At 41.7% G+C, this 57,671-nt stretch carries 53 protein-coding genes (1 of these 53 cut by a window edge); 21 read left to right on the top strand and 32 right to left on the bottom strand.

The genetic code is table 11. The features are described from left to right. Positions 1 to 611: the final stretch of a two-component sensor histidine kinase BarA gene (gene barA / locus C2M30_RS04345; protein ID WP_105170791.1), read on the top strand. Its footprint begins 2,161 nt before the window's first position; 611 of the gene's 2,772 nt are visible here — the last part of the coding sequence; its start codon lies off the left edge, out of view; its stop codon occupies positions 609 to 611. A gap of 117 nt (positions 612 to 728) precedes the next feature. Here barA and pdxJ read toward each other — a convergent pair whose 3' ends face one another. The 10 genes from pdxJ to rpoE all read right to left on the bottom strand — a co-directional run bounded on the left by pdxJ (position 729) and on the right by rpoE (position 9,163). Next, positions 729 to 1,460, bottom strand: a complete 732-nt coding sequence (gene pdxJ, locus C2M30_RS04350; RefSeq protein WP_105170792.1) for a pyridoxine 5'-phosphate synthase — start codon at positions 1,458 to 1,460, stop codon at positions 729 to 731. A 3-nt stretch (positions 1,461 to 1,463) separates the two neighbouring features. Beyond that, complete coding sequence (gene recO, locus C2M30_RS04355) at positions 1,464 to 2,144, bottom strand: DNA repair protein RecO (protein ID WP_100912888.1); 681 nt, start codon at positions 2,142 to 2,144, stop codon at positions 1,464 to 1,466. A 10-nt stretch (positions 2,145 to 2,154) separates the two neighbouring features. Continuing rightward, positions 2,155 to 3,081 carry a GTPase Era gene (era, locus tag C2M30_RS04360; protein ID WP_010560766.1) on the bottom strand — a complete coding sequence of 309 codons (927 nt, stop codon included), beginning with the start codon at positions 3,079 to 3,081 and terminating at the stop codon, positions 2,155 to 2,157. Continuing rightward, a complete protein-coding gene (gene rnc, locus C2M30_RS04365) occupies positions 3,071 to 3,748 on the bottom strand; it encodes a ribonuclease III (RefSeq protein WP_010560767.1) in 678 nt (225 codons plus the stop codon). Before rnc ends, era begins: the two co-directional genes overlap by 11 nt. An 18-nt stretch (positions 3,749 to 3,766) precedes the next feature. Continuing rightward, positions 3,767 to 4,702, bottom strand: coding sequence for a signal peptidase I (gene lepB / locus C2M30_RS04370; RefSeq protein WP_105170793.1), 936 nt, complete (start codon positions 4,700 to 4,702; stop codon positions 3,767 to 3,769). Between the two features lie 12 nt (positions 4,703 to 4,714). Next, a complete protein-coding gene (gene lepA / locus C2M30_RS04375; RefSeq protein WP_010560769.1) occupies positions 4,715 to 6,505 on the bottom strand; it encodes a translation elongation factor 4 in 1,791 nt (596 codons plus the stop codon). Positions 6,506 to 6,690: 185 nt separating this feature from the next. Beyond that, entirely contained in the window at positions 6,691 to 7,023 is a 333-nt protein-coding gene (locus tag C2M30_RS04380; protein WP_234004680.1) for a SoxR reducing system RseC family protein, read from the bottom strand. After that, positions 7,023 to 7,967, bottom strand: coding sequence for a MucB/RseB C-terminal domain-containing protein (locus C2M30_RS04385; protein WP_105170794.1), 945 nt, complete (start codon positions 7,965 to 7,967; stop codon positions 7,023 to 7,025). The genes C2M30_RS04380 and C2M30_RS04385 overlap by 1 nt, the downstream gene beginning before the upstream one ends. Continuing rightward, positions 7,968 to 8,573: a sigma-E factor negative regulatory protein gene (locus tag C2M30_RS04390; protein ID WP_105170795.1), complete on the bottom strand. Its 606-nt coding sequence runs from the start codon at positions 8,571 to 8,573 to the stop codon at positions 7,968 to 7,970. It lies immediately after the preceding gene. A gap of 8 nt (positions 8,574 to 8,581) precedes the next feature. Beyond that, complete coding sequence (gene rpoE / locus C2M30_RS04395) at positions 8,582 to 9,163, bottom strand: RNA polymerase sigma factor RpoE (RefSeq protein ID WP_010560773.1); 582 nt, start codon at positions 9,161 to 9,163, stop codon at positions 8,582 to 8,584. A 347-nt stretch (positions 9,164 to 9,510) separates the two neighbouring features. Between rpoE and nadB the strand changes: the two genes are divergently transcribed. Then, the gene (nadB, locus tag C2M30_RS04400; protein WP_105170796.1) at positions 9,511 to 11,121 is read left to right on the top strand and encodes an L-aspartate oxidase; all 1,611 of its coding nucleotides are present in this window, start codon (positions 9,511 to 9,513) and stop codon (positions 11,119 to 11,121) included. Here nadB and C2M30_RS21475 read toward each other — a convergent pair. Both C2M30_RS21475 and C2M30_RS04410 read right to left on the bottom strand, forming a co-directional pair. Continuing rightward, positions 11,118 to 11,321, bottom strand: a complete 204-nt coding sequence (locus tag C2M30_RS21475; RefSeq protein ID WP_158683317.1) for a hypothetical protein — start codon at positions 11,319 to 11,321, stop codon at positions 11,118 to 11,120. The two genes, nadB and C2M30_RS21475, sit on opposite strands and share 4 nt — an antisense overlap. A gap of 184 nt (positions 11,322 to 11,505) precedes the next feature. Continuing rightward, positions 11,506 to 11,757 carry an FAD assembly factor SdhE gene (locus tag C2M30_RS04410; protein ID WP_010560776.1) on the bottom strand — a complete coding sequence of 84 codons (252 nt, stop codon included), beginning with the start codon at positions 11,755 to 11,757 and terminating at the stop codon, positions 11,506 to 11,508. A 106-nt stretch (positions 11,758 to 11,863) separates the two neighbouring features. Here C2M30_RS04410 and ygfZ point away from each other — a divergent pair, with 106 nt between their 5' ends. Together ygfZ and C2M30_RS04420 are read left to right on the top strand one after the other, a co-directional pair. Next, positions 11,864 to 12,766, top strand: coding sequence for a tRNA-modifying protein YgfZ (gene ygfZ / locus C2M30_RS04415; RefSeq protein WP_105170798.1), 903 nt, complete (start codon positions 11,864 to 11,866; stop codon positions 12,764 to 12,766). 7 nt (positions 12,767 to 12,773) lie between these two features. Further along, positions 12,774 to 13,292 (top strand): FKBP-type peptidyl-prolyl cis-trans isomerase, encoded by a 519-nt coding sequence (locus C2M30_RS04420; RefSeq protein ID WP_054978579.1) that lies wholly within the window; start codon positions 12,774 to 12,776, stop codon positions 13,290 to 13,292. Positions 13,293 to 13,330: 38 nt separating this feature from the next. On the opposite strand, the gene C2M30_RS04425 is transcribed toward C2M30_RS04420, so the two are convergent. The 5 genes from C2M30_RS04425 to C2M30_RS04445 all read right to left on the bottom strand — a co-directional run bounded on the left by C2M30_RS04425 (position 13,331) and on the right by C2M30_RS04445 (position 19,398). Beyond that, on the bottom strand, positions 13,331 to 13,759 hold the full coding sequence (locus C2M30_RS04425; protein WP_105170799.1) for a hypothetical protein: 429 nt from the start codon (positions 13,757 to 13,759) through the stop codon (positions 13,331 to 13,333). 12 nt (positions 13,760 to 13,771) lie between these two features. After that, complete coding sequence (locus C2M30_RS04430) at positions 13,772 to 14,569, bottom strand: DUF481 domain-containing protein (RefSeq protein WP_234004681.1); 798 nt, start codon at positions 14,567 to 14,569, stop codon at positions 13,772 to 13,774. Between the two features lie 58 nt (positions 14,570 to 14,627). After that, entirely contained in the window at positions 14,628 to 14,942 is a 315-nt protein-coding gene (locus C2M30_RS04435) for an HI1450 family dsDNA-mimic protein (RefSeq protein ID WP_010560781.1), read from the bottom strand. 145 nt (positions 14,943 to 15,087) lie between these two features. Next, positions 15,088 to 18,201 carry an efflux RND transporter permease subunit gene (locus tag C2M30_RS04440; RefSeq protein WP_105170800.1) on the bottom strand — a complete coding sequence of 1,038 codons (3,114 nt, stop codon included), beginning with the start codon at positions 18,199 to 18,201 and terminating at the stop codon, positions 15,088 to 15,090. A 9-nt stretch (positions 18,202 to 18,210) separates the two neighbouring features. Further along, positions 18,211 to 19,398 (bottom strand): efflux RND transporter periplasmic adaptor subunit, encoded by a 1,188-nt coding sequence (locus C2M30_RS04445; RefSeq protein WP_010560783.1) that lies wholly within the window; start codon positions 19,396 to 19,398, stop codon positions 18,211 to 18,213. Between the two features lie 280 nt (positions 19,399 to 19,678). On the opposite strand from C2M30_RS04445, the gene C2M30_RS04450 reads away from it, so the two are divergent. The 8 genes from C2M30_RS04450 to C2M30_RS04485 all read left to right on the top strand — a co-directional run bounded on the left by C2M30_RS04450 (position 19,679) and on the right by C2M30_RS04485 (position 29,427). Next, on the top strand, positions 19,679 to 20,479 hold the full coding sequence (locus C2M30_RS04450) for a crotonase/enoyl-CoA hydratase family protein (protein WP_105170801.1): 801 nt from the start codon (positions 19,679 to 19,681) through the stop codon (positions 20,477 to 20,479). A gap of 48 nt (positions 20,480 to 20,527) precedes the next feature. Next, entirely contained in the window at positions 20,528 to 20,887 is a 360-nt protein-coding gene (locus C2M30_RS04455) for a CidA/LrgA family protein (protein ID WP_105170802.1), read from the top strand. Beyond that, positions 20,884 to 21,576, top strand: a complete 693-nt coding sequence (locus tag C2M30_RS04460; RefSeq protein WP_105170803.1) for an LrgB family protein — start codon at positions 20,884 to 20,886, stop codon at positions 21,574 to 21,576. Before C2M30_RS04455 ends, C2M30_RS04460 begins: the two co-directional genes overlap by 4 nt. A gap of 57 nt (positions 21,577 to 21,633) precedes the next feature. Further along, positions 21,634 to 23,112 (top strand): phospholipase D family protein, encoded by a 1,479-nt coding sequence (locus C2M30_RS04465; protein ID WP_158683318.1) that lies wholly within the window; start codon positions 21,634 to 21,636, stop codon positions 23,110 to 23,112. 78 nt (positions 23,113 to 23,190) lie between these two features. Then, positions 23,191 to 23,775, top strand: a complete 585-nt coding sequence (locus C2M30_RS04470) for a TetR/AcrR family transcriptional regulator (RefSeq protein ID WP_054978589.1) — start codon at positions 23,191 to 23,193, stop codon at positions 23,773 to 23,775. A 200-nt stretch (positions 23,776 to 23,975) separates the two neighbouring features. Then, entirely contained in the window at positions 23,976 to 25,100 is a 1,125-nt protein-coding gene (locus tag C2M30_RS04475; RefSeq protein ID WP_105170805.1) for an efflux RND transporter periplasmic adaptor subunit, read from the top strand. A gap of 7 nt (positions 25,101 to 25,107) precedes the next feature. After that, the gene (locus C2M30_RS04480) at positions 25,108 to 28,437 is read left to right on the top strand and encodes an efflux RND transporter permease subunit (protein ID WP_105170806.1); all 3,330 of its coding nucleotides are present in this window, start codon (positions 25,108 to 25,110) and stop codon (positions 28,435 to 28,437) included. A 141-nt stretch (positions 28,438 to 28,578) separates the two neighbouring features. Then, positions 28,579 to 29,427 carry an HDOD domain-containing protein gene (locus C2M30_RS04485; RefSeq protein ID WP_100912870.1) on the top strand — a complete coding sequence of 283 codons (849 nt, stop codon included), beginning with the start codon at positions 28,579 to 28,581 and terminating at the stop codon, positions 29,425 to 29,427. Positions 29,428 to 29,512: 85 nt separating this feature from the next. Here C2M30_RS04485 and lysS read toward each other — a convergent pair whose 3' ends face one another. The 5 genes from lysS to xerD form a co-directional block, all read right to left on the bottom strand. Continuing rightward, entirely contained in the window at positions 29,513 to 31,054 is a 1,542-nt protein-coding gene (lysS, locus tag C2M30_RS04490) for a lysine--tRNA ligase (protein WP_105170807.1), read from the bottom strand. Positions 31,055 to 31,082: 28 nt separating this feature from the next. Then, positions 31,083 to 32,181 (bottom strand): peptide chain release factor 2 gene (prfB, locus tag C2M30_RS04495; RefSeq protein WP_096035283.1). Its coding sequence is split into 2 segments (ribosomal slippage): positions 31,083 to 32,105 and positions 32,107 to 32,181, totalling 1,098 coding nucleotides; the frame shifts between segments, so codons are not numbered across the junction. A gap of 120 nt (positions 32,182 to 32,301) precedes the next feature. Beyond that, positions 32,302 to 34,026 carry a single-stranded-DNA-specific exonuclease RecJ gene (recJ, locus tag C2M30_RS04500; RefSeq protein ID WP_105170808.1) on the bottom strand — a complete coding sequence of 575 codons (1,725 nt, stop codon included), beginning with the start codon at positions 34,024 to 34,026 and terminating at the stop codon, positions 32,302 to 32,304. Positions 34,027 to 34,093: 67 nt separating this feature from the next. Next, positions 34,094 to 34,825 carry a bifunctional protein-disulfide isomerase/oxidoreductase DsbC gene (dsbC, locus tag C2M30_RS04505; protein WP_054978596.1) on the bottom strand — a complete coding sequence of 244 codons (732 nt, stop codon included), beginning with the start codon at positions 34,823 to 34,825 and terminating at the stop codon, positions 34,094 to 34,096. Positions 34,826 to 34,903: 78 nt separating this feature from the next. Beyond that, positions 34,904 to 35,809 carry a site-specific tyrosine recombinase XerD gene (gene xerD / locus C2M30_RS04510; RefSeq protein ID WP_105170809.1) on the bottom strand — a complete coding sequence of 302 codons (906 nt, stop codon included), beginning with the start codon at positions 35,807 to 35,809 and terminating at the stop codon, positions 34,904 to 34,906. A gap of 73 nt (positions 35,810 to 35,882) precedes the next feature. On the opposite strand from xerD, the gene fldB reads away from it, so the two are divergent. Continuing rightward, the gene (gene fldB / locus C2M30_RS04515) at positions 35,883 to 36,404 is read left to right on the top strand and encodes a flavodoxin FldB (RefSeq protein ID WP_105170810.1); all 522 of its coding nucleotides are present in this window, start codon (positions 35,883 to 35,885) and stop codon (positions 36,402 to 36,404) included. Positions 36,405 to 36,413: 9 nt separating this feature from the next. Here the strand turns inward: fldB and C2M30_RS04520 are convergent, their stop codons facing one another. Continuing rightward, complete coding sequence (locus tag C2M30_RS04520) at positions 36,414 to 37,118, bottom strand: tRNA1(Val) (adenine(37)-N6)-methyltransferase (protein ID WP_105170811.1); 705 nt, start codon at positions 37,116 to 37,118, stop codon at positions 36,414 to 36,416. A 322-nt stretch (positions 37,119 to 37,440) separates the two neighbouring features. On the opposite strand from C2M30_RS04520, the gene srmB reads away from it, so the two are divergent. Then, complete coding sequence (srmB, locus tag C2M30_RS04525; RefSeq protein WP_105170812.1) at positions 37,441 to 38,670, top strand: ATP-dependent RNA helicase SrmB; 1,230 nt, start codon at positions 37,441 to 37,443, stop codon at positions 38,668 to 38,670. Between the two features lie 30 nt (positions 38,671 to 38,700). Here srmB and C2M30_RS22030 read toward each other — a convergent pair whose 3' ends face one another. The 3 genes from C2M30_RS22030 to ygjK form a co-directional block, all read right to left on the bottom strand. Beyond that, positions 38,701 to 39,489: a methylated-DNA--[protein]-cysteine S-methyltransferase gene (locus C2M30_RS22030; RefSeq protein ID WP_199775871.1), complete on the bottom strand. Its 789-nt coding sequence runs from the start codon at positions 39,487 to 39,489 to the stop codon at positions 38,701 to 38,703. 2 nt (positions 39,490 to 39,491) lie between these two features. Continuing rightward, positions 39,492 to 39,758: an Ada metal-binding domain-containing protein gene (locus tag C2M30_RS21595; RefSeq protein ID WP_199775872.1), complete on the bottom strand. Its 267-nt coding sequence runs from the start codon at positions 39,756 to 39,758 to the stop codon at positions 39,492 to 39,494. 80 nt (positions 39,759 to 39,838) lie between these two features. Further along, the gene (ygjK, locus tag C2M30_RS04535; protein WP_158683319.1) at positions 39,839 to 42,232 is read right to left on the bottom strand and encodes an alpha-glucosidase; all 2,394 of its coding nucleotides are present in this window, start codon (positions 42,230 to 42,232) and stop codon (positions 39,839 to 39,841) included. A 175-nt stretch (positions 42,233 to 42,407) separates the two neighbouring features. Between ygjK and C2M30_RS04540 the strand changes: the two genes are divergently transcribed. Both C2M30_RS04540 and C2M30_RS04545 read left to right on the top strand, forming a co-directional pair. Then, positions 42,408 to 43,337: a tetratricopeptide repeat protein gene (locus tag C2M30_RS04540; protein WP_105170814.1), complete on the top strand. Its 930-nt coding sequence runs from the start codon at positions 42,408 to 42,410 to the stop codon at positions 43,335 to 43,337. Between the two features lie 68 nt (positions 43,338 to 43,405). Further along, on the top strand, positions 43,406 to 44,263 hold the full coding sequence (locus C2M30_RS04545) for a GGDEF domain-containing protein (RefSeq protein WP_105170815.1): 858 nt from the start codon (positions 43,406 to 43,408) through the stop codon (positions 44,261 to 44,263). Here the strand turns inward: C2M30_RS04545 and yaaA are convergent. Beyond that, positions 44,260 to 45,039: a peroxide stress protein YaaA gene (yaaA, locus tag C2M30_RS04550; protein WP_105170816.1), complete on the bottom strand. Its 780-nt coding sequence runs from the start codon at positions 45,037 to 45,039 to the stop codon at positions 44,260 to 44,262. The genes C2M30_RS04545 and yaaA overlap by 4 nt on opposite strands. Positions 45,040 to 45,271: 232 nt before the next feature. On the opposite strand from yaaA, the gene tal reads away from it, so the two are divergent. The 3 genes from tal to C2M30_RS04565 all read left to right on the top strand — a co-directional run bounded on the left by tal (position 45,272) and on the right by C2M30_RS04565 (position 48,194). Beyond that, complete coding sequence (tal, locus tag C2M30_RS04555; protein WP_105170817.1) at positions 45,272 to 46,222, top strand: transaldolase; 951 nt, start codon at positions 45,272 to 45,274, stop codon at positions 46,220 to 46,222. A gap of 14 nt (positions 46,223 to 46,236) precedes the next feature. Next, positions 46,237 to 47,850, top strand: a complete 1,614-nt coding sequence (gene pgi / locus C2M30_RS04560; protein WP_105170818.1) for a glucose-6-phosphate isomerase — start codon at positions 46,237 to 46,239, stop codon at positions 47,848 to 47,850. A gap of 158 nt (positions 47,851 to 48,008) precedes the next feature. After that, positions 48,009 to 48,194, top strand: a complete 186-nt coding sequence (locus C2M30_RS04565) for a DUF3545 family protein (protein ID WP_105170819.1) — start codon at positions 48,009 to 48,011, stop codon at positions 48,192 to 48,194. 53 nt (positions 48,195 to 48,247) lie between these two features. On the opposite strand, the gene ung is transcribed toward C2M30_RS04565, so the two are convergent. The 5 genes from ung to C2M30_RS04590 all read right to left on the bottom strand — a co-directional run bounded on the left by ung (position 48,248) and on the right by C2M30_RS04590 (position 54,261). Then, the gene (gene ung / locus C2M30_RS04570; protein ID WP_105170820.1) at positions 48,248 to 48,919 is read right to left on the bottom strand and encodes a uracil-DNA glycosylase; all 672 of its coding nucleotides are present in this window, start codon (positions 48,917 to 48,919) and stop codon (positions 48,248 to 48,250) included. Positions 48,920 to 49,014: 95 nt separating this feature from the next. Continuing rightward, entirely contained in the window at positions 49,015 to 50,298 is a 1,284-nt protein-coding gene (gene thrC / locus C2M30_RS04575) for a threonine synthase (RefSeq protein ID WP_105170821.1), read from the bottom strand. Continuing rightward, positions 50,285 to 51,244, bottom strand: a complete 960-nt coding sequence (gene thrB / locus C2M30_RS04580; protein WP_105170822.1) for a homoserine kinase — start codon at positions 51,242 to 51,244, stop codon at positions 50,285 to 50,287. The genes thrC and thrB overlap by 14 nt, the downstream gene beginning before the upstream one ends. 9 nt (positions 51,245 to 51,253) lie before the next feature. Next, positions 51,254 to 53,668 carry a bifunctional aspartate kinase/homoserine dehydrogenase I gene (gene thrA, locus C2M30_RS04585; RefSeq protein ID WP_105170823.1) on the bottom strand — a complete coding sequence of 805 codons (2,415 nt, stop codon included), beginning with the start codon at positions 53,666 to 53,668 and terminating at the stop codon, positions 51,254 to 51,256. Positions 53,669 to 53,889: 221 nt separating this feature from the next. After that, positions 53,890 to 54,261, bottom strand: a complete 372-nt coding sequence (locus C2M30_RS04590) for a response regulator (RefSeq protein WP_234004682.1) — start codon at positions 54,259 to 54,261, stop codon at positions 53,890 to 53,892. 259 nt (positions 54,262 to 54,520) lie between these two features. Between C2M30_RS04590 and C2M30_RS04595 the strand changes: the two genes are divergently transcribed. After that, positions 54,521 to 56,287 carry an ATP-binding protein gene (locus tag C2M30_RS04595; protein WP_054978612.1) on the top strand — a complete coding sequence of 589 codons (1,767 nt, stop codon included), beginning with the start codon at positions 54,521 to 54,523 and terminating at the stop codon, positions 56,285 to 56,287. Between the two features lie 116 nt (positions 56,288 to 56,403). Beyond that, positions 56,404 to 57,315 (top strand): recombination-associated protein RdgC, encoded by a 912-nt coding sequence (rdgC, locus tag C2M30_RS04600; RefSeq protein ID WP_105170825.1) that lies wholly within the window; start codon positions 56,404 to 56,406, stop codon positions 57,313 to 57,315. The last annotated feature ends 356 nt before the right edge of the window (positions 57,316 to 57,671 follow it).

Consider the following 57,671-nt stretch of genomic DNA (forward strand, 5'->3'; position numbering starts at 1 on the left):
ATATTCAAATGCCGATTATGGATGGCGTAACCGCATGCAAACTCATTTTAGAATCGTCTCTTAATGAGCAAACACCGATTATTGCCGTGACTGCGCATGCACTTGCTAGTGAAAAAGAGTCGCTGTTAAGCAATGGCTTTACCAGTTACCTAACCAAACCAATCGATGAAGAAATTTTAATGAAAACCATCGCAGAGTTTGGTTCAAAAGATTATCAACCGAAAGTACAACCCGCCAAATTAATTAGCAGTGAACCACCGTTTTCGAGCAATATGATTGATTGGCAGTTAGCATTACAGCGCGCTGGCGGAAAAGAAGATCTCGCGAACGAAATGCTAAGCATGTTATTGCTTAGTATTCCCGAAACACAAAAGTTAATTAGCGAAGCCTTTGGCGATAGTGACAGCAAAGAGCTATTAAGTATTATCCATAAATTTCATGGCGCCTGTTGTTACACTGGCGTGCCCAAAATCAAAAACCTAGCTGAAACTATCGAAACTGCGTTAAAACAAGCACAAGCGCTTAAAGACATCGAACCAGAAATATTTGAACTGCAAGATTGTTTATCGAGTTTAATGCAAGATGCTGGGGCAATTCAGAGTGTAGAGTAAAAGTTTACCGTTAAAGTAGACTTAAGATTTTGACGGGGACTTGTGAGTTTAATCTCTTCTAAATAATGGAATAAGTGCTGGAATGTCGCTGCTGCTAAAAGCAGCGACAAACACAATTTACATTCTTGCTTCTAGCATTAAGCGTTTCATATCTGAAACGGCTTTTGCTAAGCCATCAATCGCTGCACGCGCAATAATTGCATGGCCAATATTAAGCTCGTAAATTTCTGGAATGGCGGCGATTGGTTTTACATTATGATAATGCAAACCGTGACCTGCGTTTACGGTTAAACCTAAATCTGCTGCGTATTTACAACCAGCGGCGATACGCGAGAGTTCTTCATCACGGTCTTTATCGTTTTCAGCGTCTGCATACGCGCCGGTATGAATTTCAACAAATGGCGCTTTTACTCGAGCACAGACATCAAGTTGCGATTCAATTGCATCAACAAACAGCGATACTTTAATACCGGCTGCACTGAGTTTTGCTACTGCATCGGCAATTTTTGCTTCGTTGCCAATCACATCTAGGCCGCCTTCGGTGGTAAGCTCTTCACGTTTTTCTGGCACTAAACATACGTATTCTGGATTTACCTCAAGCGCTATACCTATCATTTCATCGGTAACGGCCATTTCTAAATTCATACGTGTTTGAATGGTTTTTGCCATTACATATACATCACGGTCTTGAATATGACGGCGGTCTTCACGTAAGTGAATAGTAATACCATCTGCACCAGCGTGCTCTGCAACGGTTGCTGCATGTGCTGGGTCTGGAAATTGCGTGCCACGGGCTTGTCTTAACGTTGCGATATGGTCAACATTGACCCCTAATAAAATATCTTTCATAAATTAAGATCCAAATAATTCTCGGCTTTTCAGTTTTTTATACCCTAAAAGCGGATTAAGTAAATAGCGTGCCAGTTGTTTTGCTAATGTACGCGTTAGCTTATCAGAAAAGTCTAAGCATGCAATTTGTTGTATTTGCTTTCCACTTAAACCTCGGCGACTACCTTTTAACGACAACCAACCCAGTTCATTTTGATACTGGTAGTACGTATCATCTTTCAATTCAGAGCCGTGAGCGTCAAAAGAAAAATCTAACCCTACACCTAGCGCTTCTAATAATTGAAATTCAAACGAACGTAAAATGGGTTCGTAGTCTTCATCATTCGCTAACTGTGTTAGATGCTGATGATACAGCTCATATATTTCATCAAGTGGTTCATTGATAGGTGTTAAGCGAGCGGTCAATTCGTTGAGATAAAAACCACAGTACAAGGCTTTATTTTTGAGTGCGACAAGGCTCTCTAGTTCGTATTGGTTTAAGTATTTGATATCGCCTTTGCCAACATATTGTACGCTAAGGCGACTAAATGGTTGTAGATTGGCTTTTTGTTTGATGCTATTGCGGCCCTTCACACGAGCCAACAAGCGGATATGACCAACACCTTGTACCAACAAGTCCAACATTAACTGCGAGTCGCTAAATGGACGTGAATGCAGTAAATAAGCTGGCACAAAGTGTTGCATTGATTAGGCCTTAGTCTTCACCATAGCCTAAGCTGCGAAGTGCGCGTTCATCATCAGCCCAACCTGATTTCACTTTTACCCAAAGTTCTAAGAACACTTTATTATCAAGCATATCTTCAAGATCTTTACGTGCTTCGCGGCCGATTACTTTAAGCTTTTCGCCTTTATTACCAATCACCATGCGTTTTTGTGTTTGGCGCTCAACCAAAATTAAGCCATTAATTTGCCAAACGCCGTTATCCATCCATTTAAACTGTTCAATTTCAACAGTCACGGAATACGGTAGCTCGTCACCCATAAAGCGCATTAATTTTTCGCGGATCACTTCTGCCGCTAAAAAGCGCATTGAGCGATCGGTTACGTAATCTTCTGGGAAGTAAAATTCACATTGAGGCAAAGTGTTATGAACGTGCTGTTTGATTTGCTCAACGCGTTTGCCATGCTTTGCTGAAATTGGGATCATATCAAGGAAATTACCTTTCGTTGCTAACCACTGCAAATGTGGTAGTAACTCTTCTTTTTCCTTAACGTTATCTTCTTTGTTAATAGCAAGAATGACAGGCACGCCACTGCCCATTACCTTAGTAAGTACCATCTCATCGTCGTCTGTCCAACGGGTACCTTCAACCACAAAGATAATCAGTTCCACGTCACCAATTGAACTTGATGCAGCGCGGTTCATTAAACGGTTAATTGCGCGTTTTTCTTCGCTGTGAAGACCTGGAGTATCAACATACACGGCTTGGTATTTGCCTTCAGTATGAATACCCATAATGCGGTGACGCGTAGTTTGCGGCTTACGTGAAGTAATACTCACTTTTTGCTCAACCAAACGGTTTAACAGCGTTGATTTACCCACATTTGGGCGGCCCACAATGGCAATCATGCCACAGTGAGTATCAATTGGCGCATCTAACAGGTCTTTATCAAGCGTCATCTTTAATCATCTTCAATGCAAGCTCAGCTGCTTTTTGTTCTGCTTTACGACGCGAACTTCCTTTAGCTACTACTTGAGGTTTATTCTCAATTAAGCACTCAACCGTAAATACTTGGTTGTGCGCTTGGCCTTTCGTATCAATTACATTATAGCTAGGCAGAGGGATCTTGCGGGCTTGCAGATACTCTTGTAGCAAGGTTTTTGGGTCTTTTTGATTATGCCCTGGGGTAATTGCTTGTAAACGCGTTTGATACCAGTTAAGTACTAATTCACGACATGTTTCAATGTCTGAATCTAAAAATACAGCACCTATAATTGCTTCAACGGCATCAGCAAGCGTTGATTCACGGCGATAACCACCGCTTTTCAGCTCACCCGGACCAAGGCGAAGAAAATCGCCAAGTTCAAATTCCACACCAAATTCCGCCAATGTTTGACCGCGTACTAGCGTTGAGCGCATACGGCTTAAATCGCCTTCACGGGCTTTTGGAAATTGATGATACAAAGCATCAGCTATAACGAAGCTCAAAATCGAGTCACCTAAAAACTCAAGGCGCTCATTGTGAGCACCTCGGTAACTTCTATGGGTCATTGCTTGCTCTAGCAAGCGAACGTCGTTAAAGCTGTAACCTATCTTCTTAAATAATAAGTTTACGTCTTTAGTCATTATTAACTTGTTAAAAGATTATTGAATTTTGCCAAGGCGTTCAAAGCGCACACCAGTTGGCACCCAAGACGGTAATAAACTGTCTTCGTCTTCTGAAAAAGTAAAGCTCATCCAAATAAATACTGCTTTACCTACTAAATTTTCTTTTGGTACAAAACCCCAAACACGGCTATCTTGGCTGTTATCGCGGTTATCACCCATTGCAAAATAATGGCCTTCTGGTACACGCCACTCGTCTTGTGCCGTACCCGCTTGCTGATAATAGCGACCTGATAGTTCAGGCATTGCTGGGTTAATTAAAATATCGTGTGTTAAACCTGAAAGCTGTTCTGTCGCGCGAATTTGTGGCACACCAGCGAGCATAAACTCACCTTGATTTACCAGTTCACGTTCCATTTTATTAAACTGACCACAAGTTAAGCCTTGGCTATCACTTTGCTCTGCATCACATTTAGGTTTAATGTAAATTTCTTTATTGCGATAAATAATGGTATCGCCCGGTAAACCCACTACACGTTTAATAAAATCAATTTTATCGTCTTCTGGGTATTTAAATACAAACGGGTCACCACGCTCTGGCGTGCCAACATCCATCAGTTGCGAGCGCCAAACTGGGTCTTTTACACCATAAGAGTATTTTTCCACCAGAATGAAATCACCTTTTAACAAGGTTGGCATCATTGAGCCCGATGGAATTTGAAACGGTTCATACAAAAACGAGCGGAAAATAGTAATGGCGGCAACCATAGGAAAAATCGACTGCGCTGTTTCAGCAATTGAATGCTGCGGTGCAATCTGCTCGATCACTTCTTCGGTTAACGGCACACCACTTGCGCCTTGCGCCACGGCAATACGCTCTTTACGCTTAGGCGCGTAAACTAAGTGATCGATTAACCAAATTAGGCCCGAACCTAAGGTCAACAATACTAAAAATATTGAAAAATAACCCGCCATGTCATTAACTCCTTACTTGCCCACTTTCAAAATGGCTAGGAAGGCGTCTTGAGGTACTTCAACATTACCGAGTTGTTTCATACGCTTTTTACCTTCTTTTTGTTTTTGTAATAGCTTTTTCTTACGTGATACGTCACCACCGTAACACTTCGCGATTACGTTTTTACGAAGTTGTTTTACAGTAGTACGTGCAATTACGTGCCCGCCAATGGTTGCTTGAATCGCAATATCGAACATCTGACGCGGAATAAGCTCTTTTAATGCTTCCGCTAATTGACGACCACGTGATTGAGATGCATCACGGTGACAAATAATTGCCAGTGCATCAACACGGTCACCATTGATAAGAATATCAACGCGAACCATATCGGCTGGTTGGAAATGCTTAAAGTTATAATCAAGAGACGCAAAACCACGACTGGTTGACTTCAATTTATCAAAGAAATCCATTACTACTTCACCCATTGGCATTTCGTAAGTAATCGCTACTTGGTTGCCGTGATAAGCCATTTTTGTTTGCATACCGCGTTTTTCAACGCACAGGGTAATTACGTTACCAAGGTACTCTTGTGGCACAAGAATATTTGCTTCAACGATTGGCTCACGAATTTCTTCAATATTACCAACTGGCGGTAAATCAGATGGGTTGTCGATGTGAATAACGTTGCCGCCCTTTTCAACAATCTCATACACTACCGTTGGTGCAGTAGTAATAAGGTCCATGTCGTATTCGCGCTCTAAACGCTCTTGGATAATTTCCATGTGTAGCATACCCAAGAAGCCACAACGGAAACCAAAACCTAGCGCAGTTGAGTTTTCTGGCTCATAGAATAACGACGCATCGTTTAAGCTTAGTTTTGATAACGCATCACGGAAGCTTTCGTATTCGTCTGATGAAATTGGGTACATACCCGCATACACTTGCGGTTTTACCTTTTGGAAACCCGGTAATGGAGCATCAGCTGGCTGACGTTGCAAGGTGATGGTATCACCTACTGGTGCACCGTGAATATCTTTAATACCCGCGATAACAAAACCTACTTCACCCGTTCTTAACGTGCCCGTTTCAGTTTGTTTTGGCGTGAAGATACCTACTTTGTCGGCAATGTGAACTTGACCATTTGACATGATCTGGATTTTATCGCCTTTTTTCAGCTCGCCGTGTTTAATACGCACAAGTGATACAACGCCCTGGTATGGGTCAAACCATGAATCGATAATCAGCGCTTGTAATGGCTTTTCTGGATCACCTTCTGGTGGTGGAATATTTTTAACAATGTCTTCAAGTACCGCGTCGATACCTAGACCTGTTTTTGCACTACACTGAGTTGCACCCGTTGCATCAATACCTACGATATCTTCAATTTCTTCTGACACGCGATCAGGATCAGCTTGCGGTAGGTCGATTTTATTTAGAATTGCGAGTACTTCTAAATCCATTTCAATCGCGGTGTAACAGTTAGCAACTGTTTGTGCTTCTACACCTTGACCAGCATCAACTACTAATAATGCACCTTCACACGCTGCTAATGAACGCGAAACTTCATAGGTAAAGTCAACGTGTCCAGGTGTGTCGATAAAGTTTAGTTGGTATGTTTCGCCATCGTTAGCAGTGTAGTTTAGCGTAACACTTTGCGCTTTAATGGTAATACCACGCTCACGCTCAAGGTCCATTGAATCCAGTACCTGCTGTTGCATTTCGCGATCAGATAAACCACCACAGACTTGGATTAAACGATCCGATAAAGTCGATTTACCGTGATCAATGTGGGCAATAATAGAAAAGTTACGAATGTGCTTCATATGTTGGATTCAATACTTCTAAATAAATAGGGTTCAAAATCAAAACGCCGATTTTACCCTTAATTTGGGCTAATCACCATTAATTTGCGTGATTGGTAAGCTGATTGGGTGAATTTTTTTTATTTTAATGCGATTTTTAAGTCCCGTTTGCTTCGCTTTTGCTAGCAAAAACCCCGTATAACCACCTAGCAATGCAGATAAAATTTGCCACCCTTCACTAACAACAAAGACAGTGCCGCAACTATGGTAAACACTAAAGCAAGCAGCAAAGGCACCATGTACGTCCACAACGACATTTTAATGACATGAGAATCATCTAAGGTTAAATCGACTTTTTGCCCGACTTCAAGGGCAGCATCACTTACAATCGTAAGTTCTGAACGTTTATTAGCAAATAGTTTAGCAAAGGTAAGCGAGCCGCATTTACCATCACAACCACTGCATGCTTGGGGTTTAGGTAATGCAAAAGTGACCAAAGTATTATCTACTTTGGCCACCGTAAACGTTTTTTCAATCATTAGTTAGCGCGTTGAACTGATTCTGCTACTAGTTTAGCAGTCATTGGCGGCAATTGACCAATCACAGAGACTTCATAGCCTGGTGCTTGATGAATAAATACCGTTGTAGCACCTGCCGAAAGCGCTTTGCTACGACTATTACTAGCAAGCGGTCTTTGAATAAAGACCGACACTTCAATTAACCCGTCACTGTAAAGATAATAATCGGCAAGCTCACCGTTTAAGTTTAACGTTTGACGCTCTGATTTTACCAGTGCGAAACCCGTTGGCATAGCATCAACTTGCCATGTTTCAATACTTTGCTCTTCTTTTACAGCGGTTACTGGCGCAGGCAGGTTTTGCTGACTCATTTCGATAAGTTCAACACTCGGTTGTTCACTAAAACTAACGTTAGTCATTTGCAGCTGCTCAACAATTTCGCCAGCGGCCGACACATAGGCTGTTTTAAGTGGCAGCTTTGAATGCTCATCAAGCCACAACCAGTAGTTGAATTTTGCTTGGTCTTTTGACTCGATACGTACTAACTGCGCTACACGACCTGATATCCGTGACTTGCCACCAATTGCAAAGTGATAATTCGGTTCCAGCTCACTGATATCGTTAAAAATAATACTTGGGATCGGGCCAGCTAAAGACGAGCTGTTTAAAGAATAAGGTGGGTTTTGTGGCTCAAAGTAGGTAACTACATTGCCAACACGCAACATTTCAACACCCGCACCGTCGAGCAGACTTAAGTGCTCGAGTTCAGTGCCTTTGTAATTTGCATGTCGCCACGCGTAAGGTTCTATATTATTTCGCCCTTTTACAACTACAAACGAGGCGGTAAAGTTACTGTTTTTGACCGTATTGGCCATTTCTAATAAAAGCTGTTTCGCTTCATTAGGTTCAGAAGCAAAGCTTGGCAACGCAACTACAAGCCAAGCTAAGACAACGAATATTCGCATCTACTGATTGTTCTCCAACTCGTCTTCTTTCGCTTTTTCAGCTTGAGCAATACGCGATTGTCTTTGATGCTCTAATAACAGCGCACCTAGACGTTTTTCTTCAAGCTCGCGCAGTCCTTTTTGAGCGGTTTCAAGCGCAGGTTCAGTTGAATAACTTACTGGCGTTGCAGTACCACCAAAAGGCATGGTTTCTAAATTTTGCAGTTGTGGCTCAGGGCTAATGATATCTGCATCCTGGGGAACAGATTGCACGCCAATTACCGCAACAGCAGCAACACTTGCTGCAATTGCCATTTGGGCAAACGGTTTTTTCCAATTTGAGATTGCGACTGTGCTTTGTTGATTTACCGCAGCAACTTGCTCAGTAACGCTTGGCGCTTCTGGCACTTGGCTGTAGGTTTCTTCTTGTTCTAATGCCAGTGCAACTTGATCTGCGATATCGATTTGGATAAGTTCTTTGCCTTCGCCACGCATTACATCACCAATCAGTGAATAACGCGATGCAGCGTGCTCTAACTCATCCCCCAAATGTCGGCTTTCGAGGCTGTGTTCGTCATCAAACAATGCCGATATTTGTTCTTTTCGTTTCTCATTCAAATTAGTCATAAAGTGACCTATGCATTATTTAAAATTGGATTAAGTCGATTATCGATTGCCTCGCGAGCACGGAATATCCGCGATCTCACTGTCCCGACAGGACAGTCCATTATCATGGCAATGTCTTCGTAACTTAACCCCTCTAATTCGCGTAATGTAATTGCCGTTTTAAGATCATCCGGTAAGCCGTCAATGGTCCTAAAAATTACCTGCTTTATTTCATCGCTTAGCAACAAGTTTTCTGGTGTTGAATTACTTCTCAGTGCATCAGCGCCATCATAAAATTCTGCATCATCCGCATCAACATCGTTGGCTGGCGGACGGCGCCCTTGTGAAACTAAATGATTCTTAGCACAGTTAACAGCTATACGATAAAGCCAAGTGTAAAAAGCACTGTCACCGCGAAAACCCGGTAACGCTCTATATGCTTTAATAAACGCTTCTTGTGCAATATCAGCAACATCTCCATGGTTAGAGACGTAACGTCCAATTAAGTTCGCAACTTTATTCTGATATTTTTTAACTAGCACATTGAATGCGTTTTTATCACCCTGCTGAACTTTTCTTACTAGCGCTAAATCCAAATCCTGCTCGCTCATTCGAGCCGGTACTCCTCTTAATTTATAATCTTTCTCTAGTTCCCAAGAGTAATGTCACAATATAGGACTCAAGGAGTTTGAAAAAGTTCGAAACATTTTATAAAAACTTTAAATCAATTTATCTTTGTTAATCTTAAACATAGATAAATAGACTGTCACAGGGTCACTTTAACACTTTTCCTTAAGCAAAATTAGCATAAAATCACGTTATCGCTATTTCTTCGCTGTTTTTCACCTGCTTATACTGCCTGGTAAAAATGGCTGTGCGACTTTTGTCTTTTTATCATTGTCATAATTGGTGTTATTATATGCCAAATAAATTACCTGCATTGTAAAGTGATACCTGTATGACAAATACACCACAGTTAACAACCGATGTTGTCATCGTAGGAAGTGGTGCTGCTGGACTAACCTTAGCGCTTACCTTAGCAAATCACTGTCACGTCACCGTATTAAGTAAAGGGCCATTAACTGAAGGCTCAACCATGTATGCCCAAGGTGGCATCGCCGCAGTATTTGATAAAGAAGACAGTGTTGAATCGCACGTTGAAGACACCCTAGCAGCGGGCGGTGGACTCTGTGATCGCGACGCCGTTCATTACACTGCAAGCAACGCAAAAACCTGTATGAAGTGGCTAATAGAACAAGGCGTACCATTTGATATGGATAAAAACGCCCTTGGCAAAGAACGTTACCATTTAACCCGCGAAGGCGGTCATAGCCACCGTCGTATTCTGCATGCAGCTGATGCAACCGGTAAAGCTGTACAAACCACGCTTATCGACCGCGTAAAAGAGCATGAAAACATTTTATTGCTTGAACGCTATAATGCAATTGACCTAATCACCGATGAAAAACTGAATAACACCGGCAAACGCTGCCACGGTTTATATGTTTGGAATCGCATTACCGAACAAGTTGAAATTATTAGTGCTCGTTTTGTCGCACTTGCCACAGGCGGCGCAAGTAAAGTCTATCTATATACATCAAACCCTGATGTTTCTAGCGGTGACGGCATTGCAATGGCGTGGCGTGCAGGCTGCCGTGTCGCCAATATGGAATTTAACCAATTTCACCCAACCAGTTTGTATCACCCTGAATTACAAAACTTTTTAATTACTGAAGCTATGCGTGGCGAAGGGGCGTACTTAAAACGCCCTGATGGTTCACGCTTTATGCCTGATTTTGATGAGCGCGCCGAACTTGCGCCTCGCGATGTAGTTGCGCGCGCCATCGATTATGAAATGAAACGCCTTGGCGCTAACTGCGTTTATCTCGATATCAGCCATAAAGATAAAAACTTTATTATCGACCACTTCCCCACTATTTACGCAAAATGCTTAAGTGTTGGCCTCGATATTACCAAAGAAGCAATTCCTGTGGTTCCAGCGGCTCATTATACCTGTGGCGGCGTAATGACAGATTTTAATGGCAAAACCGATTTAGATAATCTTTATGCCATTGGCGAAGTCGCGTATACCGGCCTGCACGGCGCTAACCGCATGGCGAGTAATTCACTGCTTGAGTGCATCGTATTTGCGCAAGCTGCCGCCAAAGATATTATGGCAAAGCTTAATTCAGAACATAGTGCACCAAGCATTCCAAACTGGGATGAAAGTCGTGTGACAAATTCTGATGAAGAAATTGTGATTACTCACAACTGGCACGAACTGCGTTTATTTATGTGGGATTACGTTGGTATTGTTCGCACCACCAAGCGCCTAGAACGAGCGCTTCGTCGCATAGAGTTACTGCAACAAGAAATTGATGAGTACTACACTAATTTTAGAGTGAGTAATAATTTATTGGAGCTGCGTAACCTAGTTCAAGTGTCTGAGCTCATTATTCGCAGTGCGCTTGAACGAAAAGAAAGCCGCGGTCTGCACTACACCCTTGATTACCCAAATCAAACGGAAAACCCAACGCCTACCGTGCTACACAAAAACGCATCAGCTTAAACATCTCGATAAACGGCTCTCAGTAGCCGTTTTTTATCTTTTGTAGATAACTTATTTAGCAAAATCAGTTTATTAAACTTACTTTTTTGCCGTTTAAAGCGAATTAATACAAACCATGCAGTTACGATACTAAACGGACTTATTTCACCGATTTTATTGCCATCGTGCTGACACAATACACGCTCATCTTCGAGCAGCAAATAACAGTCACTTACTAGCGCTCTTTTTAGCTTAAAGAAACAGATAGTACTAACCAGTACGAGAAACACTAAAACAAGTAGAACAGAGAGAATATTTTCAGCGGGGAGTAAAGCAAAGAAAAATATAGGCAGGTTAATGCCGAGATAAACACTCGGCACAATGCTAGATTTTGCGACGTACAACCTATACGCGGACACGATTTAAAATCGTTTTAACCATGTAATCTAGCTCAGCGTCCTCACATTTTTCATGCCCCATAAACCAAGCAAATAAATCAGGATCATCGGCCGCAAGTAAGCGTTGAAAAATTGCTTTGTCATTATCTGTTAATGCGTCGTAAGCTTCATCAACAAATGGTCTTAGCAACACATCAAGTTCCAACATACCGCGTCGACACGCCCAACGTAATTTAGCCTTGCTATCTAAATTGCTCATTTTATACCTCGTTAATTCACGCGTCTTAATAGTAGCAAAAGCTAAGCATGCAATCATCAGGAATCTAAGTTAAAATCAAGGCATTAATTTTCAGTGGTAGGGTATTATGATAGTCGCTTCTCGCATTTCAGAAAAAATCATTCAAATTAGCGGACAAGACCGCAAGTCTTACCTGCACGGACAAGTTACACAAGATCTTAATTTATTAAACGACACGACCTTTTTATGGTCAGGGCATTGCAATGCAAAAGGTAAACTTTGGTCAGTACATAAGCTAATTGCGGCAAACGACGCTTACTTGATGTTAGCAAGTGACATTGAAGCCGAGCAAAGCTTTAGTGAACTTAAAAAATACGGTGTTTTTTCAAAAGTAGAATTTGCCCTAAGCGAGCAACTTATTAGCCTTGGTGTAACAGCGCAAACCACCAGTGAAATTGAGTCTGCATTGGCGATTTCATTTACCAGCCACAATTTAGTGCAATTTGAATTAGGTTATGCGCTAAAGCTAGCCGAAGGCTTAGTGCAGCTTGTTATTGAAACAGAAAAACTGGCTGAACTTGAAGGCAAAATTACACTTACAAATAATGAAAATGCATGGCTTGCAGCTAATATTAAAGCCGGATTGCCGCGCCTAAATGCTGAAACACTCGATGAGTTTGTTCCGCAGATGGTTAATCTACAAGCGATTGGTGGAATTAGTTTCAATAAAGGCTGCTATACAGGCCAAGAAACGGTCGCGCGCATGAAATACCTAGGCAAAAACAAGCGTGCAATGTACAGCTTATTTGCCGCCGAACAACACATTGAAACAGCAAGCGACGTTGAAGTTCAGCTTGGTGAAAACTGGCGTAGAGCCGGTAAAGTAATTAACACTGCGGTTACCGATGAAGGCACATATATTCAAGCGGTACTGCCAAACGACACATCTGAGCAAGCTCAGTTACGCGTTAAAGATCTTGAAGAGTCACGCCTTAGCGTGAGTGCTCTTCCTTACACACTTGAAGATTAGGTTTAATATGAAAATTGCACAGCAAAAAGTAGTAAAGCTTCATTACTCAGTAATGGACAAAGACAACAATGCCATCGACAGCTCATTTGATAACGAGCCGCTAGAGTTCATCATTGGTTCGGGTTTTTTAATTCCAGGTCTTGAAAATGCGCTTATTGATAAACAAGCTGGCGATACCTTTACTGTAGAAGTTGAAGCAAAAGATGGCTATGGCGAGCGTCACGACGGTTTGATGCAAGCAGTACCTAAGTCAATGTTTGACGGTATGGATATTGAAGTAGGCATGCAATTTCGCGCAACGACCGATGACGGTGAGCAAACTGTTGTAATTATCGATATTCAAGAAGACGATGTGATTGTTGATGGCAACCACCCGCTTTCTGGTATTGATTTAACATTTGATGTTGAAGTACTTGAAGTACGTGACGCGACAGAAGAAGAATTGGCACATGGCCATGTTCATGGTGAAGGTGGCTGTGGTTCACACCACGATCACAAACATGATGAAAATGGCGGCTGTTGTTAATTTACAGCACTGACAATAAAAAATAGCGCTTTAGGGCGCTATTTTTTTTGCTTATCTAATGCGGCGATTAAGCCAGCTTGATCATTTGTACCAAGCCTAATTTTTGTTTCATCCTGCAGCACTAATTCAACCGCCTTAAAACCGTGGGCTGAATACACAAACCCATCATGGCTAATGCGTAAACCAATGCCATGTCGCCATGAATTCTCCACAGCCTGATACGAAACAACCTCTGACAAAGGTAAAGTTTGACCAAACCAGCCAAAAGCAAAACCCCATTTTATTGTGTTATCTTTTACGGAGACTGTCATGCCATGAAATAAAAATGCCACCAGTACCACAAAACCTGAAAAAATCAGCAGACCTGTAATCGGGCCGATTAAGTAAACCGCCAATAAGGTAAATGAAAAAATCCACGAAAGCAGCAGTAAAATAGCCCAGGCGATTTGTTTATGAGAATAGGTCATTAATTTTCCAAGTTAGTTGAAGCTAAAAACAAAGGTAGCACTAGTTTCAGCGTCATAATTGCGTTTGCCTTCTTCAGGCATGGTGTTGTAACGATATAAATATGAAAACTTAAGACTAAGTGCCCCACTAATTTGGCTCACCAATGACGTCTCAGATTTGATGCGGGAGTTTAACCCACTTAACGAATGCTCCGCACTGATATCCTGATTAAAGCGCGTGCGTTTACTTACGATTCGCTCCCACTGCAAAGCTAATCGCAGCAAGTAACCTAAATCCGATTCATCGGTTTCACTGACCTGATAATTAACCCCAGGACCAACATCTAAATCAATGCTGTCTTTACGATTTTCTAAAAAGCGCCAACCGTAACCAGCAACAAAGCTCGCCTGCTTTTCGATACCACTAAATCTATCAAATTCATAATCACCGTATAAAAACAGTGAGTTATTTTTGTCTTCAAGTAAGTAGTTACTTTGCAATGAAGTGAAATAACGCGTGGCAGACAGCTCATCGCCTTCGTCATTATCGTTATCTTTTTTTACCAAGGAATCAAACTTCAATTGGTTGCGCCAATTATTGAGATCTTGCATGATGTTAGTTTTGAGTTTTGCACTAGCAGTATTAGTGTTACCAGTCGTTACAATAAAGCCCAGTTCTAAATCACCAAACAACAGTCGCCCTTTATTTTGCTCATATCTTTCGTCACTTGGGGTTTCGCCATAAACGGCAAAGTCTTCAAACGGATCCGGATCCGCAGCGAGTAATTTAGAACAAAAAAGAACACAATAAAAAAACACAATCCAACGCATTTAATACTACTCTAACTCTCAATCCACCTAAGCTAAAAAACCAGTTTTATAAAAAGAACTACTTCCACAATACGTGAACAAAGGGCGCTGCTTTATCACGGCTAATTAAAATGCGCGCAAATAACACATCTTGGTTTTCAAACTCTAATCCCACCAGCACTTGAATATACAGCTCTGGTTCAATTTCAAATTCGGTAAATTCTTGCCAAGACTCATCCGGCTCGCTTTCTTCAATAAAGCCTAAATCTTCACGATATTGATTAAACTCAACAATATCTTGTTCAGACAAATTGTCTGGCGCCAATTCAAGAAACACTTCATACGCGTGATTGGTCGCTTCTTCAATTGTCCACAGGTGTTCTTGGTTGCTCATAACTCGACTCTTCGCAATTTTTGATAATTATATCAAAACAAAAAAGGCAAAGAAGTGCTTCTTTGCCTTATATTTTGTGATTTTAACGCATGCTACCGACTGTTAGCCTAAAATTCAGCTAATAACAGGTCGTCCTGTGCAACTGTTACTCATGTGCTAGCTTTGCTTTCACCTTTTCACGCATACTTTGAATCAACGCATAGAATATTGGAATCAACAAAGTACCAAAAATAGTCGCAGCCAACATACCAGCCAGTACGGTTAAACCTAAACTAACACGGCTACCCGCACCTGCACCGGTTGCAAATACTAATGGTAAAACCCCAAGTACAAACGACAGTGCCGTCATCAATACTGCTCTAAAACGTAACCTTGCAGCATTCAGTGCCGATTCAAAAATACTGTGGCCCGCTGCGCGTTGTTCCATCGCAAATTCGACAATTAGAATGGCGGTTTTAGTGGATAAACCAATCAAGAGTATTAAGCCCACCTGCGCATAAATATTGTTTGCCATTCCAACCGTATAAAGCGCACTCATCGCACCAAATATCGCTAACGGTACGGCCGCAATTACCGCAAACGGAATCGTCCAGCTTTCGTACTGTGCAACCAAGAATAAGTAAACAAAGATAATCGCTAAACCAAATAGCAATGGCGCTAAGTTACCAGCTTGAATTTCTTGCTTCGTTTGCCCTGCCCAATCATAAATGTAGCCTGTTGGTAATTGTGCAGATAACTCTTGCATCACCTTAATTGCTTCACCACTTGAGTAACCTGGCGCAGGTTGACCTGTGATGCTTGCACTGCGATATAGGTTAAAGTGATTTACGCTAGTCGGGCCCAAAATTGGTTCAAGACTCGCAAGTGTCGTTAGCGGCACCATTTCACCACTGCTCGCACGTACATAGTAGTTATTTAAGTCAGACGGATCTTTACGGAACTCAGTTTCGGCTTGAATAACAACCTGATAAGTACGGCCAAATTGGTTAAAGTCATTAATGTACAACGAACCAAGTTGCGCTTGTAAGGTCACAAACACATCGCTTAACGCCACACCTTGCGCTTTGGCTTTATCTCGGTCAATTTCTAAGAAATACTGCGGCACATTAGCGCGGAAAGTACTAAATACGCTAGCTAATTCAGGGCGCTGATTAGCCTCATAAATTAAGCCGTTCATCACCTGCGCTAAATCAGCAGGCGCTCGCCCTTCGCTGTCTAGCAATCTAAATTCAAAACCTGAACTCGTACCTAAACCTGGAATTGGCGGTGGATTAAAGACAAAAATTTGCGCATCTGGCATTGCAAACATCTGTCCCATTAAACGTGGGATCACTTGCTGTAAGCCAAGTTCTGGCGCAGTTCGGTCTTCCCAGTCTTTCAGCACAATTACGCCAAGACCATTATTTGAACCAGGACCACCAAGCAGTGAAATACCCGATACGGTAATAATATCGGTTACCGCAGGATCAGCTAAGATGGTTTCACTTACTTTCGCCATTACCTCAGCAGTACGGCCGCTGGCTGCTGCATCTGGTAATTGCACATCTACAAACAAAAAGCCTTGATCTTCCGCTGGTACAAACGCGGTAGGAACCGCTTTGGTTAACCAACCTGTTGCAGCGAATAGCAACACTGTTACTAAACCTACACGCGCTGAGCGTTTTAACAACCAACCAACTGTCGATGAATATTTAGAAGTAGAAGAAATGATGCCTTTTTCTACGGGTGCTAGCCATTTAATTGGCTTCATTGCTTTTTCACTTAGTAACAAAGTACATAGTGCTGGGCTTAACGTTAATGCGTTAATCGATGAAATAAGTACAGCAAATGAAATAGTTACTGAAAACTGCTTATAAAGCTCACCGGTGATACCTGGCATAAATCCAACCGGTACAAACACCGCAAGCAATACTAGAGTTGTCGCGATAATTGGCCCTGAAACCTGCTCCATCGCTTTGCTTACCGCTTCTTTAATTGGCAGCTTTTCTTCTTTTAAAATTCGTTCAACGTTTTCAATAACAACAATGGCGTCATCTACCACGATACCGATAGCCAGTACCAAACCAAACAAGGTAATCGTGTTAATTGAATAACCCATCAACATCATAAAGGCGAACGTACCAACCAACGACACTGGAATTGCCACTGACGGAATTAGCGTTGCGCGCCAATTTTGAAGGAATAAAAATACCACTAGAATTACCAGCGCAACTGCTTGATAAAGCGTTACCACTACTTCTTCTATCGAACGGTTAATAAATTCAGTTGTATCGTAAGGCATGCTGTAGTGAAGGCCATCAGGAAAACGCTCAGAGAGAATTTCCATTTGCTTTTTCACATTCGCAGCCACTTCAGTCGCGTTAGCATCTGGCAGCTGATAAATAACTAAAAACGCAGTATCTTCACCATTTAATTTGGCAGTAAACGCGTAATCTTTAGAACCCAATTCAATACGACCAATATCCGACAAGCGAATAAAATCACCATCGTTTGTAGCTCTAATAATGGTATCGCCAAATTCATCTGGGGTTTTTAGGCGACCGCGTGCCTGAATGGAATATTCAAACTGCTGATTTTTCGGAGCAGGACTGGCGCCTAGCTTACCCGCAGCAACGATTAAGTTTTGCTCTCGCAGTGCATTTTGCACATCCGCCACAGTGACACCAAGCGACGACATTTTGTTTGGATTTAACCAAATACGCATTGAATAGGTTTTTTCACCCATTACTTCAGCGTTTGCAACACCCGGAATACGCCCTAGAGGCTCTGTTAAATAGTTTGTGGCGTAGTTACTCAGGAAGATTTCATCAAGATTTTCTTGTGTACTGTAAAGCGTCACCCCCAACAACATATTACTGGATTGTTTACGCACAACAACGCCTTGACGTTTTACTTCTTCAGGTAAGCCAGCTTCTGCAAGTGCGACGCGGTTTTGCACATTCACTTGCGCCATATCATCGTCAGTACCAACTTTAAAGTACACGGTAATGCTAGCAGTACCGTTATTAGCGGCCGTGGATTCGATATACAGCATATCTTCCACCCCATTGATTTGCTCTTCAATGGGCCGGATCACCGACTCCTCAACAACCTGAGCGCTCGCCCCTGGGTATACAGCAGTCACCTGAATTTGTGGTGGCGTAATTTGAGGGTACATATTCACTGGCAACAAATACAACGAAATTAAGCCAGCTAAGGTAATTACAATTGAAATAACCAGCGCAAATTTGGGCCGATTAATAAACGTTTTACTAATCATTTACGCCCCCTATTCTGCGCTGTTTGTGATAACACCGGTTACCGTATCAACATTCTTTTCAACTGGGTTTACTTCAACACCTGGGCGCACTTTTTGTAGCCCTTCAATAATAATGCGCTCACCCGCTTCAATGCCCGAGTTAACGACCCACATAGCATTAATGCGGCGACCTAAATCTACATGTCGTGTGCTCACTTTGTTGTTGTCATCAACCACCAATAAGAACTTACCTTGCTGATTTTCCTGTACCGCAGCTTGTGGCACTAACGCCATAGACGATTTATTTTTGCTCTCAGCAATCAGCTTTACAAATAACCCAGGTAACACAATACCATCTGGATTTGGGAAAGAGGCTCTTAGCTCAACCGTGCCGGTGTTGCGGTCTATTTTTGTATCGGCAAAATCTAGCACACCAGCCTCGGCATATTCGCTGTTATTCGGTAAACGAATTTTTAAATCGAGAGGTACTTGATCAGGACTTTCGATATTTCGGTGTTCTTGTAAGTAGGTAGTATAAAGTGCCTCTTCAACCGAAAAATTAACATAGATAGGGTCCGTTGAGGTGATGTTTGCTAGCACGCCACTTTGCGGGCTTACAATATTACCTACATCAATATTTACGCGACCGATTTTCCCATCAAACGGCGCTACTATTTCAGTGTAACTTAAATCCAATTTAGCTTTTTTAAGTGCCGCTTCGCCCGCTTTTACCGCTGCTTGCGTCTGCGCAGCATTGGTAATTAGCTTGTCTAAATCAGATTGTGAAATAAAACCTTTATCAGCGACTTCCCTACCACGTTTTAAATCGCGGGCAGCACCTGCTGCACCAGCTATTTTTGATTTTAGGTCCGCATCAGATTGCGCTAAAAACGCCTCGTATTCGCTAGGGTCAATTTTTAGCAGTAAATCGCCTTTTTTAACTTCAGAGCCTTCAACAAATTTTCGCTCTATTAATTCACCTTGCACACGGGTTGTAATATCCGCTTCTTTCGACGCTTCGGTGCGCGCAGTAAACTCACGATAAGTGCCAACTTGGTCATTATTAACGGTATAAACCGAGACTGCTGGTGCTGGCGCTTGTTGCACAACTTCTTCCTTTCCACAACCCGTCAGGGCCATCGGCCCTAACAACACACAGCTGACAAAAAACGCAGCTTTGGTTGGGGAACTAATATTTTTATACTTGGACGTAAACATGCAACTCTCCCTTATCACAAATAGAGCAAATTTTTATTCTCGATGAAAAATCCGAAATTTCTAATAATATCTTCTGGTTATCAATCATAATACGACTGCACATTAATTGTAATTTAATATTTAACAAAATCTAATCAAATCAGTAAGTGGTGTTTTTTAGCCATTTGTCAGAGCGGCTATTTTGCTGGAAAAATATGAACCTAGGGTGAAGTTACGCGCTTTACAGACATAGTAAGACACGTTAATCTCGAACAACCCAACAGGTCGGATGAGAATAATAATGAGCCACCTTGTCACCTTAAATATTGAAGCTGGCGTTGCCACCGTCACATTTAATCGCCCCGATAAACTCAACGCACTGAGCTATGAAAGTTTTGTACAGCTAGCACACATTATTAAACAATTGAAAAAAGAAAAATCTCTGAGATTAGTGATTATTGATGCCAACGGCAGTGATTTCTGTACCGGCCTTGATGTAAAAAACATCAGCCGCTCTCCTACTAAAATGTTAAAACTGCTATTCAAATGGCTTCCCGGTAATGCAAATCTAGCGCAGCGAGTCACCATAGGGTGGCAAGAAATTAAAGCGCCGGTGATTTGTAAAATTCATGGCCGCTGTTTTGGTGGCGGTATGCAAATCGCGCTTGGCGCAGACTTTCGTTTAGCGAGCCGCGATGCCCAATTCGCCATTATGGAATCTCGTTGGGGATTAACACCAGATATGGCAGGCAGTGTCATGTTGCAAGGCCTAATGCCTTACGACCAAGCCTTAAAGCTCACTCATATAGCCGAGCCAATTAGCGCTGAAATTGCCCAAGAAATCAATTTAATTACACAAGTATGCGACGATTTAGATCACGAATGCGAGCAATTAAAGGCGGCATTATTAGCACAATCGCCCGATGCGTTGGCTGCAAACAAACGCACTTATCAAAAGCGTATGCTCGCAAATCGCCGCCAATTGTTAGCAGCTGAAACATTTAATCAAATACGCATTCTACGCGGCAAAAATGTAAAACGTGCCATTAGCAACCGCTTAAAAGGAGAAACTAAGCCTTTCGACAATTCGGCTAATTGGTAGCGACTAAAGAACAGTATACCGACCTGCAAGCTGTGATAGGCTATTGCTATGAAATACATTGTTAGTTTAACAATTCTAGTAACAGCATTAGCCCTTGGTCATGGCCTGCTGTATATACTGAATTTTAGTTTTCCCCCAGCAGTGCTCGGTATGGGCATATTATTGCTTGTGCTCAAATTAAATATTGTGTCGCTAAAGCAATGTGAGGCGGTTGGTGCATTACTGCTGAAATACTTCCCACTTTTTTTCATTCCCGCTGGTGTTGGCATCATTCAGCATTTAGACCTTATTAAAGACAACCTGCTTTTAATTGTGGTTTCAATACTTACCGCCACGGTAGGCACCCTATTTATCGTAGGAAAAGTCGCAAGTCTGCTTTTTGCATCTAGCGATAAGGAACAGTCATGAGCCTGCTTTTGATTGTTTTGTCTCCGCTTTGTTTTTTTACCTTTAAATGGTTGCAGACCCATTACTTAAAACACAGCCTTTGTAACCCTATTTTATTAAGCATTGCGTTTATTAGCGTGATTTTAGTGTGGAGTGAAATTCCCTACACGGAGTTTGCTACAATTAACACAGCGTATTTTTGGTTACTTGATTTAGCAATTGTTGCGCTAGCGATCCCACTGTACAAAGAATCGCGCACCATAAAACAACATACCTGGCGCTACATTTTATGCAGCGCCACCGGCGTTTTGGTTTCATCGATCATTGCCATGCTTGTCGCCTATTTGCTTGGCGCTAATGAACAACTTATCGCAAGCCTTGCACCCAACGCAGTGACAACACCCATTGCCATTGAAGTTAGCAACCAACTTAACGGCATAAGTGCTCTTTCGGCTGTTATTGTTATTTGTGTCGGTATTTTTGGCGCTGTTTTTGGCTTACCGCTCCTCAAACTATTTGGCGTAACACATATACCCAGTCAAGGCTTAGCACTTGGAGCAGCTTGTCACGCAGTGGGCACTGCACGCGCCATTGAGGTTGATGAACGTATGGGCGCATTTGCATCCGTTAGTTTAGTATTAAGCGCCATATTGACCCCACTTATTATCCCTGTAATCTATACCTTAATAGAACTGATACTATTAAACTAACTAGTCGGTAATCACATGTTACTAATACGCTTTTTTATTATAGGAGTTGTACTTGCCATGGCTGGATGCGCAACAAAAATAACGCCAAATACAAGTACACCTAGCTATGCTAAAGAGCCAGCGAAAACAGGTAGATTAGCTGAATTTATTAGCGACTTAACACATGATAAGCAAGGACAAACCGGCGTTTATACGCTTGGGCAAGGAGTCGATGCCTTTGTATCACGCGTGAGTTTAATCAATGCGGCAACCAGCAGCATTGACCTACAGTATTACATCTACAATAACGACATTACCGGCAACCAAATCAACTATTCGCTATACAATGCCGCGGAGCGTGGTGTGCGAGTAAGACTATTACTTGATGACTTAAAAGCCTCAGATCATAATCCTCAGCTACATATTTTAAACCAACATAAGAATGTTGAAATTCGCCTGTTTAACCCCTCGCCGAATCGTCGCAATAAAGCGCTTGGCATTCTGACCGATTTTGCAAGGCTCAATAGTCGCATGCACAATAAATCGCTCACGGTAGATAGCTTGGCGTCGGTGATCGGCGGACGAAATATTGGTGACGAATATTTTAGTGCCAGTCATGAAGTAGAATTTGGCGACTTTGATCTATTGCTCATTGGAGAAGCTACACACGATGTAAATACGCAATTTGACGCTTACTGGAACAGTGAATACAGTTACCCATTGTCTGTGTTTCATCCTAGGCGTTATTCTGATGAAGAAACGATTGCGATTTTATCTGAATGGGAAGAACAAATAACCGATACGGAACAATCGCAAATCGAGTATATTCAGGCGTTAACTCAATCACAATTTTTAGAGTACTTATCTGAAGGAGCCTTGCCATGGTCATGGGGTAAAGCCGATGTACTTTACGACCCGCCAAGCAAAATCAACGAAAGAGGCCTAACAAGTCCACTCCTTGACGAACTAGAAAGCGCCTTTGCCAATACCCAAAAAGACCTATTTATTATCTCGCCCTATTTTGTACCTGGCGATGGTGGCACAAAATACTTAATCGATATGGTTGAGCGTGGCGTAAATGTAACGATTCTTACGAATTCATTAGCCGCCACCGACGTTGTTGCAGTGCATTCAGGTTACGCCCCTTATCGCAAAGCGCTGTTAAAAGCGGGCGTTACGCTTTATGAAACAAAAGTAAAACCGAATTTTAAACCGTCAGCATGGCGCGGCTCTACTCAGGCGAGTTTACACGCTAAATCAATTATCTTTGATAAACAGCAAACCTTTGTTGGATCATTAAACCTCGACCCTCGCTCAATGTTTATCAACACTGAAATTGGCGTGCTGTTTGAAAATGAGGCACTTAGCAGCAAAATTGTTAGCGCATTAAATGATGCTGTGGCAAATTCAGCTTACCGTGTACAGCTCGCTGACGACAAGCTAATTTGGCTTGATATGGATACGCAAAAAACCTTTAAAAGTGAACCAGATGCCAGCATTTGGCGTAAAATAGGCGCATGTTTTTTCCGCTTATTGCCTATTGAAGATCAACTCTAACCGTCGACTAAAGTTGACTTTAGAGACGACTGGTCTAATAATACCCACAAAGTGTGTACGTAAATATTAACCCGAATTATGAATAAGCCCGATACCAAAGAAGCGATATTAGCGGCAGGTCATGCGCTGATCATCGAAAAAAGTTACAACGGATGTGGCTTAAAAGAAATCCTTGATAAAGCCGGAGTGCCAAAAGGTTCGTTTTATCATTATTTTAAGTCAAAAGAAGATTTTGGCCTTGCCCTCATTGAGCGTGCCCAAGACCAAAGCCATGACTTTATGCGTGAATACCTGCGTGATCGAAAATTCTCGCCACTGCAGCGCATTCATAACTGGTTTAAACGCATTCAGCAATTTCATGAAGAAGATGGTATTGACTGTGAATGTTTAGTGCCCAAGTTGATTTTGGAGCAATCTCAGCTCAGTGAAAATATGCGCGGCGGCATAAAATGCGCGCAAGACTTAGTGCACAGCATGATGGCGCAAACCATTCGCGAAGCGCAACAAGAAGGCGAAGTAAACAAAAACCTCGACCCGCATAAAATCGCCGCATTTCTGTTTAATGCCAGCCATGGCGCAGCAATACAAATGCAAGTAGAGCGCTCAACCGAGCCATACGACAACTTTGTTGAAATTATTTTCGAATCGATTTTAGTGCCTTAATTGGCACTTTTTGTTTACCTACCAAAACCTCCTCTAGACCACTTGGTCTAAAAAATAATTTTAAAATATAAATAGTAATTTCATTAACTTATATTAAAAACTCAGTTTTAAATCGCTATTCAGCCCAAATTCATCTTGCAACACCTGCCAAATTGGATAACAATTCACTAGACGACTGGTCTACTCAATTGGAAATTACAATGACATCTCCACTTTCTTTTAAATATATCGCAGCAACATTGAGCTTATTGTTGCTGGTTTTCAACGCAAATGCGCAAGTCGTTCGCTTTAGTGAAGCAAGCGAAGCACAATTGCAACCACGTAAACGTGTTGTCGGCACGTTAAAAGCATTCAATCAAGCTAATGTCGCTTCAGTAGAATCAGGTAAAGTAGTTAAAGTACTGGTTAATGAAGGTGATGTTGTTGTAGAAGGTGATGTGCTGGCAATACTCGACACACGCCGATTAGACGCTGAAAAGCAGCGTTTACAAGCAGAGAAAATGCTAGCAGATGCTAACCTTGCATTAGCAAAAGCAGAATTTACGCAAGCAGAAGAAGACTACCTTGCTTATAAGCAATCAGCGCAAAAAAGCGCCGTATCAAAGCAGCGTTTAAATCAAAGTAAAACCCTCACTATTGCGAACCAAGCACGAGTTATCGCTGCAACACAAGCGATAAAGGCACTGTCAGCACAATTAAACGCATTGCAGGTGCGTATTGATGATATGTCAATTCGCGCACCATTTGATGGCCAAGTAACTAATCGTCTAGCTGAACTAGGTCAATGGTTAGGCAGTGGCGATCATGCATTTACTTTAACCTCTCTCAATAAATTAGAAGCCTGGTTAGATGTGCCAGAACGTTTTGCCTTTTTAGCAAGTCAAGCACCAAGCGAAATTGCCTTGCAGATTGGCGATGAGCTAGTTCAAGCGGGCAATATTAAAGTACTTAATAGTGTTGATGAACGCGCCCGTACTTTCCGCGTGATTGGTCAAGTAAATGGCAACGGTTTAATGCCAGGCATGTCGGTAAGCGCTTGGTTACCAGAAGGTAAACCTCGCACCACGCTTATTGTGCCAAAAGATGCATTGGTGAATCGTGGTGGTAATTACTTAGTTTATAAAGTGGTACTACAAGGCGACAAGCAAATTGCACAACCAATTTCAGTTAACGTGCAGTTTCATCAAGGCGATAAGGTGGCAGTTTATGCACCACAACTTGCACCAACCGACAAAGTTATCACTGAAGGCAACGAGCGTCTAATGCCAGGCCCTGTTGTTGCGGTAGCAGATACCTCTAACGGCAATCAACAACATTTAAAGTAGGCACGTTATGAAGATTGTAGAAAGCGCGGTTAAACAACCTATTAGTGTAATCGTTGCTGTAATTTTATCGGTACTGGCGGGCGTACTCGCCTTTACCCAAGTACCCGTTCAAATGACCCCATCAGTTGATTCAGTCGTCGTCAGCGTGCGTACCTTTTGGGAAAACGCAAGCCCTGAAGAAATTGAATCGGACGTGGTGATTGAGCAAGAAAAAGTATTATCTGATGTAAATGGACTAATTTCTTTAACCAGTATCAGCCAAACCTCAGCCGCTCAATTGCGTTTAGAGTTCGAAACTGGCACCGATATTAAACAAGCACAAGCAGAAGTAGTACAAAAGCTTAACGAAGTACCCGCCTACCCTATGGGCGTATCGGAACCGACCGTTGAAGGCGTTGATCCTATGTCGGTGGATTACATCGCCTGGGTAGGCCTTGCGGCAACCGATCCGAGCTTTGATAACACGACTTTGTATGATTTTATGGAGCGTCGATTACGTCCGCGCCTTGAAAACATCAAAGGTATTTCTAAGGTAGGAATTTTAGGTGCTCGTGAACAAGAACTGCAAATTCAAATTGACCCCGTCAAACTAGCCAATTTTGGTATTACCTACAGCCAACTAGTAGACGCGATTCAAATTACCAACACCAATTATTCAGGTGGTCGTTTGCCCGACGGTAAAAATGATATTCGCGTGCGTGCTATGGGGCGCTTTACCGATGCGGCAACCATTGAAAATATCGTTATTCGCAAAGACAACCACGGCCCGGTTTATGTTAAAGACATCGCGACAGTAAAACTCGATTACAAAGATATGCGTGATTGGGTGCGTGCACGTGGCGTTAAAATGCCATTTTTCAACTTTCAGCTGGCGCATGGTGCTAACTTACTTGAAACCATGAACTCGCTAAAAGCGGAAATTGCTGAACTTAATAAACCTGACGGTATGCTTGAGCAACACGCTAAAAAGCTAGGCGTAAATGGTACTTTTGAGCTTGTTACTACGTGGGACTCATCAAGCTATGTTGAAAACGCCATTGATTTAGTGCAAAGCAATATTATGGTCGGTGGCTTACTTGCCGTAATTACGCTACTGCTATTTTTACGCTCACTGCGCACCATTGGCGTTATCGCTATCGCAATTCCAATTTCAGTGATTGCGTCTGTGGTAATTTTGGTTGCCCTTGGCCGTTCAATTAACATCGTATCGCTTGCGGGCATGGCATTCGCGGTCGGTATGGTAGTTGATAACGCCATTGTGGTAATCGAGAATATTTTCCGCCATTTAGAAATGGGCAAAAAGCCGCTTAAGGCCAGTGTTGAAGGTACTCAGGAAGTTGCCGGTGCCGTATTTGCGTCAACCATGACAACGCTCGTTGTATTTGTGCCAATTTTAACCATTGCCGATAGCGCAGGTCAGCTTTTTCGCGATATATCACTTGCCATCATGGCAGCAGTCTTTATTAGTTTTGTCGTATCTGTCTTAGTTATTCCGGTAGCGGGCGCTTACTTTTTACGTGCGCGCAGTGAGTCAAAACAAGTAAAATTAAGAACTGGTAAGCTGGCTGAACTTGAGAAAAAAGCAGCGAAGCTACCAAACAAAATTGGCGCCTTATTTGTTGCCATTTCGAGCACGACAAAACGCAAAGTTACCGTTGTAACTAGCTTTGCAGTCGTAACTCTTGTGGGTATTGCGCTACTTATTCCACCGCTTGATTACTTACCAAAAGGTAACCGTAATTTTGCTTTTGGTTTTATGGTACCGCCGCCGGGTTATAACCTTGATCAAGTATCAGAAATAGGTAATCGCATTGAAAAAGTGATACGCCCAGCTTGGGAAGTCACCGGTGATAAATTCCATGCAGAAACCGTTATTCGTGGTGGTGAGCCAGATTTAACGCAAAGTACACCAGATATTCAATTAATGGATGGCAGCACCATTAAAGCGCCTGAAATTGACCACTACTTTTTGGTTGCGATGGACGGTCAAATTCTCCATGGCATGATCCCGAAAGAAGCGGATAAAACCATTGATGCGGTAGACTTTCTAAACCAAACATTAATGGGCGTAAACGCACCTGATGTAATTGGCTTTGCTTTCCAGTTCCCACTTTTTAACACGGGTGGTACAACGGGTAGCGCAATTCAAATCGACTTAGTTGGTGACGATTTGCAGCAAATTACTAATGGCGCAACGGCGCTACTGTTTAAGTTAATTGGTAATTATGGTCCTTATGCAACCATTCCAGAACCCGCTAACTTTTTATTGCCAACACCAGAGCTTTCAATTAAGCCGCTAGATGAGCGTTTAGCAGAGCTCAACATGACGCGTCGTGATTTAGGCCTAGCTGTGCAAGCAAACGGTGATGGCATTATTATGATGAACAGTTTTGCGGTTGGCGGTGAATTAAAAGACCTTAAGATTGTAACTAACGCGCAGCAAGGTGATTTCCCAATCGATGCACTGATGCAAGCGCCATTAGCTACACCACAAAGTCAGGTTGTTGATTTACAGTCACTTGCGCTTGTTGAACGCACGCAAACCGTTGACCAAATTAAGCACGTTTCACGTCAGCGCGCTGTAACCTTGCAGTTTACACCGCCTGCTGGCATGCCACTTGAGCAAGCTATCGCCTCTGTTAACAGTATGGTTGAAGAACTACGCGGTGCGGGTGCGATTTCACCGGCTGTTGAAGTTAACCTAGCTGGTAGTGCCGGTAAACTGGCTGACCTTAAAAAGTCGCTGTTAGGTGATGGTAGTTTGTTTGGCACCTTGAGTTCGAGCCTATTTTTGGCAATGTTTGTAGTGTATCTGGTAATGGTTATTTTATTCCAAAACTGGAAATACCCATTAGTAATTATGGTAAGTGTACCGCTTGCAACACTAGGTGGCTTTATGGGCCTTGCTGCTGTGCACTGGGCAAGTGTGTTTGACCGTTATACGCCAATTCAAAACCTTGATGTGTTAACGCTATTGGGTTTCGTAATTTTGGCGGGTGTGGTTGTAAACAACGCAATCTTAATTGTGCACCAAGCACTTAACAATCTGAAGTACAAAGGGTTAAGCGCACAACTGGCAATTAAAGAGTCGGTTGAAAGCCGTGTTCGCCCTATTATGATGTCAACACTTACCTCGGTTGGCGGCATGCTACCACTGGTGTTAATGCCAGGTGCGGGTAGTGAGCTATACCGTGGTTTGGGTGGTGTTGTGGTTGGTGGCTTAGTGGTTTCAACAATATTCACTTTGATTTTAGTGCCAGTCATATTAAGCTTCTTACTTAAGGATTCTGATATTAAACAAAATTCAGAAGACACAGATTTACGGACAGCCGCTTAGATATGGAAATCTAAATTGATGACTGACCAAAAATCCCAGCTCTTGCTGGGATTTTTTATGCCTAAATAACACACACTATTGCAACAGCTCGACAATCTTTGTCTATAGTAATTAAGTGGCTTGTTAAAAATAAGCGAACTAATGATTGAAATAGATAACAAAATACTGAGCGATGTTGCAGCTGGTTTCACCATTCCAGCTAAGCCTGATATTTTGCAAGCACTGCAAGATGAGCTAAACCACGAGCCTGAACTTTATCGCGTTGCAGACATTATTGCCGCTGACGTGGCAACATCAGCTGCCGTACTCAAAATTATAAACAGCCCCTACTACGGCCTTGCTAGAACAATAAGTGATATCCGCCAAGCCGTAATGTTTTTAGGTCTTGAGAACATTACCAGCTTAGTCACCGGCTATTTACTTAAACAAGCCTATGACCAAAGTAAATGCTCGTTACCACTAAATCGTTTTTGGGATAACGCTAACGACATCGCTAATGTGTCGTGTATTATTGCGCAACACTTAAAATCGCCCCTACCACCCGAAAATTTACACTTAATTGGTTTGTTTCACGATGCGGGTACACCCGCGATGGCAATTCGCTTTGAAGGCTACACCCATTTACTGCAAGAGCACCGTGAAAATGACAGCAACCCGTTAATACATAAAGAAGAAAAGAAGTACAAAACCAATCACGCGGTTGTTGGCTACTACTTAGCCACGAGTTGGAACTTACCTAAACAAATTTGCCAAATAATACTGCAACATCACAGTAATGATTTTTTTAATGCCTCAAACGATAAATTTGAGCGCAGTTGCTTTGCTTGTTTACGCTTGGCTGAAAACCTAGTGCATGTCGCTAGGCACTTTCGCCCTGAACCACAATGGCACGCAATAGAACAGCGAGTATTAGACACCTTACAACTCGATGAATATGACTTCCAAGATCTGAAAGAAGATGTAGAAGAGTACTTAATTTCATCGCATTAAGAATAACTAACAAATTCAACAGGATTTACAGCCCCTTGAAAACAAAAAACCCAGCACATGGCTGGGTTTTTTTATAAGACGTTGCTTAGTCCGCTTGCGGGCGCATATGCGGGAATAAGATTACATCTTTAATCGTTGGTGAGTCAGTAAATAGCATTACTAGACGGTCGATACCAATACCCTCACCTGCTGTTGGCGGTAAGCCATACTCAAGTGCTTGGATATAGTCATCGTCAAAGTGCATTGCTTCATCGTCACCGGCATCTTTCTCTTCAACCTGACGTGCAAAGCGTGCAGCTTGATCTTCTGCATCGTTAAGCTCAGAGAAACCATTTGCTAATTCACGGCCGCCTACGAAGAATTCGAAGCGATCAGTAATAAATGGATTTTCATCGTTACGACGTGCAAGTGGCGATACTTCCCACGGATATTCAGTGATGAAAGTCGGTTGAATTAGCTTGTGCTCAGCTGTTTCTTCGAAGATCTCACATAAAAACTTACCTGCACCCCATACGCATTTTTCTGGGATCTTAACGTGTACTTTCTTCGCGTAAGCTACTAGCTCGTCGAAGTGGTTTTCAGGATCTTTGAAAATATGCGCGATTTCAGCTGCATCTGGGCCAAACTTGATGATGGCATCAGCCATAGATAGGCGCTCGAACTTGCTACCAAAGTCATATTCGATTGTTTCAACAACTTCACCTTCAGCGTTCTTAACTGTATTAACAACCGTTGTTGTACCAAGTACATCTTGTGCAACCGTACGTAACATATCTTCAGTTAAGTTCATTAGGTCGTTGTAGTCAGCGTACGCTTGGTAGAATTCAATCATTGTGAATTCAGGGTTGTGACGCGTTGAAAGACCTTCGTTACGGAAGTTACGGTTAATTTCAAATACGCGGTCAAAACCACCTACCACTAAACGCTTAAGGTAAAGCTCTGGTGCGATACGTAAGTACATGTCGATGTCTAACGCGTTGTGGTGAGTCACGAATGGACGCGCCGTTGCGCCACCAGGAATAACCTGAAGCATTGGCGTTTCAACTTCCATAAAGTCACGCTCAGCTAAGAAACGACGAATGCCTTCAATCACTTTTGAACGAATGCGGAACGTCTCACGGGTATCCATATTAGTGATAAGGTCAACATAACGCTGACGGTACTTCGCTTCTTGGTCTGTTAAACCGTGGAATTTTTCTGGTAATGGGCGCAGTGACTTTGTTAGTAGCTCGTACTGAACCATATCTACGTACAGGTCACCTTTACCTGATTTATGAAGCGGACCCGATACACCGATGATGTCACCGATATCAAGCTGACCATACTTCTCTTTTAAATCTTTTTGTACGTCTTTAGACGCATACGCCTGAATACGACCTTTCATATCTTGAAGTACAAGGAAAGGACCACGTTTTGCTAAAATACGGCCTGCTACTGAAACTTGGTGGTCTAACTCGACTAACTCTTCCTTCGATTTATCACCAAACTTAGCTTGTAGATCTGCTGTGTAATTTTCACGGCGGAAAGTATTCGGGTGACCATTAGCTGAGCAATTCTCACGAATCGCATCTAGCTTGGCACGACGCTCTGCAATCAATTTATTTTCGTCTTGAATTTGATCTGTCATGTTATAGCTCTAAGTTGCTTGGTTTAAATTAAAGGCCAGATTTCAGGCTGGCTTCGATAAACTTATCTAAATCGCCGTCTAATACGGCTTGAGTATTGCGGTTTTCAACCCCGGTACGTAAATCTTTGATACGAGAATCATCCAGTACGTACGAACGAATTTGGCTACCCCAGCCAATATCCGATTTTGCATCTTCTTGTGACTGCTTTTCAGCATTCTGTTTATGCATTTCAAGCTCAAACAATTTTGCTTTTAATTGCTTCATTGCCTGTGCTTTGTTTTTGTGTTGCGAACGATCATTCTGACACTGTACTACCGTATTGGTTGGTAAGTGAGTAATACGTACCGCAGATTCTGTACGGTTAACGTGCTGACCACCCGCACCCGATGCACGATATACGTCAATACGTAAATCTGCCGGGTTAATATCAATTTCAATGTTGTCATCCACTTCAGGATAAACAAACGCCGAAGCAAATGAGGTATGACGACGACCTGTTGAATCAAATGGGCTTTTACGTACTAAACGGTGAACACCTGTTTCAGTGCGCAACCAACCGTAAGCATATTCACCTGATACACGTACCGTAGCACCTTTAATGCCGGCAACATCACCATCGGTCGCTTCAACGATTTCCGCTTTAAAGCCTTTTGCTTCAGCCCAACGTAAATACATACGCAGCAGCATGTTACACCAGTCTTGTGCTTCAGTACCGCCCGAGCCTGACTGTAAGTCGATATAAGCATCGTTACCATCTTGCTCACCAGAGAACATACGACGGAACTCTAGCTTATCAAGTTGCTTCATTAAGTCTTCAAGCTCAGACTCTGCTTCTGCAAAGGTGTCTTCGTCTTCAGCCTCAACCGCAAGTTCAACTAAGCCTTCAACATCTTCAGCACCTTGCTCAAGATTTTCGATGGTTTCAACAATTGCTTCTAAGCTCGATTTTTCACGACCTAACGCCTGTGCTTTTTCAGGCTCATTCCATACTGCTGAATCTTCTAATTCGGCATTAACTTCTTCTAACCGCTCTTTCTTAAGAGGATAGTCAAAGATACCCCCTAAGTTGGTCGGTACGTTCGCGAATTTCCTTGATTTGGTTAATCACAGGATTCACTTCAAACATTACATCACTCCAACAGGTGTTTTGCCCGAATTCTTGGCAATAATCAAAGGCGGGAATTTTAGCAAAAAAAAATGGTTTTGATTAGATTCAAAACCATTTTTTCGCATAAATATTTCTTATCTATGCCAATTGTATTTCGCTAACCAGTAATTGCAGCGAAAACTTACCTCTAAACTCATTAATATCAAGCTGATAGGCTAAACGTACTTTTTCAGCTGCGGTATTTGGCCACGCCCTTAAATCAACATTAAAGGCAATCGCGTCAATATCTAAACCCGATGCATGTCGCAATACTAATTTTAAATGTTTTTCACCCACCATACGCTGTTGAGTAACATAAAAAACATCGTCAAATAGCGGTTCAGGAAAGCTCTGACCAAAGGGCCCTGCTTGCTTAAGCTGGTTAGCAAAATTCAAATTAAAACAATCAGCTGGCAAATTACCGTCGGTTAATAGCACCGCGTGTTTATCTTCTTCGGCTAGCGTATTTGCCACCGCATCTGTGTACACTTGTTTAAAACGCGCAAAGTCGCTTTCTAAAATTGATAATCCCGCCGCCATCGCATGACCACCAAATTTTAAAATTAAATCTGGGTGTTTTGTTGAAATTGACTCCAACAAATCACGCATGTGGAGCCCTGGAATAGAGCGGCAACTGCCTTTTATTTCACCATTTTCACCCTGTGCGAAAATCACTGTGGGGCGGTGATATTGCTCTTTTAAACGCCCCGCCAAAATACCAATAACACCTTGGTGCCAATCGTCTTGATATAAACACACTGCATCTGGAATTTCTTGTGATTGTGACACTAAGCGTTCTAGCACCGCATTAGCTTCAACTTGCATACTTTGCTCGATTTCACGGCGTTCTTGGTTTAATCCATCAAGTTCCGCGGCAATGCGTCTTGCCTGATTGCCATCCTGACTCAGTAAACAAGCGATACCTAAACTCATATCATCTAAGCGCCCTGCCGCATTAAGCCGTGGCGCAATAGCAAAGCCAAAGTCACTGGCTTGCAGGCGATAACTATTTCGGTTGGCAACCTCAATCAAAGCCAAAATACCGGGGCGGGTGCGCCCTGCACGAATACGCGCCAAACCTTGGTATACCAAGGTACGGTTATTAGCATCGAGCGGCACCACGTCGGCCACAGTACCCAGTGCAACAATATCCAAAAGACTCGCTAAATTAGGTTGCGCTAAGCCGGAGTTTTCAAAATAATTTTGCTCTCGCAACGTGTGACGAAGTGCCACCAGCAAATAAAACGCAACACCGCATCCCGCCAATGCTTTTGATGGAAACTGACAATCAAAGCGGTTTGGATTAACAATCGCATCGGCATTCGGTAGCTGTTCACCTTGCAAATGGTGATCGGTTACAATCACTTGAATGCCAGCTTGCTTACAAATTTCAACGCCTTGCAAACACGAAATACCGTTATCAACCGTAATTAAAATATCCGGTTTGATTTGCACCACTTGCTCTGCAAGTTGCGGGCTTAAGCCATAGCCTAAGTTAAAACGGTTTGGCACTAGGTAATCAACATGTTGAAAGCCAAACATTGGCAGGCCTTCCATTAACACCGCGGTACTGGTTGCACCATCAGCATCAAAGTCACCGACAATTAAAATTTTGGCGTGGTTTTGCAGCCCATTAATTAAGATATTTGCTGCAACATCAATGTCTTTTAACAAGCGAAAATCAAGTAGCGACGCCGCGCCATTATCAAGTTCAGTATTGGTTTTTATGCCACGAGAAGCATAAATTTGTTTAATTACAGGATGAAGAGAGGCGTCTAAATGGCTGTCGTCAACGCGTGCACGTGTTTGAATAGTTTTTTGCATGAACCGTTTTTTAATAATCTCAGACTAAAAAGGGCCTTAACGGCCCTAATTCGCTAAAAAAGTTATCTTAACCTTTTTTGCTATCAAGAATTTGCTTTAACTGCGCCGCTGGCTGGTAACCAGGAATAAGCGTACCATCTTCTAAAATGATAGCTGGTGTACCCGTAATACCAAAGCTTTGACCCATTTCAAACTGTTCTTTCACCGGTGCATCACAGGCTGCTACGTCTACTACGTCATCACCCGCTTTTGCATCTGTAAGTGCTTTAGCCGCATCTTTTGCGCACCAAATATCTTGTAAGTCGTCATAACCTTTACTTGGAATACCTGCACGCGGGTACGCTAGGTATTGCACCGTAATTCCTGCATCTAGGTAATCATCCAGCTCACGGTGTAATTTACGACAGTAACCACAGGTGATATCGGTGAAAATAGTGACCTTATATTTTTCATCTTTCGCTGGGTAAACAATCATTGAATCAGCAAACTGCTTAACGCCTTCTACACGCAAATTGCCCAGTGCAACTTCCGTTAAATTTTCTTTGTTTTCTAAATCAAGTAACGTACCTTGCAGTAAGTATTTACCGTCTGCCGTGCTGTATAACACGCCGCGATTGGTTAATACTTCATACAAACCTTTTACAGGTGTTTCTGCTACACCACTTGCTTGTAGACCAATTTTTTCAAATTCCGCAATGATTTTCGCTTCGATTGGATCAACACTCGCTGCTGCGACACCATTTGCTGAAATATTAAATGCCGCACTCAACAAAGCAGCTGCGATTGCTAGTTTTTTCATTTGCTATCTCTTTTTTAAATACTGGGGCTTATAAATATTTAGACCGTACTAAGCCACATAAAATTCCGTATTTTGTCATCAAGCTCTTGGATGATGCGTCTGATGAATGGATTTTAACCTTTCTTTTGCTACATGAGTATAAATCTGTGTGGTCGATAAGTCACTATGGCCTAACATCATTTGTACAACACGTAAGTCAGCACCATGATTGATCAAATGTGTGGCAAACGCATGACGCAAGGTGTGTGGCGATAATTCCGTTTGAATATTCGCAATCAACGCATAGTGTTTAATGCGATGCCAAAAGGTCTGCCGCGTCATACCTATGCCGCGTTTTGACGGAAAAACAAAGTCGGTTGCATGTTTAATTAACTGCGGTCGCGCCAGCTTAATAAACGCTTCAATGTACTCAAGCGCCACTTCTCCCATCGGCACTAAACGTTCTTTATTACCTTTACCTTTAACAAATACCACAGCTTGACGCAGATTGATTTGCTCCATACGCAGGCCAACTAATTCACTTACGCGAAGCCCTGTTGCATATAACAGTTCAAGCATGGCTTTATCTCTTAGCTCAATTGGCTCTTCAAGATTAGGCGCATCAAGCAAGGCTTCAACTTCTTGTTCTGTTAAGGTTTTAGGTAATGACTGACCTAGCTTTGGCTGTTCAATATGGGCAAGCGGTGAACTAGAAAGTTTTTTCAAACCAATAAAATACAAATAAAACCGTTTTAACGCACTTTGCGCCCGAGCCGTGCTTCGCGCTGAAAACCCGTTATCTCGACGATAAGCTAAGTATTCGAGAATAATGCCTTCATCAACATCAAAAAGTGATGTTTTCGCAATAAAAATCGCAAATTTATTTAAGTCACTACGATAAGCCGATAAGGTATTTTCACTTAAACCTTGCTCAAGCCAAAGGGCATCTAAAAACTGCTCTATCTTTTGGCTATTTTCAACACTTGGGGTTTGTTTTTCTGTCAATGTATTAATAACACATAGGTTAAGGTAAACTAGCGCCTATCATATCAAGCTCTCGGCAACGCACAAATTTAATATGAAAATTGGTTTATTTTTTGGCTCTACAACCTGTTACACCGAAATGGCTGCAGAAAAAATCCAGCAAATTATCGGTGAAGACATCATTTCACTTCACAATATTAAAGACGAGCCACTGAAAAACGCAGAAGATTTCGATTTCTTAATATTTGGTATTTCTACTTGGGACTTTGGCGAGTTACAAGAAGATTGGGAATCAATTTGGGATGATATTGAATCGGTTAACTTAAGTGGTAAAACCATTGCGCTTTTTGGCATGGGCGATCAGCAAGGCTATGGCCAGTGGTTTCAAGATGCATTAGGCATGCTGCACGACAAAATTAAACCGCAAGGCGTGACCTTTTTAGGCTATTGGCCTAATTCAGACGATTATGAGTTTGAAGCGTCAAAAGCCTTAACCGAAGATGGCACACAGTTTGTTGGCCTAGCACTTGATGAAGACAGCCAATACGAAAAAAGTGATGAGCGCATTGCTACTTGGGTTGAACAAGTAATGACTGAATACGCTGAAACGCTCTAGCTTCTTTCCTCAAAAGTTCAAATAGAAATCACGGCACAGTTGTTTATACGCTGTGCCGTACGCCCCACTCTCACCATGAATAATCAATTCTTCTTCAACTAACGTTTGCAACTCATTATTGTGCGCTAAACACAGTAACACGCGTTTTGCTGCTTTCTTTTTACTAGTAATTACCCACAGCTTTTTTGTAATTTTCAAATTAGCGTTATCTGCGGCATTTTCAAATCGGCTTAACTCGGTTGTTGGTAATACCACACAAAACCGCCCCTTTTCGCTTAATAAACTTGCCGCTTTAGCACATAAACTGTCAAACGATAAACCATCCGTATGGCGCGCCGTCATTCTCTGTGCATTATCGCTTTTCAGTGAATCATTAAAAAATGGCGGGTTTGAAACAATCAAATCAAACGCTGTATTTGCTTGAAATTCTTTGATATCGCCTTGCCACACGTTTAAATCCGTCCAAGGCGAAGCTGAAATATTTTCTTTTGCTTGATTGTACGCTGCCAAATCAATTTCAACGGCTGTGATCGCTAAACTAGGCGCACGCTGCTTAAGCATCAAAGCAATTAGCCCCGTACCTGTGCCAATATCTAATGCTGCTTTTGCGCCTTCAAGGGGTGCCCAAGCGCCCAACAAAATACCATCAGTGCCAACTTTCATCGCACATTTATCGTGGTTAATATGAAACTGCTTAAACGTAAAACCCGACATTGCGGTAAAATGCCCTCTGCTTGAGGGTCTTTTTGTCTTTATTGATATATTCAGCAATAGGTTATTTATTTCGTTAGCAAATTACCAAAATAAATAAAATACTAATGCAGATAGCGAAATAAATAGCCATTCCCCTTCGGGCTGAGGCTAAAAATCACCTTACTCTGCTTTGAAAATAAGTTATTTAGATGACTAAACCTCCTTATTTTCTCATTGATTACGGCGATTTTATCTCTCAGCTGAATTATTAAATAAAGAATAAAAGACCCTATTATTGATTCGGTGTATAATACAGCTAATTTTCCTTTATGTTTATTTCCTTATGCACTTTGCTGACCTAGATCTTGATCCCAAATTATTAAACGCCATTGAAAAAATGGGTTTTGATAAACCGACTAGCATTCAATCGCTCGCAATTCCTGCGGCGATGAAAGGTCGCGATATTTTAGCAAGTTCACCAACCGGTACAGGTAAAACCGCTGCGTTTTTACTTGGTTCAATGCAATACCTGATTGATTTCCCAAGACGTAATCCAGGTTTTGCGCGCGTACTTATTATGACACCAACACGTGAACTCGCTTATCAAGTGTATGAACAAGCAAATGCCCTTGCAGCGCAAACTCACCTTAAAATTGGTGTAGTAACCGGTGGTATTAACTACGGTAGCCATAAAGAAATTTTTGAAAAAAATAACGACATTCTGATTGCTACGCCAGGTCGTTTAATGGATTACTTAAATTCAGAAAACTTCCACGCAGAAGATGTTGAAGTACTTATTCTTGATGAAGCCGACCGCATGTTAGACATGGGCTTTCGTAAAGAAATGCTACGTATTTGCGACGAAGCAAAAAACCGTAAACAGTGCTTTTTATTCTCAGCCACACTAGAGGGCGACAGCGTTGAGCTATTTGCAGAGCGCATTCTAAATGATCCTGCACTTTTAGAAGCAACCCCATCGCGCCGTGAAAAAGGTAAAATCCACCAATGGGTGCATTTATCAGATAACCGCGAACATAAAGTGGAACAACTTGAAGCGATTTTAAAATCGGAAGACGTTGAAAAGGCCATTGTGTTCGTTAAAACACGTGAGCGTTTAGAGCAGCTAGTTGGCGAGTTATTCGCGAAAGACATTAAAACCACGTGGCTGCGTGGTGAAATGCCTCAGGATAAACGTTTAGCCGCACTTAAAAGCTTTGATACTGGCCGTACAAACGTATTAATTGCAACCGACGTTGCCGCGCGCGGAATCGATGTAGCTGATATTAGCCACGTAATTAACTTCGATATGCCACGCACCGCCGATATTTATGTACACCGCATTGGCCGTACTGGCCGTGCAGGTAAAAAAGGCACAGCAATTTCATTTATTGAAGCTCATGATGTGGAAATTTTGGCAAAAGTTGAGCGCTACACCGAGCAAAAACTAAAGCGCCGCACAATTAAAGGCTTAGAGCCAAAGCATAAAGAAGCGAAATTACCGGCGAAAAAGAAAAAAGACCCAGAAAAAATGAAGGCTAAAAAGAAAGCCAAGAAAAAAGCGAAAAAGAAGTAGCTTTACAAGAGCGGTGTTATCACCGCTTTTTTATTCTTTAAAATCAGCCCCTTCGTGACGTAATAACCACGCTTTTCGCTCTAAGCCACCGCCGTAGCCTGTCAGTGAGCCATCCTTACCAATCACCCGATGACACGGCACAATAATCGCAACCCGATTCATACCATTTGCAGTGGCGACAGCGCGCACCGCTTTAGCGTTATTAAGTGCCGTTGCTTGCTCTGAATAACTGCGTGTTTCGCCAAATGGAATAGTTTGTAACCCTTGCCATACGCCTTGTTGAAATTCGGTACCAGGTAAATCTAGGGGAATGCTAAACTCTTTTCGCTTGCCAGCAAAATATTCATTAAGCTCTGCCCTACACTGCTTAATGTGTTCATTCTCACCTTGTAAAATCACCGCATTTAAGCGTTTTTGTAAATCATTAAACTCCGTTTCAAGCATTCGCCTATCAACAAACTCAACAAGACATACCCCGTTGTTAGTTGCGCATATAAACATTGGGCCAATGGGTGTGGTGTGGCGCGCAATTAAGATAACTTGCTTATCTTTACTTTTACTTGGGTTAAGGCCTGTGGCTTTTTTAAAGGTGTAGGCAAATCCGCTTAGTGAACTAAAACCCGAATCAAGCGCCGAATCAATCAGTTGCTTGCCATTTTGAATTTCTTGATAGGCAGTATTTATACGCACCATGCGCTGATAAGCTTGAAACGTCATGCCATAGTGTTTTTTAAACCAACGCCTTACCAGCTCAGGTTGAATGCCCGCCTTTTTTAAATGGTAGTCTGAAAGTTTTTCTTGGCCTTTTTGCGCTAGCAATTTTAATCTGTAGCCACTGGCTCTGGCATTGAATGGGCATTTTGTGTTGGCTTACACACTTTGCACGGGCGAAAGCCCGCATCAAGGGCATCTTTTACCTCAGAGCAAAATTCAACATTTTCTTTTTTGGGTTTGCGTGCTGTGCAAGTCGCGATACAAAAAATCTGCGTGCTGGTAACACAGGCATAAAAACAGCCAAGATATTGACTGTTTTTATCTACCAATGCTTGGTAATACTCGTTAATTTTTTCAGGTTGGGTGATTTTCATAAAGCCAATCATTTGATGATTTTAGCCAAGCGTAACCAAGGCTAACATTTCACTCAACCGAAAACTGAACAAGTATATTTTTAGTGTTGTTCCTGCGAACTTTCAGGCAATCCAATTTCATCCAACATCATCATTAAATGTGCAGCGCTCCAACTAAAGTTAGTTGCGCCTTGTTGCTCACCAGTAAAAGGATGATAGTTTTCACGAATACTGTCTTTTTCGCTAAGGCCTTTACTATTACTAATCAGCTTTTGTAAAAGATGCTGCGCGTCCTTTTTATAGCAGTAATGACTTAGTGCACTTAGTGCGAAATACACTTGATCAAGCCATACTCTGCCACGCCAATAAACATCTGCGCCAAATGCGGGGTTTGTGATAGCAGCGGTAGGAAATGGCACATAAGTATTAAACTCATACTCACTCAGCATGTTAATGATCACCTTTTTCGCATTTTCTGTACTTGCCACTTGACTAAATAACGGCGCCCAACCTTCAGGGCCTTTGCCACGATGCACCAATAGCTTACCTTTACATTCACTCGTTGACTGCTGACTATTTTCAATGGCTAAATCATAATAAAAGCCAGTTTTGCTATCGTAAAAACACGCATCAATACGTGCTTTTAAGATTTCATATTCTGCTTGGTATTTTTGTGCATCTTGCTTGTTACCTAATCGTTTTGCCATTGCCGCTAATTGGCGTTTTTCCATTGCTAGATAGCTATTAAGCTCTACAGATTCTTGGTTGATAGAATAACCAACCAATTGACCGTCACGTACGTTTTCAAAAATCTTAACCTGCCAATCAGCCTTCGCTTTTGCCATATCGCCTTGATAAGTTTGATTGGCATATTCTTTAAACTGCTCATTTGAAATAAAACCAAAACGCGCCGCATTATCCATACCTGACTCCCAACCTGCAGCATGTTGCACTGGGATATCAAACGCATCAATTTGGCTGTTATCAAGTAAACTTAAATACAGCTGATTACCACGGCATAAATACCAATTATCTTTCCTTTTTTTGCACGATACCAAAACAGCCAGTTGCGTGTTTGCTTGCACTGAGAAACGCATCTCCCCTTCTTTTGTAGTATGTGTATCATCAACCGTGCCGCCATATTCAATTAAACCATTGCTATTATGATCGCGGTTTAAATACCACCACTCATGGTACGCTTTTAATTTCGGATACATTTCAGCCAAAAACGCTTCATCATTGGTTTTTGACACAATTTGCCAAACCACCCAAGATGCCAGTGGCGGCTTAGTATTACGCTCATTCCAATTACCGCCATCGCCACCGCGCGCTTTTGAGTAATTGTAAAACACCGCATCAATCACCATGCCCGCATCTTGCTGACGAAGTGTATCTTTATGCGTTATCTGATAATCAAACATGGCGCGTACGTTATCTTTAGCAAGTTCGGGCATCACCTCTGCAAGTGCATAGGCATGCTTCCAACTGTCCCACGCCCAAATGCCATTAAACCAGCGGGCAGTCACCGATGGGGTTATGCCATTATGTTTAATTTCCCCTGCAGGGCTACGCCAGTTGCCAACTAAGGTTTCTAGCGCCTTTATTGCTAACTTTTTAGCTTGTTCGCTGTGCTGATTTGATAGTTTATTTGCCAGTGACTGCCACCTGGTTTTCGCATTCAAATAGGCAGGCTTTTTACTGTTTAACCAAGCGCTTATTTTTACATCTTCGCCATCGCTTTCGTACTGATTGTGAGTATAACTGAGCACTGTGGTCAATAATGTTGAGTTTGCAGGCAAAACCGTTAATACACTTGTACTTCTGTAGCTTTGTTCAACAGGATTAAAAGCTGATTTAGAAGCAATGGAACGGGTAATTTTAAATCGCGCGTTGCGGTCATTAAGTTTGTGCCACGTATCACGTGTCTGGCCAAATTGCCATGCAATTGCTTGGCTAGAAATTTGCGGTGTTACTTGCCAAATGTAATCATCATCGTCGCTTTTCCAATGCTTTGTAAGTTGCCCTTGCCACTTTAGTGAAAGATTAAGCGGCTTTTCGGTTAAATTAGTAATGTGTGTATCAATTACACTGCTACGCGTTGATACAAAACTTAAGTAAATATCGATGCTAAATGTGTTTGTGATAAAGGTTTGTTTGTAATACCCAAGCTCACTGGAAATGGTACTAGGTAATTCTGAAAGACGTTGATATTCACCACCACCAACAGCAACTGATAACATCTCAACATATTCAGCAAAATAAAGGGTGTATTCTTCAAATACAATGGCAGGCCCCGCAAAGCTGCCAGCATTTTCATGTTTTGGTTGTAAAAATCCATGCCAGCTACCAAGATCAAATAATGGGTTTGCTTGCTGATTACCATAGCTATCGTAATATTTAGCACTTTGTGGTGCGCCTTCACGATTTAATTGTGAAAGTGGTGATGCTTGTAAACTGCAACAAACAACAAGAAAAGCAGCGAGTAAAGTTTTCATTCTAAACAGTATTTTATTTTTGTATACATTATCCACAGAGTAATACAAAAAACAATCAGATTGCGATAGCACTAAGCACATCACAAAGATTTGAATTGAATTGAATTAAACTAGTTTCTAAAATAACGGCTAAAGCCAAGTTTATTGGCACTAAAATGGCTAAATTATAATAACAATGAAAATTCGATATTTTACGTTAATAGGTATATACCTACTTTGTGCAAGTGCAAAGGCTGCCGATAACCTACATAATTTTGAAGATGTGTGTCCTAACTTATCAGAACCCGATTGCAGCGCAAAGTTGCTTAAGCAACAAAGTGAGTATGCGCCCTACAGTACCGATTGGTATTTTATTACGGCTCATTACTTAGATTTGCTGTATGAAACTACCAATCTAAAGCCGCTAAAAAACCTTACCGAGCAATATTTAAATTCAGGCCATACTCACCCTGTTACATTTCAAACTCAGCTCTATTTTTACGCCGCTAAAGCATTTGATATTTATAATGAAAAAGTAAAAGCCAAAGAATATGCACAGCAAGCGCTTAAATTGGTTAGTGCCACTTCTGAGAGCTTTCCAAACCCATTGCGTATGGTCGAAATTGCCAATTTGGAGATGGTATTTGGCGATAAAGATACAGCAACACAAATGCTCAACCGCTTAGCTCAGCAATATCGAAAAAGTAAAGATGCTAAACTACAACACGAAATTTACGGCAACTTAGCAAATGCTTTGTACTCACAAGGTCAGCTACTCGAATCAATCCCGCATAGAAAAAGCGCGCTATTTTGGGCTCGTAAACTCGGGTTTACCGACACGATTACCATGGCAAGTGGCAACTTAGCCCGCACCTATCAATTGGTTGGTCAATTACAAATTGCAAACGAAACCTATCGCGATGCGATAAGCAATTTTAACAGTGAAGAAAGCCCCAACTATTCTATTTTCCAACTGCGTTTAGCCGAAATAAACACCGCACTTGGAGAAGTAGAAGCTGCTAAACAGCACATAACTAAAGTTAAATTTACTAAACTACTGCCAAGCCACCTTACACTTTATCACCAACTTGCAAATAAGCTTGAACTAAACCAAACCGCACTATAGCGCGTAACTTGTTAATACGACTTGAACGGTCAATACTTGTGGTACTAACAAAATAATGTAGTTCTAAGATGTCGGTTTATATACTAGCACTGTTTATTTTACTGCCCTTTGTCTCGTATTGGTTATTCCCAGCTGTCGCTAACGTAGATGTAATTAGTTTTGCATCTGAATTTATTATGGCGATTGCGGTACTTGTTTGCATTTTCAATTTGAAAAATTTTAGACAAAGCGAACGTTCAAACAACATGCTTTTTACAGGTTTTTCAATTTTATTAGTTGCCATTTGTATAGATGCACTTGATGAATTGGTTATCTTTCCAAAAGCCATCACTATCGTTATTGAAGATCTCTTTCAAATTATAGGTTTGTTGCTGATTGTGTTTGGCATCAAACTATGGCTTGAAAAACAAGAAGCACAAAGTAATACACTATTAAAACTTGCCACCACCGACCCGCTAACAGGCGCTTATACTCGCCGCTATTTTATTGATAAAGCAAATGAAATAATGCAAAGCGACAACCCACGGTTTTGCATTTTAATATTAGATATTGATCATTTTAAAAAGATTAACGACCAATATGGTCACAATGTGGGTGATTTGGCACTCGTTGAATTTTGTAATCTGATACAAAGTAACTGTCGTGAATCCGACTTATTCGCACGTTGGGGTGGTGAAGAATTTATTATATTACTGCCGCATATAGCAACACCTTCAGCTTACAACAAAGCTGAGTCACTACGCGTACAATTAGAAAATACTGAACTGCATTTATCAAACGCAGTATTTAATATGACCGTTTCGATTGGTATAGCTGAATACTCAGCTAACGTGAAAAAGCTAGAGACGTTAATCGATATCGCTGATAAACGCCTCTATCAAGCCAAGCAACAAGGCCGCAACCAAGTTGTATCAGGTACTGATTAAACTTGCTCTGCGCGTAAAAACACAGGTTCATTGGCTTTTTTCGTGTGCTCTTCGCTGTAATAGTAACCCACGCTGTCAAACGCCAATAATTGCTCCATGTTCGTTACTTGTTGTTCCATAATGTAACGCGCCATTAAGCCACGCGCTTTTTTCGCGTAAAAGCTAATTACTTTATATTGACCATTTTTACAGTCTTTAAATACAGGTGTAATAATTTCACCGTTAAGTGCTTTTTTATCCACCGCTTTAAAATATTCGTTTGACGCTAAATTGACGAGCGTATTGGTATTTTGTTCAGCAAATACCTCGTTAAGTTTTTCAGCGATAATACTGCCCCAAAATTGATATAAATTAGCGCCACGTGGATTCGTCAGTTTTGTGCCCATTTCAAGACGATACGCCATCATTAAATCAAGTGGTTTTAGAATACCGTATAAACCTGACAAAATGCGTAAATGACCTTGTGCGTAATCCAGTGCTTTTTCGCTTAGCGTTGCGGCATCTAGGCCTACATAAACATCACCATTAAACGCATAAATAGCTTGTTTGGCGTTACTATCATTGAATGGCGTTTGCCACTCGGTAAAACGCGCCACGTTTAAACCCGCTAGCTTGTCGCTAATTTTCATTAAGCTTGAGAGATCTTGTGCTGATAGTTCGCGACATACCTCAATAAGCTCTTTGCTGTGCGCTAATAGCTCAGGTTGTGTATGGTTTTTACTCGGTGCAGGTGTTTCGTAGTCTAAATTTTTAGCAGGTGATATTACTGTGATCATAATTACTATTGACTTGTCGTTGTATTAAGGTAATTTCAACACTTCTTGTAATAAAAATCACCTGTTAGTTAGCATTCGATGGATTTTTCTTCGCTAGGAGTAGCGTAAACCCTGTGTTACGGACATTTGACCTTTCCCAAATACTTGTCATCTAGCTTTAATGATTCATCTTTAAGCTAAACTTAGCTAACACGCTATTTTTATTACCTTGATATTAGGAATGAGGTAAACCATGACACAAATTTTAGCGGCTTTAAAAGCCCAATCAACGATTGTTGCCGATACCGGTGATATTGCAGCAATTAAAGCACACCAACCGCAAGACGCAACAACCAACCCATCACTACTTCTAAAAGCCAGTGAAATTGAGGCATACCAGCCATTATTAGCAGAAGCACTTGCATATGCAAAAGCAAACGAAGCCGACGCAGCAAAACAAGTTGCACTTGCATGTGATTATTTTTCAGTATTACTTGGAAAAGAAATCAGTGAAGTTGTACCTGGTTACATTTCAACAGAAGTAGACGCGCGCTTATCATTTAATACTGAAGCGACCATCGCTAAAGCTAAATCGTTACTTGCGCTTTACCGCGAAGCGGGTGTTGATACAAACAAAATTTTAATTAAAATTGCGTCAACTTGGGAAGGTATCAAAGCGGCTGAACAGCTAGAAAAAGAAGGTATTAAGTGTAACTTAACGCTACTGTTCTCTGAAGCGCAGGCCAAAGCATGTGCCGATGCCAATGTATTTTTAATTTCACCCTTTGTTGGCCGAATTTTAGATTGGCACGTAAAAAATGGCATGCCAAAGCCAGCATCTGCACTTGATGATCCAGGCGTTCAGTCGGTGCGTAGCATTTACAACTTTTATAAAACACACGGCTATGAAACCGTTGTTATGGGCGCAAGCTTCCGTAATACCGGCGAAATTTTAGCGTTAACAGGCTGTGACCGTTTAACCATTAGCCCTCAGCTATTAACTGAACTTGCTGAGCTAACCGACGCTGAAGTTCACCCACTTGAAAAACCGACTGAAGTATTGCCAAAACCGGCACCACTTAGCGAAAACGAGTTCCGTTGGCAGCATAACCAAGATGCAATGGCAACAGAAAAACTAGCGGAAGGTATTCGCTCGTTTGCCGATGCACAAGTTGAACTTGAAACTCGTTTTGCAAACCTATAAGGAATAAACGGTTTATGACCACCTTAGCGCAGTTGCACACGCAACTAACAGATGCTGCTGAGAATATTAAAAAGAGCCAAATTTTGGCTCTTTTTGATGCGCAGCCTAACCGTGCAAGTGAATTTACACTGAGCGCGGCAGGTTTAACCCTCGACTTTGCTAAGCAAGCAATCGATAAATCCACTCTTAACGATTTAATTGACGTTTCTAAGTTAAAGCAGTTAGCGCAAAAACGTGAAGCGCAATTTACAGGGCAGTTAATTAACAGCACGGAAAAACGCGCTGTACTGCATACTGCATTGCGCAATACGCAAACCTTAGCAACACATTTGCCTGAGGTGGCACAAGAAATAAACTCAACAAAAGCGAGATTGCTCGATTTTGTTTCTCGCTTTGAACAAAATGCCATTGTTGGCAATACGGGCAAAGCGATAACAGATGTTATAAGCATTGGTATTGGCGGCTCATTTTTTGGCCCTAAAATGCTTGAAGCAACCCTAATTGATAGTCATGCAAATGATGTGAATGTGCATTACCTTGCCAATATTGATGGGCAGCAAATTAAGCACACACTGACAAAATTAAATGCTGAAACAACTCTAGTAGTAGTGGCATCAAAATCGTGGACCACAGCTGAAACCCAACTTAATATGCATGCCGTAATGGACTGGTTTAAAAAAACCATGCCAAACACTGCAATTGCCAACCATTGGGTAGCATTAACGGCAAAACCAGAACTTGCAAAGCAAGCTGGTTTTAGTGAAAAAATGATTTTCCCATTGTGGGATTTTATTGGCGGTCGCTATTCGGTTTGGTCGACCATTGCCCTTCCGTTAGCACTTAAAATTGGTAAAACGAATTTTGAAGCCTTACTAGAAGGCGCTGCAAACCTTGATAATCATTTTTTTACAGCTCCAGAAGAGCAAAATTTACCTCTTATTGCGGCGTTAATTGGCTATTGGCAGCAAAAGTACTTAGGTGAAAATAACTTATTAGTACTCCCCTATGGCCACGCCTTAAAAACCCTACCGGCTTACTTGCAGCAACTTGATATGGAAAGTAACGGTAAAAGTGTCGATCTTACAGGTCAGCACATTGATTTATCAGGTCCGATTTTATGGGGAGCTGAAGGCACTAATTGTCAGCACTCTTTTATGCAGTTACTGCACCAAGGTAAGCAAAGTGCCATGATAGACTTTATTTTGCCACGCGTTGGTGAAGCCAATTACCAGCAACACCACAAAGCAATGATTGCCAATTGCCTAGGGCAAAGCCAAGCGCTATTGCAAGGTAAAAGCTTGGCACAAGCAAAAGCAGAACTAGCAGCACAAGGCTTGACTCCAGAGCAAATAAACGAACTTGCGCCACATAAAGTAATGCCGGGCAACAAAGGTTCTAATACGTTATTAATTGACGATTTATCGCCTCGTTCACTTGGTGCATTACTGGCGTTTTATGAGCATAAAGTGTTTGTGCAAGGTGTGCTTTTTGGCATTAATAGTTATGACCAGTGGGGCGTTGAACTTGGTAAACAACTTGGCAACCAAGTGCTTGATGCGATGGCGTCCCAAAATTATGAACAGCTTGATCCATCTACAGCGAATTTGCTAAAAACACTTACAAATTAATACTCTAACAGCTACCCCTCGGGTAGCTGTTTTACCCTTCTTTGATCTAGTCGAAAAACCTTCATTATTTTTTAACAAAAGCTAAACATATTAGTTTTATTTTTAGACGAGTTATGATATTTCTTATGCCGAGGTTAAAAAATCCACAGGAGGATACCATGGATAGCATCGAAGATATTTTTGCAATATTAGAACGTCCTGAACCAACAACAAAAACCTCTTCAAAAGGGAAAAAGCGCAAATGGCGCGAAATAGAAGCGTTAAAGGAAAGACATAGACTGAAAAAAGAACTCGAAGAATACGGTTCTTTAGAAGACATTGACCTAGATGATTTAGTCATCTAAACAATATAAAGGTCAAATCAAAAAAGGCTCTTACGAGCCTTTTTTATTGCTTGTTAAAGCGCTTCTGGTAACAACCAATTAATTGGGGTTTTTCCCATCGCAATTAAAGCATCATTTGCTTTAGAAAAATGCTTACAACCAAAAAAACCGCGATAGGCAGAAAGCGGTGACGGATGCGGCCCATTGAAAACAACATGCTTAGTAGTATCGATATGACGTCCTTTTTTTTGCGCATGCGAACCCCAAAGTAAAAACACTATACCATCACCATGTTCATTTAATGCAGCTATAACACGGTCAGTGAACGTTTCCCACCCGAGTTTTTTATGCGAATGGGCTTGGCCTTGCTCAACGGTTAATACCGTATTTAATAACAGTACACCCTGCTCTGCCCATGCCTGCAAATAACCATGATTGGGTATAGTAAAACTGTCGATATCAGTTGCTAATTCTTTATACATATTGGCCAAAGATGGGGGCGCTTTAATACCCGGTTTTACTGAAAATGCCAAGCCATGGGCTTGATCTGGGCCATGATATGGGTCTTGCCCCAAAATCACTACTTTCACATCTTCAAACGCGGTGCTTGAAAACGCGCTAAACACTTCATCCGCAGGCGGAAATACATTAACCCCCTCAGCGCGCCTTTTGGCAACATAGTCGAGTGTGTCTTTAAAGTAATCTTGCTGCTTTTCAACTGCGAGTAAATCTGTCCAAGTAGTCATAGTGATTGTTAATAGCTATTTTGAGCGCAATTATGCCACAAAAAAGCCGCTAACTTGTAGCGGCTGGGTATTTCTAATCAACAGATTTAAAAGGATTAACCTAGTTTTGCCAAAATGTTTTTACGCAGCACTTGATAGTCGTTAACTAGGTCTTCTGCTAAACACTGTTTTGCTAATGCATCAGCAAGTGGTTTTGGCATATCCAATTCAATCGAAAGAATGTCTTCCACTGACTCTTTAAATTTAGCTGGGTGGGCTGTTGATAAAAAGATGCCAACACCATCGGCTGCTAAATCTTGTTTTAAGCCTTGGTATGCAATTGCCGTATGCGGCTCAGCTAAATAACCTTTAGCATAAACATCATGCATTACCGCTTTCGTTTCTGCTTCATCAACACTGTGCGAATAGAAATTATCGTAACTAAACCAGTTGTTATCTAGCATAAACTGCACGCGTGGCCAATTGTTTGGCTTACTAACGTCCATCGCATTTGATAACGATTCTAGCGTTGCACTTGGCGTCCATTCTTTTGATGCCAAATAGCGCGGTACTGTGTCATTTTGGTTTGTCGTTGCTGAAAGCTTAGCCACTGGTAAACCTAAACTTGCGGCAATCATTGCAGCACACACATTACCAAAGTTACCACTTGGCACCGAAATATGTGCTTTTTCGCGCTCTGCTTTAGGTAATTTTGCCACCGCTTCAAAGTAGTAACATACCTGTGCAAGTAAACGGCTAATATTGATTGAGTTTGCTGAGTTTAAGCCTAAGCGCTGTTTTACTTCATCATCTAAAAACGCTTGTTTTACCATTGCTTGGCAATCATCAAAGCTGCCATCTACTGCATAACAATGAATATTATTGCCAAGCGTTGTGAACAGTTTTTGCTGCGCTAGTGAGATTTTACCTTTCGGGTATAAAATCACCACATCAATGTCTTTTTTGCCGTAAAACGCATGTGCCACAGCAGCACCTGTGTCACCACTTGTTGCCGTTAAAATCGTGGTTTTATTACCTTCATTGAATACCGACAAGCACTCCGCCATAAAACGGCCGCCAAAGTCTTTAAACGCAAGCGTTGGACCATGAAACAGCTCAAGGCAGTAAACATTATCTTCAACTTTTACCAGTTCTGCTGGAAAGTTAAAGGCATTTTTTACCATTTGCTGTACGGTACTTTCTGGCAACTCATCACCTATTAAATGCGATAAAATTTTGCTGCTGCGCGTGACAAAATCAAGCTCAAGTAATTCATCAACATTACTTAACGGCAATAGGCTATTTGGGAAAAAGACACCTTGATTGTTGCCTAATCCTACTTTTACCGCCTCTACAAACGATACCTTCTGCTCGGCGTCTTTTAGATTATGCAATAACATCACTTTCTCCTTTTTCTAGTACACGTGTGCCACGGTTATCTATTTTACAAATGTGGCTAAAACCGTTTTCATTTAAATAATTTTCTTTTAACCAAGCGTCTATCGCTTGTGCTTGCGCTTCACTTTTTGTTAACGCTAAAAGCGTTGGACCAGCGCCAGAAATGGCAACCACCTCTGCACCTAATGCTGGTAATGCCGCTTTGGCTTCACTAAAGCCCGCAATCAGGGATTGGCGATAAGGTTCTGCAAGTTCATCTTTCATTAGTTCTATTGCGCTATCAAATTGCCCGCTAAAACATAACGCGGTAAATGCGCTTAAACGCTGACCATAATTAATGCTAGTGTGCATGCTGACTTCTTTTGGCAGCACAGCACGTGCTTTTGCGGTATTAAGGGCAAAACCTGGGTAGGCAACAACTAACTGCCAGTTTTCATCTGTTGGTAACGCCAGTGAATTATTTGGCACTAAATCACCGCATAATTGCAAACCACCTAAATAACACGGGGCAATGTTATCGTAATGGCGACCGCCACTGACTTTTTCTTCAAAATCAGCCATTAATGCCAATAACTGTTTTTGAGAAAAGTTAGTATTAGCAAACTTATCAAGTGCTGCAAATGCGGCAACCACAGAGCAGGCACTTGAACCTAAGCCCGAACCAACCGGCAAGTTTTTCTTTAATTCCAGTTTACATGCTGGCATATCGCTTGAAACATGTTCACGGAAATGCACTAAACACTGATAAGCAAGGTTATCCTCTTTAGGACCAGCCAGTTTTTCAGCGTATTTTCCACTACATACAAATTCGTCTTGGCCTGAATCGCTTGCGCCAATTGCAACAATATCACCAAGTAGCGCGCCACTTACTGGCGCAAGTGCTGCGCCAAGTAAGTCAAAACCAACGGCAAAGTTGCCACTGGATGCGGGTGCATAAACTTCAATCATCACCCTCTCCTACGGCAGTGTTTTTAAAATGTCAGCAAATACGCCTGCTGCAGTTACTTCTGCACCAGCGCCATAACCACGAATGACAAATGGTTTTGGCTGATAGTATTGGCTTAAGATTGCCAGTGCATTTTCACCGTCACGTACACTGTTAAGCGCATCCTCTTTGCTTACTGCTTGAATACCAACTTTACATTTACCATCTTCGATTGAACCAACATAACGCAGTACTTTGCCATCCGCTTTTGCTGATTCAACACGCGCTGTAAACTCAGCATCAAGTTCAGGTAGTCGTGCCATAAACTCATCAACACTTGACCCTTCAGCAAATTTTGGTGATACCACGGGTTCAACGTCTATATCATCAAGCTCAAGCTGCAGCCCAGATTCTCGGGCAATAATAAGTAACTTACGCGCTACATCCATACCGGATAAATCATCTCGCGGATCAGGCTCTGTAAAACCATTCTCTTTTGCTTGTTTAGTTGCTGCGCTTAAACTTAAGCCATCCTCTACTACACCAAACATATACGACAGTGAACCACTTAAAATACCGTTGAAGCTAAGTAATTTATCGCCTGCGCCAAACAGCAGCTGCAAGTTATCAAGCACTGGTAAGCCCGCACCTACGTTTGTTTCGTATAAGAATTTACGACCTGTTTTTTGTGTGGCAGATACCAGCGATTGGTAATATGCCTGCGAGCTCGTATTTGCTTTTTTATTAGCCGCTACCACATGGAAGCCTGCATTAATAAAGTCTAAATACTGCTCTGCTAAGAACTGTGATGATGAACAATCAACAAGCACAGGGTTAATTAAATGGTTTTCTTTAACAAATTGCTCAACTGCTTTTAAATCAAAGCTCTGCTGTGAATCGGCAAGTTGCATTTGCCAGTTTTCAAAATCTACACCGTCACTATCAAGTAGCATTTGACGCGAGTTTGCAACGCCGTACAGATTCAGTTTGATATTACGTTTTTTCAGCCATTCTTGCTGGCGTTGTAGCTGGCTAACTAGCTCTTTACCCACTAAACCACAGCCGAGTAGAAATACATCGATAGAAGGCACATGGGTAAAGAAGTTTTCATGACATACTTTCACCGCATCATTACAAGATTGACCATCAATTACCGCTGAAATCGCGCTTTCTGTCGAGTCTTGCGCAATCGCAACAATGTTAACTTGTGCTTGAGCAAGTGATGCAAAGAACTTAGCAGCAAGGCCTTTATGGGCTTTCATGTTGTCGCCAACTAAAGTCACTATTGCTAAATTTTGTTCGATTTGGAATGGTTCTATCAGGCCTGCTTGGGCTTCTAACGAGAACGCTTGCTCAAGTGCATTTGTGGCTTTAGCTAAATCAGCTTGATAAACACAAAAGCTGATGCTGAATTCGCACGATGACTGTGTAATTAACACAATTGAGATTTCATCTTGCGCTAATGCGCTAAATACGCGCGATGCCATACCCACTTTGCCTTTCATGCCTGGGCCAGACACCGTGATCATTGCAAGATCTTGTAAGCTCGAGAGCGCTTTTACAGGCTCACCGTTAGAGCTTGACTGCGCACTGATAAGCGAGCCTGGTACATCAGGATCATGAGTATTTTTAATCTCACACGGCACGCCATATTTAGCACAAGGAAGAATTGTTTTAGGGTGAAGTACTTTAGCGCCAAAATAAGAAAGCTCCATGGCTTCTTTGTAGCTTAAGCTATCAATTTTCATTGCCGATTTGATATAACGCGGGTCGGCGCTGTAAACACCGTCTACATCTGTCCAAATTTGGCAGATTTTAGCATCAACACAGGCTGCGGCGATCGCTGCAGAGTAATCAGAACCATTACGACCAAGGGTTGTTAACTCACCTTGCTCGCTTGCGGCAGTAAAGCCCGGCATAATATAAACCTTGCTTGGCTGCTCTGCTAATTGCTTTGCAAATTGCTGTTTTGATTGTGTTAAATCAACTTCTGCATCTAAATAGTTGTTGTTTGACGCAATGCACTTAGTGGCTTCAAGGTAAACAGGTGATAATTCATTTAACAACGCTTGCATCAGCGAGACACTAACGCGCTCACCAAAGCTTATAACGTAGGCTTTCACTTGTGCTGGGCAATGCCCGATTAACGCAACCCCATCGAGTTTTTGTTTTAGCTCATCAAAATTAGGCCAATTAGTTACAACTGCAACGTCTGATACCTGCGCTTTAAGGCCTTCACTACGCGTAACGAGTGCTTGCCATGCTGCTGAATAATCTTGCCCTTTTTCAGCTAGTTCAGATAATTCAACAAGACTGTCAGTCATACCGCCAGGTGCAGATAACACTAACAACATTTGATCTTCAAGTTGACCTTTGGCAAGTTCAGCTACCTGCTTTAAACAGGCAAAGTCAGCAAGAGACGAGCCTCCAAATTTTAATACCTTCATTCTTTTTCCCCATTCCAAAAACGAAAAAGGCCTGTGCTCGTAGTGAGCACAGGCCTTTAAATTTTGCGTACAGACCTATGCCACTATCCAGTTAGGATAATGGTTGTAATAATGGTGGTGTGTACTAAATTAATTTGTTTCATGGCCTTTAGACTGCCGAATCGTCAAAGATATGTCAACTATAAAAAAAGATAATTTATTCCATTTAGCACTATAATAAATCAACGAATGCCAAATTTATGCAAAAGTGACGAAAACGCTTCATCTTTAAATGGTTTTTCAATAAATCCTAGTACGCCAAACTCAGCCACTCGCTGTTTCATTTCAGGTTGAATATCGGCAGAAATAATAATGGTATGTAAGTGAATTTTTTCGGCTTTTAAATTAGCTAGCACGCCAAGGCCGTCCATAACTGGCATAGTCAAATCTAGGCACAACAAACCGAACTCTTGCTGGCGCAATAAGTCGAGTGCCACTTGCCCGTTCTGGGCTTGGCTAACAACAAAGTCATTGTGATTTTTGAAATAACGCGCTACTTGCTTTCGCGCAATTAACGAGTCATCACACACAAGTACGGGAAATGTACTAGACAAAACAAAACCAATAAAAACCGTAATAATATAGCCATAATATGAGTAAACGCGGTAATTGCAAGATTTATGCGTGCTAGTTACGTTATGCCGTGATTAGATCAAATTATTTAACAAAAATGTCAGTAGAGCTGGTTAAAATGAACTAAGCTTTTATTTATTCGATTTATTTAACCACTTTCGTATTTATTTTTAGGTCAAAATTAGCTAACTTTAATGGCGAACATGATAAAATTACAATAATGAGGTTCTGGTTAATTCAATGTTAAGCAAAAGTCTTTCTAAACGCTTGTTAACCAGCGTACTCTCAGTATATTTTGTACTTACGTTTATCGTAACTTGCGGTCAAGTAATCGCTGAATACCATAATTCAAAAGATCACATTCAAAACGAACTTTCCACCTTACAAAAAACCTTTTCCGGCAGCTTAACGCGCGCCATTTGGGAGCTAAATACGCAGCAAACCCGCACTATTGCCGAGGGTTTACTTGCAATCCCCTCTATCGAAGGGGTAATTGTTCGCGATGATAACGGTGAAATTATTTCACAAATAGGTCAATCGATTGATATTGTTGAGCGCTACGAGTCGCAACTCGTGCAAGAAGCCGTGCTTGTTCAACATACCAGTTCAGGCCTATTTGGTTACACCTTTCCGCTAGTATTTGAATTTTCAGGTCGTGCGACACAAGTAGGTGACGTAACACTATTTTCAAGCCGCGAAGTGGTGTTTAGCCGCATTATGGTATCGCTGTACTTTTTAGTAGGTAATGCCTTAATCAAAACTACTTTCCTAATTATTTTATTCTTAATGGCATTCAGACGCCTGCTTACCGAGCCATTAACAGACTTAACCCAGCAAATTGAAGAATTGGAGCTCGATAACCTTGAAGGTGCGCGCGTAAGCATAGAAACCACTGAGCACAACGAACTAAAAATTATGGAGCATTCGTTCAATAAGCTGATTGATAAAGTGGTAAGTTATAAAGACCAACTCGAATCAACACAACGACAGCTTGTAAAAACAAACGAAAAGCTCGACCAACAAAACTTACTTTTAGAACAAGAAGTTGCACGAAAAACATCGAATTTAAGCCAGGCAATGATGGATTTACAGCAACAGAAATACGAACTTGAAAAACAAAAGTTGGTACTTACAGAAGAAGTCGATCGCCGCAAAACCACGGAAGGCGAATTACTCGTTAAGCAGGACGAACTTACTAAGTATGTAGATGAATTAAATATGGCGCAGGAGCGCTTAGTTGGCTCTGAAAAAATGGCGGCATTGGGTGGTTTAGTTGCAGGTATTACCCACGACATTAATACGCCCGTTGGTATTGGCGTAACCGCAACATCTTTTTTACAAGAGCGCTTGGCACAAGTAGAAGCGGCATACGCAGAAAAAACCCTTTCACCAAAAGCGCTTGAAGAGTTTATTGCCGACGCAAAACAAAGTACTGCCCTATTAACGACTAACTTAGAGCGCGCATCTGAGCTTGTTGCTAGCTTTAAGCAAATTGCGGTAGACCAAGCCAGTGAGGCGGTGCGTCAAATTAACTTAAAAGAATACCTTAACGAGATTATTCGCTCGCTTCATCCGAAACTTAAAAAGACAATGCATAAAATTAATATTCATTGTCCGGAAGACTTATTACTCAACTTGCCTGCAGGCGCAATTAGCCAAATTTTTACCAACCTGATTATGAATTCACTAATTCATGGTTTTGAAGGCATCAATGCAGGCACCATTGATATTAATATTCAAGAGCAAGATGGCGAAGTTGCCATTACCTTTAAAGATAACGGCCGTGGTGTTGAAGCTGAGCAGCTAGAAAATTTATTTGACCCATTCTACACAACACGTCGCGAGCAAGGCGGCAGTGGCCTTGGCACGCACATTACTTTTAACTTAGTTAAACAAACCCTGGCTGGCGATATCACAGCAACCAGCGAACCAGGCAAAGGCTTATGCTACAAAATCACCTTCCCTAAGGATATGCCAAGTCCAGACTCCTACCCATTGGTGGATTAATTGCTCAATTGATAAAGAAGCGCTGAAAGGCGCTTTTTTATTGTTTGTAACCCTGATACGCTTAGCAAAATTTATAACGAAATTGGTTTTGCCAATACAATTTCAAGGATCCTTTCATGTGGTTTAGTAACCTAATTTGCTATCGCTTCAAACAAGAAGTTGATTACAACCAAGACGAATTTGAAAAAGCACTCGAGCAAGATAAATTTCGCCCATGTGGCAGCCAAGATTTAAGCACCTTTGGCTGGACTAAAGCACTCGGTAAACATGGCCAAATGCTGTCGCACTTTAGTAAAAAAAGCATTCTGCTTTGCGCTAAACGCGAAGAAAAAGTACTACCGCCAGCAGTGATCAATGACCTTCTGGCAGAGAAAGTAGAACAAATCGAAAACAGCGAAAACCGCCCTGTTAAGAAAAAAGAGAAAGACGAGTTAAAAGAAAACTTAGTGCATTCTTTACTGCCTCAGGCGTTTAAAAAATCAAGCTTACAGTTTGCCTTTATCGACATAGAAAAAGGCTGGATGGTGGTTAACAGTGCAAGTTTCAATAAAGCAGAAGAGTTACTTGCACTACTTCGTAAATCACTTGGTTCATTGCCTGTAGTGCCCGCTTTCGTAAACTATGATTTAGGCTTATTTTTAACAAATTGGTTAGCGAAAGACGAAGCTCCAGAGCAATTTACCATTGGTCTTGATGCGGAGCTTGTTGAACCAGAAGAAAACGGCGCTAAGGTAGTACTTAAACAGCATGACCTAGCCTCTGACGAAGTAAAGAATCACTTAGATAACGGTAAAGTGGTTACAAAGCTAGCGCTAGATTGGATGGAGCGCATTCGCTTTGTACTGCAAGAAGATGGCTCAATTAAACGTGTAAACTACGCAGAGCTGTTAAAAGAAGAAAACGCCGACATTCCAAAAGAAGATATGGCAGTTAAACTAGATGCTGACTTTATGCTTTCAAGCGATGAAATTAAGCAAATGCTAGAAGCGCTAATTACTGCACTAGGCGAACCGGAAGATACAATTTAAGGTTTTATTTTTGTCGCGCTGGCGACGACAGCCAAAGATGAAAAGCAACCGAAACGAAGTTTCGCAGTGCTTTGAAATGAGGTCAAGGATGACCGATGTAACCCAGCTTCATGGATGAATTTTAACACCATTTTAAAAAGCGCCGGCCTCCCTTTGGAATCCCTCGGCGCCCCAAAAATCAAACTATTCTTCAAACAAATTTTAAATGTGAACATAAACGCCATGAATCAACGCGCTAAACATCCCTATACGCTTTCCAGCTCGAAGTCCTTTTCTCGCGTTCATAGCTAGCCGAACTTCGTTCGTCTCAAGACGCTATTCACCCATGCCTACATGGTTTGCTCGACCGCTTCGCT

Source organism: Pseudoalteromonas sp. T1lg24 (assembly GCF_002964745.1).
GTDB lineage: Bacteria > Pseudomonadota > Gammaproteobacteria > Enterobacterales > Alteromonadaceae > Pseudoalteromonas > Pseudoalteromonas spongiae.

Coding starts and splice junctions, on each gene's coding strand:
- pdxJ (WP_105170792.1), bottom strand. CDS start 1,460: ATGAAAGATATTTTATTAGGGGTCAATGTTGACCATATCGCAACGTTA.
- recO (WP_100912888.1), bottom strand. CDS start 2,144: ATGCAACACTTTGTGCCAGCTTATTTACTGCATTCACGTCCATTTAGC.
- era (WP_010560766.1), bottom strand. CDS start 3,081: ATGACGCTTGATAAAGACCTGTTAGATGCGCCAATTGATACTCACTGT.
- rnc (WP_010560767.1), bottom strand. CDS start 3,748: ATGACTAAAGACGTAAACTTATTATTTAAGAAGATAGGTTACAGCTTT.
- lepB (WP_105170793.1), bottom strand. CDS start 4,702: ATGGCGGGTTATTTTTCAATATTTTTAGTATTGTTGACCTTAGGTTCG.
- lepA (WP_010560769.1), bottom strand. CDS start 6,505: ATGAAGCACATTCGTAACTTTTCTATTATTGCCCACATTGATCACGGT.
- C2M30_RS04380 (WP_234004680.1), bottom strand. CDS start 7,023: ATGATTGAAAAAACGTTTACGGTGGCCAAAGTAGATAATACTTTGGTC.
- C2M30_RS04385 (WP_105170794.1), bottom strand. CDS start 7,967: ATGCGAATATTCGTTGTCTTAGCTTGGCTTGTAGTTGCGTTGCCAAGC.
- C2M30_RS04390 (WP_105170795.1), bottom strand. CDS start 8,573: ATGACTAATTTGAATGAGAAACGAAAAGAACAAATATCGGCATTGTTT.
- rpoE (WP_010560773.1), bottom strand. CDS start 9,163: ATGAGCGAGCAGGATTTGGATTTAGCGCTAGTAAGAAAAGTTCAGCAG.
- nadB (WP_105170796.1), top strand. CDS start 9,511: ATGACAAATACACCACAGTTAACAACCGATGTTGTCATCGTAGGAAGT.
- C2M30_RS04410 (WP_010560776.1), bottom strand. CDS start 11,757: ATGAGCAATTTAGATAGCAAGGCTAAATTACGTTGGGCGTGTCGACGC.
- ygfZ (WP_105170798.1), top strand. CDS start 11,864: ATGATAGTCGCTTCTCGCATTTCAGAAAAAATCATTCAAATTAGCGGA.
- C2M30_RS04420 (WP_054978579.1), top strand. CDS start 12,774: ATGAAAATTGCACAGCAAAAAGTAGTAAAGCTTCATTACTCAGTAATG.
- C2M30_RS04425 (WP_105170799.1), bottom strand. CDS start 13,759: ATGACCTATTCTCATAAACAAATCGCCTGGGCTATTTTACTGCTGCTT.
- C2M30_RS04430 (WP_234004681.1), bottom strand. CDS start 14,569: ATGCGTTGGATTGTGTTTTTTTATTGTGTTCTTTTTTGTTCTAAATTA.
- C2M30_RS04435 (WP_010560781.1), bottom strand. CDS start 14,942: ATGAGCAACCAAGAACACCTGTGGACAATTGAAGAAGCGACCAATCAC.
- C2M30_RS04440 (WP_105170800.1), bottom strand. CDS start 18,201: ATGATTAGTAAAACGTTTATTAATCGGCCCAAATTTGCGCTGGTTATT.
- C2M30_RS04445 (WP_010560783.1), bottom strand. CDS start 19,398: ATGTTTACGTCCAAGTATAAAAATATTAGTTCCCCAACCAAAGCTGCG.
- C2M30_RS04450 (WP_105170801.1), top strand. CDS start 19,679: ATGAGCCACCTTGTCACCTTAAATATTGAAGCTGGCGTTGCCACCGTC.
- C2M30_RS04455 (WP_105170802.1), top strand. CDS start 20,528: ATGAAATACATTGTTAGTTTAACAATTCTAGTAACAGCATTAGCCCTT.
- C2M30_RS04460 (WP_105170803.1), top strand. CDS start 20,884: ATGAGCCTGCTTTTGATTGTTTTGTCTCCGCTTTGTTTTTTTACCTTT.
- C2M30_RS04465 (WP_158683318.1), top strand. CDS start 21,634: ATGGCTGGATGCGCAACAAAAATAACGCCAAATACAAGTACACCTAGC.
- C2M30_RS04470 (WP_054978589.1), top strand. CDS start 23,191: ATGAATAAGCCCGATACCAAAGAAGCGATATTAGCGGCAGGTCATGCG.
- C2M30_RS04475 (WP_105170805.1), top strand. CDS start 23,976: ATGACATCTCCACTTTCTTTTAAATATATCGCAGCAACATTGAGCTTA.
- C2M30_RS04480 (WP_105170806.1), top strand. CDS start 25,108: ATGAAGATTGTAGAAAGCGCGGTTAAACAACCTATTAGTGTAATCGTT.
- C2M30_RS04485 (WP_100912870.1), top strand. CDS start 28,579: ATGATTGAAATAGATAACAAAATACTGAGCGATGTTGCAGCTGGTTTC.
- lysS (WP_105170807.1), bottom strand. CDS start 31,054: ATGACAGATCAAATTCAAGACGAAAATAAATTGATTGCAGAGCGTCGT.
- recJ (WP_105170808.1), bottom strand. CDS start 34,026: ATGCAAAAAACTATTCAAACACGTGCACGCGTTGACGACAGCCATTTA.
- dsbC (WP_054978596.1), bottom strand. CDS start 34,825: ATGAAAAAACTAGCAATCGCAGCTGCTTTGTTGAGTGCGGCATTTAAT.
- fldB (WP_105170810.1), top strand. CDS start 35,883: ATGAAAATTGGTTTATTTTTTGGCTCTACAACCTGTTACACCGAAATG.
- C2M30_RS04520 (WP_105170811.1), bottom strand. CDS start 37,118: ATGTCGGGTTTTACGTTTAAGCAGTTTCATATTAACCACGATAAATGT.
- srmB (WP_105170812.1), top strand. CDS start 37,441: ATGCACTTTGCTGACCTAGATCTTGATCCCAAATTATTAAACGCCATT.
- C2M30_RS21595 (WP_199775872.1), bottom strand. CDS start 39,758: ATGAAAATCACCCAACCTGAAAAAATTAACGAGTATTACCAAGCATTG.
- ygjK (WP_158683319.1), bottom strand. CDS start 42,232: ATGAAAACTTTACTCGCTGCTTTTCTTGTTGTTTGTTGCAGTTTACAA.
- C2M30_RS04540 (WP_105170814.1), top strand. CDS start 42,408: ATGAAAATTCGATATTTTACGTTAATAGGTATATACCTACTTTGTGCA.
- C2M30_RS04545 (WP_105170815.1), top strand. CDS start 43,406: ATGTCGGTTTATATACTAGCACTGTTTATTTTACTGCCCTTTGTCTCG.
- yaaA (WP_105170816.1), bottom strand. CDS start 45,039: ATGATCACAGTAATATCACCTGCTAAAAATTTAGACTACGAAACACCT.
- tal (WP_105170817.1), top strand. CDS start 45,272: ATGACACAAATTTTAGCGGCTTTAAAAGCCCAATCAACGATTGTTGCC.
- pgi (WP_105170818.1), top strand. CDS start 46,237: ATGACCACCTTAGCGCAGTTGCACACGCAACTAACAGATGCTGCTGAG.
- C2M30_RS04565 (WP_105170819.1), top strand. CDS start 48,009: ATGGATAGCATCGAAGATATTTTTGCAATATTAGAACGTCCTGAACCA.
- ung (WP_105170820.1), bottom strand. CDS start 48,919: ATGACTACTTGGACAGATTTACTCGCAGTTGAAAAGCAGCAAGATTAC.
- thrC (WP_105170821.1), bottom strand. CDS start 50,298: ATGTTATTGCATAATCTAAAAGACGCCGAGCAGAAGGTATCGTTTGTA.
- thrB (WP_105170822.1), bottom strand. CDS start 51,244: ATGATTGAAGTTTATGCACCCGCATCCAGTGGCAACTTTGCCGTTGGT.
- thrA (WP_105170823.1), bottom strand. CDS start 53,668: ATGAAGGTATTAAAATTTGGAGGCTCGTCTCTTGCTGACTTTGCCTGT.
- C2M30_RS04595 (WP_054978612.1), top strand. CDS start 54,521: ATGTTAAGCAAAAGTCTTTCTAAACGCTTGTTAACCAGCGTACTCTCA.
- rdgC (WP_105170825.1), top strand. CDS start 56,404: ATGTGGTTTAGTAACCTAATTTGCTATCGCTTCAAACAAGAAGTTGAT.